The following is a 54,009-nucleotide window of genomic DNA, read 5'->3' on the forward strand; positions in this document are numbered from 1 at the left end:
ACCAACGGGCCGGACGCCGATACCTATGTGATCTACGCCAAGACCGATCCCAGCGCAGGTGCCAAGGGGATCACCGCTTTTATCGTCGAGCGCGGCTTTGCCGGTTTCAGTCAGGCGCAGAAGCTGGACAAACTCGGCATGCGCGGCTCCAACACCTGTGAGCTGGTGTTTGAAGATTGCCCGGTGCCCCGTGACAACATCCTCGGCGAAGCGGGCGGGGGCGTGAAGGTGTTGATGAGCGGGCTCGACTTTGAGCGGGTGGTGCTGTCCGGCGGGCCGCTGGGGATCATGGCCGCCTGCCTCGATGAGGTGCTGCCTTATGTGCAGCAACGTCAGCAGTTTGGCCAGGCCATCGGTCAGTTCCAGCTGGTGCAGGGCAAAGTCGCCGACATGTACACCCGCGCCAACGCCGCGCGCAGCTACGTCTATGCGGTCGCCGCCGCCTGCGATCGGGACGAAACCAGCCGCAAGGACGCCGCCGGCGCCATCCTCTACAGCGCCGAGCTCGCCACCCAACTGGCATTGGACGCCATCCAACTGCTGGGCGGCAACGGCTACACCAACGAATACCCCACCGGTCGCCTGCTGCGCGACGCCAAGCTGTATGAGATCGGCGCCGGCACCTCGGAGATCCGCCGCTGGCTGATCGGCCGTGAGCTTGGCAACGACGTACGATAAGGAGATCCGCGTGAGCGTTTACCACAGCCAATACAATGGGGCCGATCCGGACAGCCGGGCGCGACATGACGCCATGACCCGCTTGATGGCCGATCTGCACGACAAGCTGGCAACCATCCTGCCCGGCGGCCCGCAAGCCTCGCGCGAGCGCCATCAAGGCCGAGGCAAACTGCTGCCGCGCGAGCGGGTCGAGCAGTTGCTCGATCCCGCCAGCGCCTTCCTCGAGATCGGCCAAATGGCGGGCTTTGAGGTGTACGACGATGCCGTGCCCGCCGCCGGAGTGATCGCCGGGATCGGCAGCGTCAGCGGGGTCGAGTGCATGATCGTCGCCAACGACGCCACCGTAAAAGGTGGCACCTATTATCCGCTGACCGTGAAAAAGCACCTGCGGGCGCAGGAGATCGCCCAGCGCTGCCACCTGCCCTGCATTTATCTGGTCGACTCCGGCGGCGCCTTCCTGCCCAAGCAGGATGAGGTGTTTCCTGACCGAGATCACTTTGGCCGGATCTTCTTTAATCAGGCGCAGATGTCGGCCCAAGGGATCCCGCAGATCGCCGTGGTCATGGGCCTGTGTACCGCCGGTGGCGCCTATGTGCCGGCCATGGCGGATGAATCGATCATGGTGCGCGATCAAGCCACCATCTTTCTGGCCGGCCCGCCGCTGGTCAAGGCGGCCACCGGTGAGTCGATCAGCGCCGAGGATCTTGGCGGTGGCCGGGTTCACACCGAGATCTCCGGCGTCGCCGATCACCTAGCCGACAACGACGAGCACGCCCTGCAGCTCGCTCGTCAGGCCGTCGCCCGGCTCAACCATCGCAAGGCGGCACCGCTGCAGCCCGCGCCGGTGAAGCCGCCCCGCTTTCACGCCCAAGAGCTGTACGGCATTGTCGGCACCGATCTGAAAAAGCCGTTTGAGGTGCGCGAGGTGATCGCCCGACTGGTGGACGACTCCGACTTCGACGAATTCAAGGCCCGCTACGGCGCCACCTTGGTGTGCGGCTTTGCCCAATTGCATGGCTACCCGATCGGGATCCTGGCCAACAACGGCATTCTGTTCTCCGAGTCCGCACAAAAAGGCGCCCACTTCATCGAGCTGTGTTGCCAGCGCGGCATTCCGCTGCTGTTTTTGCAGAACATCACCGGCTTTATGGTCGGTCAGAAGTACGAACACGAAGGGATCGCCAAACACGGCGCCAAATTGGTCGCCGCGGTGTCCTGCGCCAAGGTGCCCAAATTCACCGTGGTGATCGGCGGCAGCTATGGTGCCGGCAACTACGGCATGTGCGGCCGCGCGTACGATCCCACCCTGATGTTCAGCTGGCCCAATGCCCGGATTTCAGTGATGGGCGGCGAGCAGGCCGCCAACGTGCTGGCTCAGGTCAAAACCGACCAGTTGGCGGCCAAAGGGCTCGACTGGCCCGAGTCTGAGCAAGCCGAGTTCAAGGCCCCCATCGTCGCCCAATACGAACACAAGGGGCACCCCTATTACGCCTCGGCGCGGCTGTGGGACGACGGCATTATCGATCCCGCTCAGACTCGCGATCTCTTGGGGCTGGCGCTGTCTGCCGCTAACAATGCCCCGCTCGAGCCGACCCGTTTTGGCGTGTTTCGGATGTAAGGACGCGCACCGAGCACAGGGCCAGTCGCGCGGAACCAACCGCGCCCTGTGCTTGGCGCTCAGCGCGTATCGACAGAAGGATCTTAGATGAACTACCACAGCATCAAGGTACAGCAGCAGGATCGGATCGCCCGGCTGACGCTGGCCCGCTCGGACAAACACAATGCGTTTGATGCGCAGATGATCAGCGAGCTCAATCAGGCGCTGCAGCACTTGGCAGCGCAGCCGGAATTGAGCCTGCTGGTGCTGCGCGCCGAAGGCAAACACTTCTGTGCCGGGGCCGATCTGGACTGGATGAAGCGCCAGGCACAGATGAGCGAAGCGGAAAACCTGGCCGATGCCAACGAGCTGGCCCGTATGCTGGATCGCCTCAATACCTTCCCCACGCCGGTGCTGGCCTGCGTCCAGGGCGCCGCCTTTGGCGGCGCACTGGGATTGGTCGCCTGCGCCGACATCGTCCTGGCCCAGCGCAACTGCCGCTTCTGCCTGTCTGAGGTCAAGCTGGGCCTGATCCCCGCCACCATCAGCCCCTATGTCGGCCGCGCCATCGGCCTGCGGCAACTGCGCCGCTACGCCCTCAGCGCCGAAACCATCGACGCCGACACCGCCCAGCGTTTGGGCCTGGTGCATCAGCTGTGTGACGATCTCAGCGACGCCGAGCGCACGATGATCAGCCAGCTCCAAGCCAATGGTCCCGCCGCCCTGCGCGCGGGCAAGGATCTGCTGTTGAGTATCGATCCCCACACCGGCGATCCCGCCCAACAACAAGACACCGCGCGCCGTATCGCCCAGATCCGGGTGACCGCCGAAGCCCAAGAGGGGCTCACCGCCTTTTTCCAGCAGCGCCCACCCGCTTGGCGCTCACCGTCCCATGAGCAAGGAGAGCCCTCATGAGCGCCACGCCGACCCCGATCCGCAAGGTCCTGATCGCCAACCGCGGTGAGATCGCCTGCCGGGTGATCCAAACCTGCCAGCGCCTGGGCGTGCGGACCGTCGCCGTCTATTCCGATCCCGACCGCACCGCCCAACACGTCGCCCTGGCCGATGAAGCCTTTCATATTGGTCCGGCCGAAGCCAAGGCCAGCTACCTGCGTGCCGATCAGCTGCTCACCATCGCCAAGCGCAGCGGCTGCGACGCGGTGCACCCCGGCTACGGCTTCCTGTCTGAAAACCCCCAATTTGCCCGTGCCTGCGAAGCCGCCGGGATCCGTTTTATCGGCCCGGGCAGCGACGCCATCGACAAGATGGGCTCAAAAAGTGCTGCCAAGGCGATCATGGAACGGGCTGGCGTGCCGATGTTGCCGGGCTATCATGGCGACGACCAATCGGATCCACGCCTGATCCGCGAAGCCGAGGCCATCGGTTTTCCTTTGCTGGTTAAGGCCGCCTTCGGCGGCGGTGGCAAAGGGATGCGGATCGTCGAGTCCGCCGACGAATTGCCCGCCGCACTGGCCAGTGCCCGGCGCGAGGCCAGCGCCGCTTTTGGTAATGATCAACTGCTGCTGGAGCGCTACCTGCGGGCGCCGCGTCATGTTGAGGTGCAGGTATTCGCCGATCAACACGGCCACTGCCTGTACCTGTCGGATCGCGACTGCTCCATCCAACGCCGCCATCAGAAGGTGGTGGAGGAAGCGCCGGCGCCCGGCTTGTCCGACGCCTTGCGCAGCGCCATGGGGGAAGCCTCCGTCCGGGCCGCGCAGGCCATCGATTACGTTGGCGCCGGCACGGTGGAATACCTGCTGGATGAACAGGGCCGCTTCTACTTTATGGAGATGAACACCCGCCTGCAGGTGGAGCACCCGGTGACCGAAGCGGTGACCGGGCTGGACTTAGTCCAGTGGCAACTGGACGTTGCTGCGGATCAGCCACTGCCGCTATCTCAGGAGCAGGTGCAGATCAACGGCCACGCCATCGAAGTGCGCCTGTACGCCGAAGATCCCCAGCGCGACTTCCTGCCCGCCAGCGGCACCTTGGCCCGACTGGATTGGCCTGAGGGCGAGGGCGTACGAGTCGACACCGGCGTGCGCGCCGGCGACACCATCACCGCCTTCTACGATCCCATGGTGGCCAAGCTGATCTGCCACGCCGACAGCCGCCAGCAGGCCTGTCAGCGCATGCGTCAGGCGCTCAGTCAGTGTCAGTTGGCGGGACTGGTGACCAACCTGCCGTTTCTGACCCACATCATCGCCCATCCGGCCTTTATCGATGCTCGACTCAATACCGGATTCATTGCCGATCACAGCGCGGCCCTGTTCGCACCGGCGGAAGATCGCCAGTACGCCGCCTACGCCGTCGCCCTGATGCAGCTGCAGTCCGCCGACAACCCGCTCAGCAGCTTTCGCCTCAACGCCCCCGCCCGCGCCCGCCTGCGTCTCGAAGACGAACACGGTGAGCGCTATGACATCGCCCTGAGTGGACAGGACGGTCAGTGGCTGAGCGAACACAACGAGCGGCTGTCCCTGCACCTCAGCGGCAACCGATTGGATCTGCAACTGGACGACCGACTGCTGCGCTGGCCGTTCCACCGCGATCCCGATGGCGTCACGTTACAGCTTAAGGATGGGCCGTTGCGTTTCCGTCCGGCCCGCTACCGCAGCGAACTGGATGAGACCGATGCAAGTAAGGCACTGCAAGCGCCCATGAACGGCACCCACATCGCCAATCTGGTGGCGGTCGGCGATCAGATCAGCATCGGCACCGCACTGGTGATCATGGAAGCGATGAAGATGGAGTACACCATCACCGCCCCGTTCGATGGCACGATCACCGCCCTGCCCTTCAGCGAAGGGGATCAAGTCAGCGACGGCAGCCCCTTGGTGGCGCTCGAGCCGAGCGTGCAGGAGGCCGAGGCATGAGACCACAGCGGATCCGCATCGTTGAGATGGGCGCCCGTGACGGGCTGCAGAACGAGCCCACGGTGTCACTGGCCGATCGCATCGCCCTGATCGACGCCCTGTCGCAAACCGGCCTGGCGCAGATCGAAGCCGCCAGCTTCGTCTCCCCCAAGTGGGTGCCGCAGATGGCTCACGCCGATCAGCTGTTTGCCCAGATCCAACGCCAGCCCGGCGTCTGCTACAGCGCCCTGACCCCCAACCTGCAAGGCTTTGAAGCCGCGCGGGCGGCGGGCGTCGACGAAGTGGCGGTGTTTGGCGCCGCCTCAGAAACCTTCAGCCAGCGCAACATCAACTGCTCGGTAGCAGAGTCACTGCAGCGGTTTGAGCCGGTGATGGACGCCGCCAGACAGGCCGGAATGCGGGTGCGCGGCTACGTCTCCTGCACCCTCGGCTGCCCCTATGAAGGCACCATCGCTCCGGCCAAGGTCGCCGATGCGGCGCAGGCACTGCATGAGATGGGCTGCTACGAGATCTCGCTGGGCGACACCATCGGCACCGGCACGCCGGATCGCGCGGTCGCCATGCTCGAGGCTGTCGCCAGCCGGGTGCCCATCCCGGCGCTGGCGCTGCATTTCCACGACACTTACGGCCAGGCACTGGCCAACATCGCCGCCTGCTTAGAGCTGGGCGTCGCCACCATCGACGCCTCGGTCGCAGGCCTGGGCGGCTGCCCTTACGCGCCCGGTGCCAGCGGCAACCTGGCCACCGAAGATCTGATCTACCTGCTGGATGGCCTCGGCCTCAGCCACGGGGTGGATCTCGATGCCTTGATCCAAGCCGGCGCTACGATCTGCCAGCGGCTGGGTCGCCCCAACGGCTCCAAAGTGGCGCTGGCCCGCTTAAGCCAATGCTCGATCACAACCTAAAGGAACACCATGTCCGGATTCGACAAAGTCGTGACCAGCTACGCCGACGCGCTCGCTGGCCTGCAAGACAATATGACCCTGATCGCCGGCGGCTTCGGCCTGTGCGGCATTCCTGAAGGGCTGATCGATCAGATCAAACGCATGGGCACCCGCGGCCTGACCGTGGTCTCCAATAACGCCGGCGTCGACGGCTTCGGCCTCGGACTGCTGCTGGAAGACCGGCAGATCAAAAAGATGATCGCCTCCTACGTCGGCGAAAACGCCCTGTTTGAACAGCAACTGCTGTCCGGGGAACTGGAAGTGGAGCTCACCCCACAGGGCACGCTGGCAGAAAAAATGCGCGCGGGCGGCGCCGGCATTCCCGCCTTTTTCACCGCCACCGGCTACGGAACGCCGATCGGTGAGGGCAAGGAGGTGCGCCAGTTCAATGGCCGTCACTACATCATGGAGGAGTCGATCACCGGCGACTTCGCCATCGTCAAAGGCTGGAAGGCGGATCGCTACGGCAACGTGATCTACCGGCACACCGCGCAAAACTTCAACCCGATGGCGGCGACCGCCGGCAAGATCACCGTGGTGGAAGTCGAAGAGATCGTCGAGCCCGGCGAGCTGGAGCCCAGCCAGATCCACACCCCTGGGATCTTCGTCGATCGGGTGATCCTCGGTCAGTTTGAGAAGCGCATTGAACAACGCACGATACGACCACAGGAGACGGTGTAATGGCACTCAATCGCGAACAACTGGCTATGCGCGTGGCGCAAGAGCTCAAGGACGGTTATTACGTCAATCTGGGGATCGGCATTCCCACCCTCGTCGCCAACTACGTGCCCGCTGGCATGGAAGTGATGCTGCAATCGGAAAACGGCTTGCTCGGCATGGGCCCCTTTCCCACCGAAGCCGAGGTCGATGCCGATATGATCAACGCCGGCAAACAAACCGTCACCGCCATCGCCGGCGCCTCCATCTTCAACTCCGCCGACTCCTTCGCCATGATCCGCGGCGGCCATGTCGATCTGACCGTGCTTGGCGCCTTCGAAGTGGACGTGCAGGGCAACATCGCCTCCTGGATGATCCCCGGCAAGCTGGTCAAGGGCATGGGCGGCGCAATGGACTTGGTCGCTGGCGCCGACAACATCATCGTCACCATGACCCACGCCGACAAACGCGGCAACTCCAAGCTGCTGGCCAAATGCACCCTGCCCCTGACCGGCGCGGGCTGCATCAACAAGGTGGTGACAGACTTGGCCTACATCGAGATCAACAACGGCCAGTTTCACCTGATCGAGCGCGCCCCCGGCGTCTCCGTCGAGGAGATCGTCAGCAAAACCGCTGGGGAGCTAGTGGTGCCAGCACACGTGCCGGAGATGCGATTCGAATAGCGTGTAACGACCGGCCCTACGCCGACGCACATCGGCGGGCCAACGTATCGCTTTAGCGGGCATTTCCCCCCACCACCCCATGGCCGATCGGGGTACTCTGAGTGTGGCATGGAGCGTTGAACTCAAGCGTAGGGACGATTAGCCGCTTTTGCTCTTTGGCGTAATCGGCCATGCGGACTCAAAGCCAACGCCGAAAAGCGGGCTCGGTATTTCAACACACCATCCCATGGCCGATCCGCGTCGCTTCGCTCCTTGATGCGGCCCTACCCCGACGTGTATTGGAATAGCCATACATCTAAGGTCAAGCGTAGGGACGATTAGCCGCTTTTGCTCCTCGGCGTAATCGGCCATGCAGACTCAAAGCCAACGCCGAAAAGCGGGCTCGGTATTTCATCGCACCACTCCATGGCCGATCCGCGTCGCTTCGCTTCTTGATGCGGCCCTACGCCGACGTGCATCGAAATATCTGCCGAAGGTCAATCGTAGGGACGATTAGCCGCTTTTGCTCCTCGGCGTAATCGGCCATGCGGACTTGAAGCCACCGCCATGCCTTTCCCTACAACCCCATGGCCGATGGGCGTAGAAACAACAAAGGCCACCCGAAGGTGACCTTTGTGGCAAGGATGATAACTACACCCTTTAGCTCGAAGCTCGAAACCCGATTACAGCAGAGACAGGGCCAGCTGTGGGATCTGGTTGGCTTGCGCCAGCATGGCAGAGCCGGACTGCTGCAGCACCTGGTTCTTGGTCAGCTCCGCGGTTTCTTTGGCGAAATCCACATCCTGAATACGGGAGCGGGCATCAGACACGTTCACCTGAATGTTACCTAGGTTGTTGATGGTGTGGTTTAGGCGGTTTTGTACCGCACCCAGATCAGCGCGCTGGTCATCGATTTGAGAGATAGCATTATCAATGATGCCAATCGCCAACTGCGCACCGGCTTCATCGGTCACATCGATCTCAGATACGGACATCTCGCCAGCACTAATTGCATCGATATCAGCGGTTCCATCATTTGCAACAATGCTGGCACCGTCGGCAATGATCCCTGTTAACTGGAACTCGCCGTCGTCATCGACCGAGACATTAAAGCCAGTACCTTTCAGCTCTTCGCTGATGATAGCCATAGCGGCTTCCGTTGCTTCCTCCGCAGATGGCTTACCATCCGCACCATCGTCCTCGGTTATCTCAACAGCGCTCAAGTTGAGAGTAATGGGATCCCCGGCAACACCATCGGCATCGGTTACGGTAAGAGTCAAAGATTCTCCAGCTATATCACCAATCTTCCCTAAAGAACCAGAGACCACGTTGGCATCCAAAGATTCAGCAGAGATATCACCCAATGAAATGGAGATGGTTTCATTGGCGTTAGAGCCAACCTGAAAGTCACGAGAACCAAAGTCACCATTCAACAGATTCTGACCACCGAAAGAAGTGGTGTCAGAAATGCGCGTCAACTCATCCTGCAGGGCGCTCATCTCTTTCTGAATAGAATCGCGGTCTTCCTGAGAGTTAGAGCCGTTAGCAGACTGCAACGACAGATCACGCATCCGCTGCATGATGTTGGTGGACTCCTGCATCGCGCCTTCGGCGGTCTGGGCGATGGAAATGCCATCGTTGGCGTTACGCATCGCCACATCTAGGCCACGCACCTGCGAGGTCAGGCGGTTAGAGATCTGCAGGCCAGCGGCATCGTCTTTGGCGGAGTTGATGCGCAGACCGGAGCTCAAGCGCTCCATGTTGGTTTGCAGGCCAGTATTGGAGGAGTTGAGGTTACGCTGCGCCGACATTGAAGTGACGTTGGTATTTACAGTTACAGCCATGGGCTTACTTCCTTATTCGTGTAAGACAACGGGAGCAGTCACCGACGGTCGGCGCCGACTTCAAGGTCCGGATTTAACAGCGAAAACCGAACACTGGATCCCCTTTACCCCCACGCTTTCGGCCCCATCACTAAGCCCTTAAGCAAAAAAACACAAAAAGGCCCAACTTTTACCCCCCACTAAAAACACTGCAACCATGACGCAAAGGTGCGATCAAACCCCATACAAAGCACAATCAAAAAATAAACATCGCTCGACCGCCATTTAGTAGCACCTTCCACTTTGCCCCAATATGGTCAATTCGAGCCGTCACTCCCCCTAAGCCGGTGTCCAATGTCGGGACGGTCAGCACGGCTCTTGGCGCCTTGATGCGGCCCTACGTCGATGTGCATAGATGAACTCAATCCAGCTCCCTATCAAGCCCAACGCCCCACCAACACCAGCAACACCGGCGGCGTTTTCCCCTGGCGCTACAATCTCCAACCCAAGGAGGCCGCAATGCCAAACTATCGACGCGCATGGCAACAAGGTGGGACTTACTTCTTTACCGTGGTTTTGGCCAATCGAAACAATGCCGACTGGCTGAAGAGCCATATCGACGCTCTGCGCCAAGCCGTGCGCCAAACCCAACAGACTCACCCATTTACCATTCACGCGTGGTCCGTCATGCCCGATCACTTTCATTGCGTCATCAGTCTGCCTCCTAACGAGGCCGACTTTGCCGTCCGCATACGGATGATCAAATCCGGCTTTACCCAAGCATTGCATCAAGCCGGTATTGGCGAGCAAAAGATCTGGCAACGCGGCTATTGGGAACACCTCATTCGGGATCAAGCCGATCACAACGCCCATGTCGATTACGTCCACATCAATCCGCTCAAACATGGACTGGTCACCCAAGTCGTCGATTGGCCTCACTCTACGTTTCACCGGTATGTAAAACAGGGGATCTACCCGCCCAATTGGGCCGGCGGCACAGAGCGCGGGTTGCCGTATGAGGATTAAAGATAGGTTTCGCACATTGAGCTCAAGCGTAGGGACGATTTGCGCGTGATCGGCCACCCGAACTCAAAGCCTGCGCCGAAAAACGGGCTCGGTATTTCATCGCACCATCCCATGGCCGACCGCGGTGCTTTGGGTGTGGCATGGAGCGTTGATCTCAAGCGTAGGGACGATTAGCCGTTTTTGCTCCTTGGCGTAATCGGCCATCCGGACCCAAAGCCGCCGCCGTAAAGCGGGCCCGGTATTTCATCCCACCATCCGGTGGCCGACGTTCGGGACTCAAAGCCAACGCCGAAAAACGGGCTCGGTATTTCATCCCACCATCCGATGGCCGATCGGCGTCGCTGCGCGCCTTGATACGGCCCTACGCCGGCGTTTGGGTGAGGGGATGCAATGAAAAAAAGGCCACCCGCGTGGGTGGCCTCTCTCGGCGTTGCTTTTACGCGATTACAGCAGGGACAGGGCCAGCTGCGGGATCTGGTTGGCTTGCGCCAGCATCGCAGAGCCGGACTGCTGCAGCACCTGGTTCTTGGTCAGCTCGGCACTTTCCTTGGCGAAGTCCACGTCCTGAATACGGGAGCGGGCATCCGCCACATTGGTTTGGATATTACCCAAGTTATTCAGTGTATGACCCAAACGGTTTTGCACCGCACCCAGTTCCGCACGATCGCTATCGATCTGCTGAATGGCGGCGTCAATGGCACCGATAGCCGCTTGCGCGCCGGCTGTGGTGCTGACGTCAATTTTATCAACGGTACCCAAGCCATCACCATTACCTGTAATAACGCCCAGAGTCGTATCCAAGTCAACATCATTTTTATCGTTGCCGGTAACAGTCAACGTTGATGCAGTACCAATATCGCCGCTAAAGTCGATACCACCGCCGTTCTCTGTGGCTGTTATACCCAAATCACCCAATTTAGAATTCAGCAACGATGTTAGTTCCTTTGCATCAGTCGCCGTAACTAATTCAGCCTCAGAAAAACTAACTGAAGTGCCATCAACATCAAACGTTAGATCACGAGTACCCGTACCAGCTGCTCCAGTAAGTACGCCGACAGTAGTCGAATTCATAGAACCAGTTACCGTTTGATCATTTGGGTCAACCGCATCGAAACCTAACGCAGAGGAACTAATGTCATTCAAAGTGAAGCCAATGGTTTCATTCGCATTCGAACCCACCTGAAAATCCATCTGCTTGCCATCAGTATTCAGCAAACTTTGACCGCCGAAGGAGGTGGTTTCTGCGATACGATCCAATTCTGATGTCAATTGAACCATCTCTTTTTGGATGGATGCACGATCATCATCAGAGTTTGAGCCGTTGGCCGCTTGCAGAGACAGATCCCGCATGCGCTGCATGATGTTGGTGGATTCCTGCATCGCGCCTTCCGCGGTCTGGGCGATGGAGATCCCGTCGTTGGCGTTACGCATCGCCACATCCAGGCCTCGGACCTGGGAGGTCAGGCGGTTGGAGATCTGCAGACCGGCGGCGTCGTCCTTGGCGGAGTTGATGCGCAGACCGGAGCTTAAGCGCTCCATACTGGTTTGCAGGCCGGAGTTGGACGCGTTCAGGTTGCGCTGCGCCGACATGGAGGTGACGTTGGTATTTACTGTAACAGCCATGGCTGGTTCCTCTTGTTTATGGCCTAGCCCTGGTTGCCCCGGGATCACACTGGCCGTTAGTTCCTTCCCTCTCTGTATCGCCCCCAAACCAATCAACTTTAAAACTATTTACATCCGCCCAACTCTCGCAACACTGCAAACAAGATACAAACCAAACTCAGCGACAGAAAACAGGTTTTGATACTAAAGAGTTGCGAGCGAACGGTCGTACCGGCCAGCATTTATGTTAAAAAAAGCGAGCAACCTTTTCCTGCTCGGTGCAAGCGCGTGGCCGGCGCCGCTTGTTTTTGTCACAAGGCGCGCCTGTGCGGCAGCATCAAAAAAAGGCCCTTTCGGGCCTTGGGACACAGCATCGGTTGCCGTCAACCGCGTTGACGCTGACGACATGGATCGCTACAAACGGATCCCGCCGTCGATCTCCAGCACCCGGCCATTGAAGTAATCGTTCTTGATGATGTACTCCACGCCGTGCGCCACCTCCTCCGGTGCGCCAATGCGTCCCACCGGCACCAACTGCGCCAGTCGCCCCAACGCCTCCGGCTTCATCGACTGGGTCATCTCGGTGGCGATGATCCCCGGTGCGATGGCGCCGGTGCGAATGCCGAAGCGGGCCAGCTCTTTGGCCCAACAGACCGTCATGGCGACGATCCCCGCTTTGGAGGCGCTGTAGTTGGTCTGGCCCATGTTGCCCGCGCGCGCCAATGAGGAGATATTGATGATCACGCCGCCGCTTGAGCCGCCGGTGGCCATCAGCGCGGCGGCCTCGCGGCCACACAAAAATGCGCCAGTCAGATTGACATCAAGCACCGATTGGAACTGAGCCAGCGACATCTTGCTTTGCACCTCGCCCTCCTTCACCTTAAGCAGCAGGCCATCGCGCAGCAGCCCGGCATTGTTGATCAGCACATCCACGCCGCCCAGCTGTTGCCCGATGGTGGCAAACGTGGCCTCAACCGCCGCCTCGTCGGTGATATCCAGCGGATACGCCACCGCCTGAATGTCCCCTTGGCCCAGCGTCGCCACCGCCTGCGCCAACGCCTCGGCATTGATGTCCAACAGGGCGATGCGGGCGCCCTGCGCGCCCAGTTGCCGCGCCATCGCCATCCCCAATCCACCGGCACCGCCGGTGATCACCACAACCTTCTGCTCTAATTCCACGCCACTTCCCTCTCAATTCTGTTTTGCGGTCGCGCCAGCCGCGCCCGCTCTTCGTCGACAGCTCATTCGCTTTGGTCTTGCCCAAACGTCTCGAAGATGCTGGAGAAATCCCGCTTGCCGTTGCCGCGGCGGGCATGCTGCCGGTACAGGCTGGTGGCCAGCGCGCCCATGGGCGTGGCGCTGCGACTTTGGCCGGCGGTTTCCATCGCCAGGCCCAGATCTTTGCTCATCAGATCCACCATAAAGCCGCCCTGATAGCCGTTGCTGGCGGGCACATTCGCCATCACGTCCGGGCAGGGGTTGTACTTCTCCAACGTCCAGTTGCCACCAGAGCTGACTTTCATGATCTCCGACAGCACGGCGGGATCCAGACCGTGATCCCTTCCCAACTGCAGCGCTTCACTGGTGCCGATCATCAAGACCGACAGCAGCATGTTGTTGCAGATCTTGGCCACCTGACCGGCCCCCGGCCCACCGGCGTGGAAGATATTGGCGCCCATGTCCGCCAGAATGGGCTTGGCCCGCGCAAACCCAGCATCGCTGCCGCCACAGATAAAGGTAAGGGTGCCTGCGGCCGCGCCGGCGGTACCGCCAGACACGGGCGCATCGACAAACGCCAATCCCGCTTGGTTGGCGGCATCGCTGACCGCCAGGGCGCTGGCGGCATCGATGGTGGAGCAGTCGATCAGCAAAGTGTCGGCGGCCGCTTTGGCCAGCAAGCCGCGCTCCTCGCCTTGGCCCAGATAGAGGCTGCGCACATGCACGCCCGCCGGCAACATGGTGATCGCCACCTCGGCGCCCGCCACCGCGCCACAACTGGTGTGGCAGGGGATCGCCCCTTGCTCCGCCAGCTCATGCACCGCCTGCTCGTTCAGATCAAACACCCGGACCGTGTGGCCCGCTTTGACCAGGTTCAGGGCCATCGGCCCTCCCATGTTGCCCAGTCCGATAAATGCGATGGTACTCATACTCAATGCTCCTTAAGATCCGCCAGCGGATCGACCGCAAATGGGCTGCTGTGCAGTTGGTCCAATAAGCCGTCCGGTACGGCGGCCAGCGTTACATATTGCCACTGGGGCTGACGATCCTTGTCGATCAACAACGCCCGCACCCCTTCGATGAAATCGCCCCGTTGGGCGCAGCGTACCGCCCACACCAACTCCTGCCGGAACACCTGCTCTAGACTCAGCTCGGCACCGGCGCTTAACTGATGCCAGATCAGCTGCGCGGTAATGGGACTGCCGGCGGCGAAGCTGTCCCGCGCGCGCAGCAGCCAGGTTTGCTCACTCTCCAGCGATGCCAGCGCCTCGGCCACCGTCGCCAGCGAATCCCCGCCCATAAGTTGATCGATCTCGCCCTGATCACGATGCAGCCGGCTGGCTGGCAACGCGGCGATGTCACTCTCCTCGATGCCGCGCAGATAGCTGCTGAGCAGATCGTGATCGGTCCGGGCGCTGCCATGCCAGCCCAATGCCGACAAGGCGCCAAGCAAGCCCTCACGCCGATGACTGGCGACATAGTGATCCGCCAGCCCGACGTAACGCGCGTCCGCGCCATTCATGCCGTAACCGGTCAGCGCCAGAAAACGGCCACAATGGCCGGGCATGCGATTAAGAAACCAGGTGCCGCCCACATCGGGGAACAGACCGATGCTGATCTCCGGCATGGCGATCCGCGAGGTGTCGGTCACCAAGCGGTGACTGGCGCCGGCCATCAAGCCCAGCCCGCCGCCCATCACTATGCCACTGCCCCAGACGATCAGCGGCTTAGCGTAGCGGTGGATCAGATGATCCAACCGGTACTCCTGGGTGAAGAATTCGGTCACGGCGGTAGAGACTTCGCCGGGATGCGCCTTGGCATCCTCATAGATGGCGCGAATATCGCCACCGGCGCAAAAGGCCTTGTCACCCGCGCCGTCGAGCCAGACACAGACGATCTGCGAGTCCGTCGCCCACGCCGTCAACTGCTCGGTCAGGCTCTGCACCATGGCCAGCGACAGGGCGTTGAGCGAACGTTCGCTATTGAGGGTGGCAATGCCGATCCGATGGCCGCTCTCGGTCGGCTGGGTGCGATAGCGCACCGGCAGGGCGTTCACCGATTGCTCCATTGCGCCTCCCGCTTTTGCAAAAAGGCCTGCACGCCTTCGCGCTGATCTTCACTGTCGAACAGATCAAGAAAGCACTCACGCTCCTGCACCAACGCCTGCTGCCGCGGCATGCTGCGGCCGGATTGGATCAACGTCTTGCAGGCCGCGACGGCCACCGGGCTTTGCTTGGCCACCTTGGCCGCCAACGCCAAAGCCTGCTCCAGCGCCGTGCCGGCCGGTACGATCTGCTCGACCAAGCCGATCCGCTCGGCGGTCGGCGCGTCGATCCGCTCACCACAGAGGATCATCCGTTTGGCCCAACCCTCGCCCACCAGCGCGGTCAGGTTCTGGGTGCCACCGGCACAAGGCAACAGCCCAACGGTGGCTTCCGGCAGCGCCATCCGCGCCTGGGCTTCGGCGATGCGAATATCGCACGCCAGCGCCACTTCCAACCCGCCGCCCATGGCCCAGCCATTGATGGCGGTAATGGACACGCCCCGAAACGCCGACAGGGTTTCAAACGCCTGGCCAAACCGGCGTGCCATGGTCGCGGCCACCGACTTATCGCCACCGGCGAACAGCTTGAGATCCGCCCCGGCGGAAAAGAACTTGTCGCCCTGACCGGTCAGCACCAAAGCGTAGATCTCAGGCTCAGCATTAAGCTGCTCGATCAGTACGCGCAGCTCCGTCAGGCTTTGCTCGGTCCAGGTATTGGCCGGCGGATTGTTGATGGTGATCAATGCCGTATGCTCGCGGCGCTCAATCGTTAGAAAATCCATGTTGTCACTCCAAGCCGCAGCGCGCGGCGCTGAGGGGCGGATCAGGCGATCACGCCCGCTTGTGGATCGAGCAGGCGACGGGCGATGATCAAACGCATGATCTCGTTGGTGCCTTCGAGGATCTGATGCACCCGCACATCGCGGACATGACGCTCCAACGGGTACTCTTGGATGTAGCCATAGCCACCGTGGATCTGCAGCGCTTCGTTGCACACACTAAAGCCGATGTCGGTGGCAAAACGCTTGGCCATGGCGCAATACGCGCTGCGCTCGGGATCGGCCTGATCCAGCTTAAACGCCGCCAATCGCACCATCTGCCGGGCGGCGACCAGCTCGGTTGCCATATCGGCCAGCTTAAATTGCAGCGCCTGAAACGCCGCCAGCGGCTTACCAAACTGCTGGCGCTCGTTCATGTAGGCGCTGGCGCGATCCAGCGCCGCTTGCGCGGTGCCCAATGAGCAGGCAGCGATATTGATGCGGCCACCGTCCAGCCCCTTCATGGCAAAGCCAAAGCCCTGGCCCTCCTCACCCAGCAAGTTAGCCACCGGCACCTGCACATCATCAAAGGTGACTAGCCGGGTCGGTTGGGCGTTCCAGCCCATCTTCTCTTCGGCCTTGCCGTAGACAATGCCGTCGCTGGCGGCGGGCACCGCAATGGCGGAAATGCCTTTCGGCCCCGGCCCGCCGGTGCGGCACATCACCACCAACAGCTCGGTTTCGCCGGCGCCGGAGATGAACATCTTGCTGCCGCTGATCACATAGTGGCTGCCCGCGTCGTTGAGCACGGCCTTGGTGCGCAAGCTGGCCGCGTCGGAGCCACTGCCCGGCTCCGTTAAGCAGTAAGACGCCAACTTCTGCCCGGTCGTCAGCGCTTCACACCACTGCGCCTTGAACGCCTCGGTGCCCCAACTGGCAACCATCCAGGTGGCCATATTGTGTATGGTCAGCATCGCCGTGGTGGCGGTGCAACCGGTCGACAGGGCTTCAAATATGAGCGCGCTGTCCAGTCGCGACAGGCCCAAGCCACCGGCTTCCTCTGGCGTGTACAAGCTGCAAAGACCCAGCTCACCGGCCTTTTGAATAACGTCCTTGGGGAAATGATGGGTTTTGTCCCACTCGGCAGCAAAAGGGGCCAACTCGGCGTCGGCAAACTGCCGCGCCATGTCGACAAAGGCTTGTTGCTCTTCAGATAAATTGAAATTCATGCACGTTCCTTGGCGGAGCGAGGATTGAACACGGAATTTGCGGGCTGTGGGCGGCCGGTGTGGCTCGCCCGCCAACGCGCAGCTTGCAACCCCTTGCTCAAACGCGTCGCGAGTCCTACTTCAGCGTAATGGTCATGTTCTGACCTTCGACGATGCCGCTTTCCGGCCAACGGGCCGTCACGGTTTTGGTTTCGGTATAGAAACGCACCGCCTGCTTGCCGTAAGCGTGCAGATCGCCATAGAAGGAGTTCTTCCAGCCGGTGAAGGAGAAGAACGGCAGTGGCACCGGAATGGGGATGTTGATCCCCACCTGCCCCACTTCGATCTCATGTTGATATTTGCGCGCAGCGGCGCCGGAGTTGGTGAAGATGGAGGTGCCGTTGCCAAACGGGTTGGCATTGACCAGAGCGATGGCTTCACTGAGGGTTGCCACCTCAACGCAGGACAGCACCGGGCCGAAGATCTCCTCTTGATAGATCCGCATCTCGGGAGTCACCCCGGCAAACACGGTGGGGCCGACCCAGTTGCCCGCTTCATGGCCCGGCAGGGTGAAGTCCGAGCCATCCACTAGGCAGCGAGCGCCTTGTTGTTTGCCAGACTCGATCAGCTCCAGTACCCGCGCTTTGGCCTGCGGGTTAATGAGCGGGCCATAGCCGGCGTCCGGATCGTCCCACAAGCCGGGACGCACCTTGGCCACCTCGGCGGCGACCTCGTCGATCCACGCCTTGGTTTGGCCGACGAACACCGCGACCGAAATCGCCATACAGCGTTGACCGGCCGCGCCGACCGAGGCGCCCACCAGTTGGTTAATCACGGTTTGTTTGTCCGCGTCCGGCATGATCACCATGTGATTCTTCGCCCCGGCGAACGCCTGCACCCGCTTCATATGATCGGTGCCGGTTTTGTAGATGTGTTGGCCGACGGGCACGGAGCCGACAAAGGAGATGGTGTTGACATCCGGGTGGGTCAGCAGCGGATCGACCACGGTGCGATCGCCATGCACCACATTAAGCAGCCCCTTCGGCGCGCCCGCCTGCTCGAACAACTCGGCCAGACGCATTGGGGTCAGTGGATCCTGCTCGGACGGCTTGAGCACAAAGCCGTTGCCGCAGGCGATGGCCATGGGGAACATCCACAGGGGGATCATCGCCGGGAAGTTAAAGGGGGTGATCCCCACACACACGCCCAGCGGCTGAATGTAGCTGTAGGTGTCGATCCCGCGGGCCACGTTCTCGACGGTCTCGCCCATCATCATGCTGGCGATATTAGCCGCCTGCTCCACCACCTCGATGCCGCGCCAGACGTCGCCCTTGGCGTCTTCGAAGGTCTTGCCGGTTTCCTGTGATAGCAGGGTCGCCAGCTCGTCATGGTGCTCCTTGAGCAGATGCTGATAGCGCAGCATCACCCGCGCACGCTCAGACACGGCGACCTCTTTCCAGCTCTGCTGCGCCTGCTTGGCGGCAGCAACGGCCTGGTTGATCTCAGTCTGAGTGGCGCTGCGCAACTGGGCAATGGGTTGGTTATTGGCCGGGTTGGTTACGGCGATGAGGTGCTCACCAGTGCCGGGGGTGTACTCGCCCCCGATAAGGTGATGGACTTGTGCTGTCATGTGCTTATCTCCCAGATAAGACCCGCCACACGGCCGTGTGGCGGGGAAATTCAAAGGGAGCGACCGTTGTTATCGGTTTGCTGGCCGTTCCCTGTTGGTGCGAAAGGGTTAAACCAGCTCGACCGCCAGCGCCGTTGCTTCACCGCCGCCGATACACAAAGAAGCCACGCCGCGCTGCAAACCACGCGCCTTCAGTGCATGCAACAAGGTGACGATGATGCGGGTGCCGGAGCAGCCGATGGGGTGGCCTAAGGCGCAGGCGCCGCCATTGACGTTGACCTTGGCGGGATCCAGTCCCAGCTCCGACGTCGCCAGCATGGTGACCATGGCAAAGGCTTCGTTGAGCTCAAACAGATCAACATCGTCGGTGGTCCATTCCAGCTTATTGAGCAACTTGCTGACCGCCCCGACCGGCGCCAGGGTAAACTCGGCGGGCTCCTGAGCGTGGGTGCTGTGGCCGATGATCTTGGCCAGGATCGGCATCTCATTGGCGTGGGCGTACGCTTCGGTGGTGACGATCAACGCGGCGGCACCGTCGGAGATGGAGCTGGAGTTGGCGGCGGTGATGCTGCCATCTTTGGCAAAAGCCGGACGCAGTGCGGGGATCTTATCCGGACGCGCGTTGCCGGGCTGCTCATCCATGCTAACGGTGACGTCGCCTTTGCGGGTCTGGTAGGTGACCGGCTCGATCTCGGCCTCAAATGCACCGGTTTCGATCGCCGCGTTGGCACGACGCAGACTTTCCAAGGCAAACGCATCCATCTGCTCGCGGGTCAGGCCGTATTGATCCGCCGTTGCTTGGGCATAGGTCCCCATCGCACCGCCGGTATAGGCGTCTTCCAGACCATCAAACATCATATGATCGTAGACACTGCCGTGGCCCATGCGCAAACCGCCACGCGCCTTGTCCAGCAAGTAGGGCGCGCCGGACATGCTCTCCATGCCACCGGCCACGACCACCTCGGCGCTGCCGGCCTTGATCAGATCGTGCGCCATCATGACGGTCTTCATGCCCGAGCCACACACCTTATTGAGTGTCGTCGCTCCCACGCTCAGTGGCAGTTCGGCCCCCAAGGTGGCCTGACGTGCCGGCGCTTGGCGCAACCCGGCGGGCAAGACGCAGCCCATCAACACTTCATCCACTTGCTCGCCGGCGATCCCCGCCCGCGCGATCGCCGCCTTGATCGCCGTCGCCCCGAGGGTGGGGGCCGCAACCGAGCTGAGACTGCCCTGAAATCCCCCCATGGGGGTTCGGACCGCTGCCGCGATAACAATTGCTACTTCCTTAGCCATTCCTACTCTCCAATGTAAGCCGATTGTTACAAGACTACTGCAAATGTGACGTTTACGGCAACGTAAACTATCCACTAGCGGCGCAGATAGTTCATTGACCGTTTGTCACAGCTGCGTGACACCTTCTGCCCGGTCTGGGAGGGCCGGGCGGAAAGCTTAAACATCAGTGTCCTAGCGACAGATGACAGCGTCATGGCGCCCTAACTGGTCAGTCCAGAGTGAACACTGACTTACTCTATTGAGACAGATATAGCCGCGAAAACCCAGCCGTTATTTCATCTGTATAACCGCCACCAATCGGCCAATAATCGACAGCGTTTCTTTCTCTGAAAGACACAGGTTGCGCAGCCGCTCCTATCTTTACCTCTCACTCTCTGCTGGAAGCACTAATGGATACCATGACCAATTGGGCCGTACGCGCGTTAGAGCTCAGTGCCGCGCTGTTTATCTTTCTGCTCGGCACCCTGGTGCTCACGGTGCTGGTGTTATATATCCGTGACATCAGCCAGACCCAACAGGCGATCCGACGCAACTATCCCGTGGTCGGCCGATTCCGCTATTGGTTCGAGCACATGGGCGAGTTTTTCCGCCAATACTTCTTTGCCCAAGACCGGGAAGAGATGCCGTTTAACCGGGCCCAGCGCAGTTGGATCTACCGGGCCGCTAAGAACATCGACTCGACAGTGGCTTTCGGCTCGACCCGCGCACTGAATCAACCCGGCGAAGTGATCTTCCTTAACTGCCTGTTTCCGACTCTGAAGGAGGATGCGGTCGCGCCCGAGCCGATCACCTTCGGCGATCCCCACTGCCCCACGCCCTACGTCACCCAGAGTTTCTTCAATATCTCAGGCATGAGCTTTGGCGCGCTGTCGGTGCCGGCGGTACAGGCGTTGTCACAAGGGGCTGCGCAGGCGGGCGTCTGGATGAACACCGGTGAGGGCGGGCTCTCGCCTTATCACTTGGAAGGGGGCGCCGACATCGTCTTTCAGATCGGCACCGCCAAGTACGGCGTGCGGGACAGTGCGGGTCAGCTCGACGATGAACGACTCAAGGCCGTGGCCGCACATCAACAGGTTAAGATGTTTGAGATCAAGCTGTCGCAGGGGGCGAAGCCGGGCAAAGGCGGGATCCTACCGGCCGAGAAGGTCACCGAGCAGATCGCCACCATCCGCGGGATCCCGGCCGGGCAGGATTCTATCAGCCCCAACGGCCACCCGGAGATCCGCACCGTGGCGGATCTGCTCGATATGATCCAACGCGTCCGCACTGTCACCGGCAAGCCGGTGGGCTTTAAGGCGGTGTTAGGCGCCACCGACTGGCTCGAGCAACTGGCCGAGCAGATCAAGCTGCGCGGCCTGCCCGCCGCGCCGGATTTTATCAGTCTGGACTCCGCCGACGGCGGCACCGGTGCCGCGCCGCAATCACTGATGGACTATATGGGGCTGCCGCTCAAGCGCAGCCTGCCGCTGTTGGTGGATTGGCAGCAGCGGCATGGCTTTACATCGCGGATCCGCATTATCTGCTCTGGCAAGCTGGTTAACCCCTCCGATGTGGCCTGGGCCTTGTGCGTGGGCGCCGACGCGGTGGTCTCCGCCCGCGGCTTTATGTTTGCCTTGGGGTGTATTCAGGCGCTGCAGTGCAACAAGAATACCTGCCCAACCGGGATCACCACCCACGATCCCAAGCTGCAACGCGGCTTAGTGGTGGCCGACAAGAGCCAACGGGTGGCCAACTACGCCAGCAACATGATGCATGAGGTTGGGGTGATCGCCCACTCCTGTGGCGTCAAAGGGCCGCATCAGCTGAAACCCCAGCACGCCCAGATCATCAATGATCATGGCCTGCCGGTGCCGCTATCCGAGCTCATTCAGCCCGGAACCCACAGCCGATAAGCCCCGCCCGGCTGGGGCTTGCAATCGCACGCCTCAGTGGGCAAAACCGGCGGTGATGTGATTGATCCGGTGGATCTCCTGCGCCACTTTATCGGCTTCTTTGCTGGTGGTTTCAATATCGCCGAGCGTAGCCTGAGTCTGCTTGTCCACCGAGCTAAGGGTGTCGCTGATCTCACGGATCACCACACTCTGCTCTTCGATGGCGGTCGCCACGTGCGCGGCTTTATGATCCAGCTGATCCATCAGGGTCACGATCCCTTCGAAGATCCCGCGTGCACCGTCCACTTCAATGCTGGTTTGCCCAAACTGAGCGCTGCTGGCACCGATCTGATCCACCACACTGCTCACGCGCTTCTGCAACTGTTCCAGCGTATGGCCGATCTCTTGGGTCGAGGTCTGGGTTCGACCCGCCAATGCCCGTACCTCATCGGCAACCACAGCAAAGCCTCGGCCCTGCTCGCCGGCACGGGCCGCCTCGATCGCTGCGTTTAGCGCCAGAAGATTGGTCTGATCGGCGATCTCGGCGATGACGCCAGTCACCTGAGTGATCTGCGCCGCGTATTGCTCCAGCTCGCCGATCACCTGCAGCGAATCGGCTAGCTGGCGATTGAGTTGCTCGGTGTGCTCCGCACTGCGGGCAATAATGCTGCCGCCCCGATTGGCTTCGCTGTGAACCTGGCGCGTCTCTTCCGCCGACATTTCACTGTGACGGGCCACATCGGCGATGGCGACGCTCATCTGCTCGACCGCCGCCACCATCTGCGTAAGCTTAACGCCCTGCTCTATCGCCGCCTGCTCACTGGTTTGACTGACCTCGCGCAGTTGTTGGGCACTGACATCGACGCTGCTACAGCCATGCGCGACGCCCGATATCGCTTGATGCAGCTTGGCCATTAGGCGATTGAACGCCTCTGCCAACTGACCCAATTCATCCTTTGCACCAACCGGTAGACGCGCCGCCAGATCGCCATCCCCTTCCGACAGATCGCGCAACTGCTCGCGCACCGCGATCACCTGATCGGAGATAAAACGCGGCAGCCAAGCCGCCAGTGCGAGGATCACCAACAACACTCCACTCAACAACCCCCACTGCAATCGCTGACTTTGTAGCGTATGCGCTCGGGTCAGATCTGACATGCGGTCGCCTTCCAGGATCAGCTCCTCGGTCATCTTGTCTGCCAATCCCCGGGCTGCGTCAAAGGCCGCTAAACCGTCGCCTGCCGACAGCAGTGTAGCTTGCGCCAACCGGCCTTCATCAGCCAGTGAAAACACGGTCTCCGACAGGTTCAGCCATGCCTGCAATTTCGGGGTGAATTCCAAATAATATTGCCGGATCTGCGGATCATCCAACAGCTGAACCGCCTCACCGAGCCGCGCCCGCGCCTGACTCAGGTTGTCTTGGTATGCCTGCGCCTGCGTCGTCGTGGACAGGCCCTGTTCGCGCAGATCGATATAACTGCGTTGCGCCAGCAAGGCCTGATACAGATCCCGATCGGCATTGAGCACCCGTTGAATGGCAGGCAGGATCTGCTCGTTCTGATATTCGCTGTCCTTCGCCAACTGAGCCTGACTCCAAAACCCAGCGATGGCATAAAGCACAATTAATACGCTGATAAGCAGCAACGGCGACCGTATTTTCCAAGCGATCGACCAATCGCGAAAGTGTGTCATGCTCATATCCTTATAGAGGGCCTGCCGCCATCTTAAGATCTATTCACCTTCGCACCTTGACTTGAATCATCTTCCTTATGGACACAGGAAAAACTAAAAAAAACAACATCTTTTCAGCTCACTCCCAAGGAGTCATGGCGTCCATATCGTTCAGATCGAACGGCGTCTGCTGGTAGACGTAGTAGTTGAGCCAATTGGACACCAGCAGGGCACCATGGGCATGCCAACGGGCGTGCGGCGTTTGGGTCGGATCGTCGTTGGGAAAGTAATTGTGCGGGATCTGCGGTGCCAGCCCAGCGGCGAGATCGCGCCGATACTCGGTCTGCAAGGTGGTGCGGGTGTATTCGGGGTGGCCGGTGACAAACAAATTGCGGTTATTGCTGTCGACCACCAAATACGCACCGGCTTGATCGGATTCGGCCAGCACGGTGAGTTCATCGTGCGCCTTGAGCTGATCAAGCGAGATCTGCGCCAATCGAGAGTGAGGCACCCAGAATTCATCGTCAAAGCCCCGCAGCAGCGGCACATGCTGATGAACCCGCTGATGGCGAAACACGCCGGAGATCTTCTCCTCACGCAGATAGCGCTTGAGGCCATACAGGTGATAGAACGCCGCGTGCGCCGCCCAGCACAGAAACAGCACCGAGGTGGCGTGCTGCTGTGACCAGTCGATGATCCCACGGATCTCATCCCAGTATTGCACCTGCTCAAACTCGAGATCCCCCAGCGGCGCACCCGTGATGATCAACCCATCGAAGTTGGTGTGCTTAACCTGCTCAAAATCGCGATAGAAGGCGTTCATATGATCGCAGGGCGTGTGCCGGGAGGGGCGGCTGTGGATCCGCAACAACTCGACGTCCACCTGCAGCGGGGTGTTACCCAGCAGACGCAACAACTGAGTTTCGGTCTCGATCTTGTTCGGCATAAGATTCAAGATCAACACCTTAAGCGGCCGGATATGCTGTGATTCGGCCCGCTCCTCGGACATCACGAAAATGTTCTCGCCCCGCAAGATCGCGGAAGCGGGCAAACTGTCGGGCACCTTAACCGGCATACGACTCCCTCCTTTAGACTGAAGCTCCTGTTATAACAGGACATCTGGACGTCCACAAGCCCAGATGGCTTTCTTCAGTGCTTGTCGGCGTCGATTACGATCACTATGATCAGGGCTCCTTCCGCTGCTAACCCAAGATACGCCCCTATGGATCAACTCAGTGCCATTATTATTGGCGCCAACTCCGCCCTGTCGCAGGCATTAGCGCTGCAACTGATCAATGATAACGTCCGTCTGGGTCTGATGGCCGCAGACACCGACGCGCTGGCCCCTTTGATGGACAAACTGCCTGACAACGCCGAGCTGGTGGCGATCGATATCTTCGATCCTGAAGCCTGTCGCAGTGCCTTCAGCCAGTTGTGGGATACGCTGGATGGCGCCGCGCTGGTGGTGATCAACACCGCGGCCTCGGGGCTGGATCTGTCCCTGCCCTACGCGCTGGATAAGCAGATCAACGCCGTCAATGTTGAGGGCTTTACCGCCCTGGCCAACGCCGCCTTCACGCAGATGGTCGAGCAAAAGTATGGCCAACTGGCGGCGTTTACCTCCATCGCCGGTGAACGCGGTGGCCCGCAGATCGCCTTTCACGCCTCCAAAGCCTACCAACAGAACTATCTACAGGGGCTGCGTCTGCATGCGCAACGACTGAAGTTGCCGATCACCATCAGTGACATACGCTTAGGGTACATCGACAAGATGCAAGGTCGTGGCAGCAAAACTTGGGGCGGCTCACTGGATAAGATCTCCAGCCAGATCATCCGCGCCCTGCGCAAGGCCAAGCCTCAGGTGTACGTCACCCGCCGCTGGCGTTTTATCAGCTGGCTCACCCGGGCGCTGCCGGAGTTCATCTACAACAAACGCAAATACAAATAACGGGACAACAGCATGCCAAGGGACGCGTTAATCACTCAACTGTCCGAACATCTCAGTCAGCAACTGGGCCACACGGTGGACGATCCCACCCTGCCGGCGCAGTTGGCCGAGCTGTTCTACGACGCCATGCTGGACTGGCAGGCGCCGGAGCTGACTCAGGGGAAGGTCGGGGCCATTATCGCCTGCTCCTTTGGCTACGCGCGCCAGGAGAACGGCAACATCATCGCGGGCCCGATGAATGCGCAGCTGGCCGATGTGGTGGTGGCGCTGCAACAGCAGCATCAGTGCCGGGTGTTTGCCCAGTGGGAGATCGCCGAGGCGATCGGCAACCGCATCGATCACACCCAGCTGACCGCCATCCACCCGGATATCGATCCCCATGACGCCACCGTGACCTACCTCAGCACCACAGGTGTCCTCAACAAGGTGATCAAAGCCCTGTCGTTTGAACCGCCGGAGCTGGGCAATGTGTTGATGGTGGCCTGGCGCCACCACATCACCCGCACCGTCAATGCCGCGCGCCAATGTGGCTTCCACGCCTGGTCGGCGCCACTGGATACGCTCCCCAGCGACTACGATCCGGCCTCGGGCCAGGCCTGGACCCGCAATCCGCGGGATTATTTGCTGCACGATGTGGTGGCCCGGATCCCACTGCTCAAAGAGGAGTTGTCCCCCCGCCCGATCTGGTACAAAGCCCATGACTGAGCCCGCCCAGACAGGGTAATATCTCCGTCAGACCGTTACACATTTTCGAGGCTAAGAGACCATTGACTACGCCCACGCTGATCCCACTTAACGCCCTAGGCGTACTGCGCGCCCACGGTGACGATCGCCAGAGTTACCTGCAAGGCCAGCTCACCTGCGATCTGGTGAAGCTCGACCCGACCCAGTGGCACTTTGGTGGCCATTGCGATCCCAAGGGTAAGCTGATCGCTGCGTTCCGCTGGCTACACAGTAACGACGAGATCCTAATGTTGATGCCGAGCTCGCTGATCCCACTGGAGCAAGCCGCTTTGGGCAAATACGCGGTGTTCAACAAGGTGGAATTCGTTGATGCCAGCGCAGACTATCAGTGTTTTGCCCTGCTCAATGGCCAGGCGCTGCTGGCCGACTGGTCCGGCAGCGGCAATCTGCGCCAGCAAGGCCGGATCAGCGCACTGCTGGACGGGGAGCGCGCGCTGCTGCTACTGCCGCAAGGCGTGGAGCTGCCCGAGTCGCTGGCGCAACTGGCTCAAAGCGAGCAAGCGGCCTTTATCGCCAGTGAGCTGGAGGCGGGACGTCCTTGGTTTGAGGCCGAGCACACCGGGGAGTTCGTGCCGCAGATGGTGAATTTGGATGCCATCGGCGGTGTCCAGTATGACAAGGGCTGTTACATCGGCCAGGAGACGGTGGCTCGCATGCATTTTCGCGGCGGCAATAAGCGCGCCCTGTATGTACTGCAAGGGGCGGCGACCGACGGGGACACCTTGGAGATGCAACTGGGCGACAACTGGCGCCGAGCGGGCACCATCGTGGCCAAACAGCTGGTGGGCGAGCAGATCTGGCTGACGGCGATCATGAACAAGGCGCTGGAGCCGGACACCGCCTTCCGCCTAGGGGACACCCCGCTGACCCTGGCGCCATTGCCCTACGCGCTGTTCAGCACGGAAACGAAATAACCTAACAGCACGCCACGGCGTGCTGTTTTTTTACTGCGCGAGCTTAGGAGGTTGCTATGGAGATCCACCACCCGGAACAACTGGACCCTCAGATCTTGCTGGGGATCGTCAATGAAAAGCTGCGGCTGGGCAGTGGCAATCTGGCCGATCTGGCTGCCGAGATGGATCTCAGCAGCCTGCAGCTGGAGCAGCGCCTGGCTGAGATCGGCTTTCGCTATCGACGCGACGTCAATCAATTCCGCCGCGGTTGACGCCCTATTGGGGGGCCACCGCCTGGGTAATGGGATCTTGATGCCCCGCCAGCCAATCGATCAACGCGGGCTGAGCCGAGCGCCAGCTCAGCTCGGGGTGGCGAAAATCCAAGTATTCCAACAGCACCAACAAGCGGATCGCCACCACAGAGCGTCGAACCGGCAGGGCCTCTAATTGCCCGGACAACGCCGCCAATCCGGCGTGCAGCGACTGTTGGTGGCGCTCAATCCACTTGGCCGACGCTGTCCCCTCCTCCTGGCGGGTCTTCTCCACCTGCAGTGCAACCGCGGCGTCCATCAGCCCGATCACCAGCTCATTGAGCAAGCCCAACGTCCAATTCCCCGATAGGCCGCGATGGTGGCGACCATCACCGAGCCGCTCATCCAGATAGCGGCAGATATAGCGGCTGTCATACAGCGCGCCGATATCCGTTAGCAGACAGGGGATCTTGCCTAGGGGGTTGCACCGCCGCAACTGGGCATCGTCGGTGAACGGATTGACGATCACCTCCTCCAGCTCAATGGCCAGGTAACGACTTAGGATCCGAACCACCCGTGCGTAGGGCGACGCGTCGGAGTAATAGAGGATCACCAGTACTTCTCCACGGTGATCTGGCCGGGGGTTCGCCGCAGGTTTTTACGCAGCCCCATCCCCTCCAGAACCGCCACCGTCTCGCGGATCATCTCGGGATTGCCGCAGATCATGGTTTGGGTCCGTGCCGGCTTGATCGGCACACCGACCGCCTCCTCCAAGCTCCCCTCGCTGATCAACTGCGGGATCCGCCCCTGCAACATGCCATCAACCGCTTCACGGCTCACCACGGGCACGAAGTGAAAGGCCTCAGGGTGCGCCTGCTCCAGCGCCCGGATCTGCTCAAGGTAAGCCAGATCGGATAACTCACGCACCGCGTACACCAGGATAAAGCGTTCATAACGATCCCAGCAGTCCTCACTGTGCAGGATCGACAGGAAAGGCCCGACGGCCGTGCCGGTGGCAAACATCCACAGCTCTCGCCCTGCCGGGACCTCATCTAAGGTCAGAAATCCGCTGGGCCGCGGTGACACCATCACTTCATCCCCGGCGTGCAGATCCTGCAGCTTGGGGGATAACTCCCCCTCTTCCACCTTGACCGCCAGAAACTCCAACAGCGGATCATGCGGGGCGTTCACATAGGAATAGGCACGCTGAACCCGCTCCCCCTGCTGCTCTAACGCCAACTTACCAAACTGGCCGGCGATAAAGGGTTCCACCTCCGCTTCCACCTTGAGACTAAATAGCCGGTCATTCCAATCGATCCGCTCTACGACCTTGCCCTGAACCCATGTACTCATGCATACCCTCACTGGCTAAATTGCAGTCACTCCTACAGCATACTCCTGCCTTAGAAAAAGAAAAACCCCGCTTAAAAGCGGGGCTTAGTCAAGTTTGTCGCGCTTTTTATTTGCCGCTCAGCGCCACAGCGTCGGCGGACACCGACTCGGTGCGATCGACAATGGTCACCACCGCGGCGTCCCCTACCACGTTAGCCGAGGTGACAAACATATCGATGATCCGATCGACCGCGATGATCAACGCGAACGCCGTTTCCACCGGTAAACCCATCTGGTGGATCAACACACCGATCATCACCGCGCCGCCACCAGGCACCCCACCGGCGCCGACGGACAGCAAGAACACCGCCGCGATCAATGCCGGGATCTGCTCCATGCTGATCGGCACGTTAAAGGCATTGGCCAGGAAGAACGCGGCGATGGTGATGTAGATAGACACCCCGCCCATATTCATGGTCGCGCCCAGTGGCACACCAAAACCAGCGGTGGCTTGAGACACGCCCAGCTTCTCGGTCAGGGTCCGCATGGTCACAGGAATGGACGCATTGGAGCTGGCGCAGGAGAGTGAGAACATCATCTGCTCACGGGTCTTGCGACGAAACTCCGATGCAGAGATATCCGTGGTCAGGCCAACCACCAGAGGATAAACCACAAACAGCCACAGCAGCAGCAGCCCTACCACCAATGCGATGTAGCCTGCCACCGACACAAACGTGCCTGCTTCCAGTGTGGCACCCAGCTTCAGCATCAGGGCGAAGACACCATAAGGCGCCAGGCTCATCACCAAGGTAATGGCGGTCATCATGATCTTATTGGCCTTGCGGAACGCCTTGGCCACACTGTCCATTTCGCTGCCGAGCATTTTGATGACAAAGCCCAGCATCAAGGCCATGAAAATGATCTGCAGCATGTTGCCAGAGGAGAACGCGGCCACGGGATTGCGCGGCACAATATCCATTATCAAGGCAGAGATACTCGGCAACTCCGTGGTCGCGATCGCCAACTCCCCAACCTGAGGCAGTTGAACCCCGGTCCCCGGTCGCAGGATCAGCGCCACAACCAGCGCCACCGAGATCGCCACCAAGGTATTGAGGATGTACAAACCAAAGGTCTTACCGCCCAAGCGGCCAAAGCTTTGGATATCCGGTAGCTGTGTGATGCCGCTGACGATCGACACAAACACCAAAGGCACAACCAACATCATGATCAGGTTAACAAACATGCCGCCGGCCATATCGGCCAGACCAACAGCCGGTGCCGCCAACGCATCACTGCCGATGATCTGCAGCAGGGCGCCTAACAGTAGGCCAGAAAACAGACCGATAAAGATCTTCTTGGAGAGCGAATTGGACGGCATTTTTGTTCCTTATCTGAGGAAAAGTCAGTGGCACAACTCCCTGTACCGTAAACGCTGGCTCATTCCCTGCCAGTCTGGTCAATTTTGCCAGTCGATTGTACTGGTGCACAGCGGGTTGGAATAGCGTTACATTTTCAGTAAAAATAAGTGAACACAACTGGATAGGAAAATCAAAGCCAGACAAAACTCAACGAGAGACCCAGCTTTAACAGGACAATTCACCATAAAGGCATCACCAAAAAGAGCAAAAGCCCAAACGAGAGTCCCGTCACGCAACTGGAACTTTAGCAGCACAGACGTTACCCCAGCCCACTTCGCCGCCGTAGAGCACTCCCAGCAACCGCATTGGCAGCACAAAGCACTAGGTCAGCACACCCCAGCCGACATATTATCTAGCAATGCCCACTCCAATATCGACAAATGTTACCTGAGCGCGTGGCTCACTGCCGAAACGGCAACGCTGCGAGATCCCATTGCAACCAATGCATGCTCCGTCACCAACAGCGATGTTGTGGCTGTACGCTGCCTGCCGGCCCCATGCCCTTGAACCCGCACGGCCCCCCCGCTCCAATGCGGCGCAAAGCCCGCATGCCCGACCGGCTTATCGCCAACCAACCGGGCCGACTCACCGCGCCAAGCCATGGGGCAACACAAGCAACAACATACCGAGACACTGGCCACTACGACCCGACGAAGCGGCCGAACCTCGCTAACGGGCTCGCGCTCACCGAGCCAACCTGGCACGTCCGCAAAGCCAAACTGTCGAACCGACCGGGATAGCCGCCGGTTGCAGTAGCAACATTCCATTCCGGTGACTTGAAATCCCGTTAAATAGCTGTCTTCATTGGGGTTAAAATCACGTTGCTCGGTGAGCGTTCACGTCCGCTTACCGTCGCCAGGGAGAGCACATGCCTCAGGGATCTTTCGCTTGTTTGCCGGCCACAGCTCAGGGCTAACCCATGCGCATAGATAGGTTCGTCCACAGCTGCGCGACCGCTCAATGGATCGGAATGCGGGAGCAGCAACAAGATAGCTGCAGTATTGAGACACTGCCGGACAGCCGTGGCACCCTGATGTTGGTGTGTGATGGGATCGGCGGTGCCCCCGCCGGAGATGTGGCATCGGGCTTGGCGCGATTGCATTTTGTCGAGTATGTCCGGCGTCACGCCGAAGAGCCGATCGCATCGGTCCTGCAGCAAGCGTTGCAGTACACCAATGAACAGCTCGAGCTTCACACCCAGCTCTACACCCGCCACCGCGGTATGGGCACCACCCTAACCGCCGCCTGGATCCGCGGGGCAGAGCTGTGGTGGATCAGTGTGGGCGATTCACCGCTGTGGCTTTGGCATAAGGCGCGATTACAACGACTGAACGCCGATCATTCCGGTCGAGCGCAGCAAGATCATAACGGCGAGCAGGCAAAGTGGTTTCAACGCCTGCAGGAGAACCGGCTGAGCTCGTCACTGCAGGGCAGAGCGATATCGAAGATAGACGCCAATCGCCACCCGCGGCGCTTATCATCGGGCGATCAGATCCTCATCGCCAGCGATGGGCTGTTGTCCCTGACCCAGGCGCAAGTCAATCACCAACTGACGGTGTCCACTGATGTCCAGCAAGGGAGCGAGGGGCTGATCACGGCATTAAAGCAACAGGCCGATGAGCAGCAAGATAACACCGCCATCGCGCTGGCCCGGCTGGGCTCACACCGGCCACTGCGCATTCGACATGCGGTTGCGCTGCTGTCTCTGCTGCTGATCGGCTCGAGTCTGGCACTGCTCCTGACTTAACGGCTGAGATAGAAAGGCTGAGATAGAAAAGCTGAGACCGAAAGGCTGAGATAGAAAGGAGATATTAAGGGGGAAGGCCCGCTCTCAGCGGTGCCGCACGCTCAGTCTTGCTCGTCGACACCGAGCGATGGCTCGGCGGCTTCGTCCGTCGCAGACAGATGTTGCTCGAGTGCGTCCTGCAGCAAGGTTAATTGTTGTTGCAGTGGGAATTCGCGCAGATCGTGCAACGCTAGGGTGCGAGCCAACTGTGCCAGCTGCCCTTCAATGGCCAACAAATAGATCTCACGCCCGGCCTTGTCCTGCTCATCCAGTTGCTGAAGATCGTTGCCCAGATGGTGTGCATGCGCGATGGCAAAGCGTGTGGCTTCAGCCCGCTCTGCGATCTGCTCCAGTGCCCGTGGCGATCCCTCCACCAAGGCCCAGGCCGCTTCCAGCGTTGCGCTGGCCTGAGCGAAGGTCTGGGGCGCGGTTTGATCCAGGCTGGCCGCCCGCAACTGCTCCAGCGACTGGCGGTGATCCGTTAGGTAGAGATCCCGGACCGTGCTGACTTCCAGTTCATGTTGATGCCTAAGCAGCTCCGGCTTGCCGGATCGAACCCGGGACAAGCGTCCGGCCGCCACCGCATCGACCAAGCCTTTCAGGCGCTGATCCAGCTGCTGATAGCGGCCAGGATGCAAACTCGCAGCATTGAGGCTGCGCAGAACCTCCCGGTTGGCAAACGCCAGAGCCAAGTGCTCCATCGCCAGCTCTCGCACCCCCTTGGCCTCATCGAAGGCCGCCTCCGAGTCCTGCAGGGCTTCCTGCGCCGCCTGCAGACGAGAGCGGGTACTGAACACCCCAAGGCGTTCATACATCCGCGCGGGATCCTCGCCAAACAAGGCATATTGCGCCTTCGCATCTTGCAGCGCGGTTCGCGCCTTACGGACTTGCGCCGTCGCGAACCAACCCAGATCGTCATCCTGCGCCAATGTTTCCAGCTGCACGATCCGCAGGGCAACGTCATCCACCAGCGCCTGACGCTGATCCTGGCTTTGTTCCAGCTGTTCCACCGTCGGCCCACTGGCACAGGCGGTCAGCAAAGTAAGCAGCAACAGAGGCAATGACAGGATCTTCACAAGCAGTACAACTCAACTCGATGAATGGGACGGAGGGCAGACAGTGTACCTATCGCAGCCTTTCGGCTCCAGTCAGTCGACGCGCGAAGAGGCAAAAACGCGGATCGGATAACCATTATCGGGCGAGAAGTCAGGCACACGCCTTAATTAGGCGACGCCAAGATGGCCAAGCTGCACAGCCAGACCGAAAAAAGCGACAAAAAAACCCGCCAAGTGGCGGGTTTGATTTGATGGGGCTCGACGATCAGTCGGCTTTCTGGCCACCCTGTGGGCGCATCGCCGGGAACAGGATCACGTCACGGATGGTGTGGGTGTTGGTGAACAACATCGCCAGACGGTCGATACCAATGCCCTGGCCCGCGGTCGGTGGCAGGCCGTGCTCCAGCGCGGTGATGTAATCTTCATCGAAGTACATCGCCTCATCGTCGCCAGCATCCTTAGCATCCACCTGAGCCAGGAAACGCTGCTTCTGATCTTCGGCGTCGTTCAGCTCGGAGAAGCCGTTGGCCACTTCACGGCCACCGATGAAGAATTCGAAGCGATCGGTAATGAACGGGTTGTGATCATTGCGGCGCGCCAGCGGCGAGATATCGGCCGGGTACTCGGTGATGAAAGTCGGCTGGATCAGCTTAGGCTCCGCGGTTTCACCGAAGATCTCCTCCAGCAGCTGGCCACAGGTCCAGAATTTCTCAACGTAGATCTCCAGCGACTCAGCGATCTTCACCATGTAATCGCGATCCTGCACCTTGTCGTAATCCAGCGCCTGGATCAGCGCGTTGTCCGGGTTGTACTGCTTGGTCGCGTCCAACATGCTCAGACGTGGGTAGCTGCCACCGAACTCAACGGTTTCCTCGCCATAAGGCATGGAAGTAGATCCCAGGATCTCCTGCGCCACGGTGGACAGCATCTCCTCGGTCAGATCCATCAGATCGTTATGATCCGCGTACGCCATGTAGAACTCCATCATGGTGAACTCAGGATTGTGACGCGGCGACAGGCCTTCGTTACGGAAGTTACGGTTGATCTCAAACACGCGATCAAACCCACCCACGACCAAACGCTTGAGGTACAGCTCAGGGGCAATACGCAGGAACATCTGCTGATCCAGCGCATTGTGATGGGTGATGAACGGACGGGCAGACGCACCGCCTGGGATCACCTGCATCATCGGGGTTTCCACTTCCATGAAGTTCTTGGACTCCATGAAACGGCGAATGCCGGCAACCAGCTTTGAGCGGATCTGGAAAGCACGACGGGAATCTTCGTTAACGATCAGGTCAACATAGCGCTGACGGTAGCGCTGCTCCTGATCGGTTAGGCCGTGGAACTTCTCAGGCAGCGGACGCAGTGCCTTGGTCAGCAACTGGTACTCGCCCATGTCCACGTACAGATCGCCCTTGCCGGACAGGTGCAGTTGCCCCTTGATACCGATAATGTCACCGATATCCAGGCCGCCAATGGCTTTCAGTGCTTTCTGCACATCCTTAGAGGCATAGCCCTGGATGCGACCGGACACATCCTGGATCGCCAGAAACGGGCCGCGCTTCGCCATAATACGACCGGCGATGGAGACGATGTGACCCGCTTCGGCCAGTTCTTCCTTGGTATTTTCACCAAACTCGGCCTGCAGATCCGCCGCCTGATGGGTCGGACGCCAAGTGTTAGGGTGACCATTGGCGTCACAGTCCTGGCGGATGGTGTCCAGCTTGGCACGGCGCTCAGCGATCAGCTTGTTTTCGTCTTGTACTTTTTCAGTCATTTCAATCAATCCTTACGGGCCGCTCTTTACAGACCGGACTTGAGGCTGGCCACGATAAAGCGATCCAGATCGCCATCCAGAACCGCCTGAGTGTTGCGGGTTTCAACGCCGGTACGCAGATCTTTAATCCGAGAATCATCCAGTACGTAGGAGCGGATCTGACTGCCCCAACCGATGTCGGACTTGGCGTCTTCCGCCGCCTGCTTCTCAGCATTTTGCGCGTTCAATTCCAGCTCGTAGAGCTTGGCCTTGAGCTGCTTCATCGCCTGATCTTTGTTCTTGTGCTGAGAACGTTCGTTCTGACATTGCACCACGGTGTTGGTCGGCAAGTGAGTAATACGCACCGCGGATTCGGTGGTGTTCACGTGCTGACCACCGGCACCGGAGGCGCGGTATACGTCGATACGCAACTCGGCCGGGTTGATGTCGATGGCGATATTGTCATCCACTTCCGGGTAGGCAAACGCGGAGGAGAACGAGGTATGGCGACGACCGCCGGAATCAAACGGGGATTTACGCACCAAGCGGTGCACGCCGGTTTCGGTGCGCAGCCAGCCATAGGCGTATTCACCAGAGATCTTCAGAGTCGCGCCCTTAATGCCCGCCACATCGCCGTCAGAGGCTTCGATGATCTCGGTTTTAAAGCCCTTGGCCTCCGCCCAGCGCAGATACATGCGCAACAGGATGTTACACCAATCCTGTGCCTCGGTGCCGCCGGAGCCGGCTTGCAGATCCAAGTAGGCATCGTTGGCATCTTGCGGACCGGAGAACATACGACGGAACTCCAGCTTAGCCAGCTGAGCTTCCAGCCCCTCCAACTCGGACTGAGCTTCGACGAAGCTGTCTTCGTCTTCCTCCTCCACCGCCAGATCAACCAACTCACGGACGTCGTCCAGGCCTTGATCCAGGTTATCGATGGTTTCTACCACCGCTTCCAGCTCGCTGCGCTCACGGCCCAGCTTCTGAGCCCGCTCAGGCTCATTCCATACGTCGGGCTGCTCCAGCTCCGCACTGACCTCTTCTAGACGCTCTTTCTTGGCATCGTAGTCAAAGGTACCCCCTAAGGAGTTCTGTCCGCTCAGACAGATCCTTGATGCTGTTCAGCACCGGATTGATTTCGAACATGCGCGTCCTACTACTCGTGAATGGCTATAAATGCAAACCCGAAATTTTAACTGATCTGGACGGCAACTGCCCAGAACAAAATCACCTCCAACGGCGATTTTCTGCTCTTTACCGCACGCCCGCCGCCAGAAGTTGCGAACAAGGTTCAAGTGGGTGCGTTTCCTGCCGATAACCAAACCAACGAAACAGTTTTGCGCCGCCCCTGACGCCTAGCCACTAGATAAGTTTGCTGAATGTTTGCCCCAATGAGATCCATTTCTTTAAAATACAAGATCACCGGCGCCATCGGCGCCCTGTTGTTCATCTCCGTCACGGCGATCATAAGTTGGGCTTATCACGCCGATAAGCGTAACTTTACCGACACCCTCGATCACACCATCGATGCACTAGGCGATCAGTACATTGGCTCCGTCAGCGGCTGGCTGGACAGTCGTCGCGACATCATTACTGCACTGGCCAATCATCTCGGCGACGCGCCTCTGACGCAGCTGCAACTGAGCCAACAAGCCGGCCAATTTAACCTGACCTATTTTGGTCGCAACGACGGCGCTATGTTCGATTCCGATCCCAGCATCGATCGCACCGGCTATGATCCCCGCCAACGCCCTTGGTACCACCAAGCGATGACCAGCTCAGGGATGGTGCTTACGCCGCCCTATCTGGATGTGGCCTACAACCAAACCGTGATCACCCTGGCGACCCAAGTCCATGGCGGCGTGGTTGGCGCCGATCTCACCCTAGACACACTGATGAGCGATATCCGCCAGTTTGCTCTGCCCGGTGAGGGACAGGCCATGTTGATCGACGGCAACGGGATCATCATCGCCCATCCGCAAAACCACCTGCAGCAACAGCCTCTGACTCAGCTCGATGCCAGCCTCAGCCCGCGCCGTCTGGCGCCACTGGTGGGCAACGACCGGGTCAACTTCTGGCAGTTCGAACACGGCGCCACCATGGGGGTTTGGCTCGATGCGATCCCAGGCACCGACTGGCAATTGCTGGTCATGCTGGATGAGAAAGCCCTGTTGGCGCCATTGATGCGGCAAACGATCACCCAGCTGCCGTTTATCTATGTTTCGCTGGCGCTGGTGTTGGCCCTGATCACCTATCTCACTCACATTCTGCTGACACCGCTGCGTCAGGTGTCCGCCGCATTAGGCCAGATCGCCGACGGCGATGGCGATCTCACCCAAAGGATCGCCGTCGATCACCGAGATGAGGTCGGCCAATTGGCCGAGCACTTCAATCGCTATGTCGCCGGACTGGCCACCTTCATGGGTCAGTTGCGCGACGTCGCTGTCGATGTCGACCAACAAGCCGACAACACCACCGCCAGCAATCGCGATGCAGATCTGGCGCTGCAACAGCAACAGTGTCAGTTAACCCAACTGGCCACCGCCATCACCCAGATGACCCAATCGACGCAAGAGATCGCACGCCACGCCGAACAAACCGCGTCGGCCGCGCAGCAATCAAGTCAAAGCTCGGAGCAAGGCAAAGCACTGGTCAATCGCAGCGGTCAGGCGGTGGCCAACCTGGCGGGGGAGATCGGGGAAGCCACCCATGTGGTGGATCAGCTCAATGAACACGCTCAGGCGATCTCCAGCATCCTCACCACCATTCAAAACATTGCCGAGCAAACCAATCTGCTGGCGCTCAATGCAGCCATCGAGGCGGCGCGTGCCGGCGAGCAGGGTCGCGGCTTTGCCGTGGTAGCCGACGAGGTGCGACTGTTGTCGCAACGCACCCAGCAGTCCACCGAGGAGATCCAGAGCACCATTGAGACGCTGCAAAGCACCACCCATCAGGCCGTCAGCCAGATGCGCTCGAGCCGAGCCCAAGCCGACAACAGCGTACAGGCAACCGAAGAAGCCAACGCTGCGTTGTCGGAGATCACCGACGCCATCGCCCTGATCTCCGATATGGCGATCCAGATCGCCACTGCGGTGGAAGAGCAGACTCAGGTGGCGGCGGAGATCCATCACAACACCAATGCGGTGGCCGACGTCAGCCGAGAGCTGGCGGGTCAGAGCGATCTGCGCCAGCAGCGATCTGAGGTTCTCAAGCAGCGAGCCGATGAACTCAATGCCGAGATCGGCCGCTTCAAGCTCTAACCTCGCACTGCGCTGTGGGCCGATGCAACACCGGCTCACAGCCTCCAACTTCCTCTCCGCTATAGCGTTCTGATGGCCCGCGAGGACCAAAACTGACACCCCAGCACCGCCAAGGCGCCGCCGCAAAGCAGCACGAGCCAACACCAAAGCAATGGTAGCCCTAGCCCAAGCAGGGTAAAGCCCAGCAACGCCGCTCCCGCCGCCCCCCAGGCTAACGGCAGTTGGGTCAGGACGAGCTGCATCGGCTCGCACCCGCTGGCACCGGCACTGATCACCGTCGTATCGGAAATGGGGGAGCAATGATCACCGAACACAGAGCCGGCCATGACTGCGCTGACGGCAGGGAGGATCAACGCGGGCGAGAAGCCCGACGCCACCGCCGCCCCGATCGGGATCATCAGCGCAAAGGTGCCCCAGCTCGAACCGGTCGCAAACGCGGTAACCGCGCACAAGACAAACAACCCGGGCAAAACCAACGCCACCGGTAGATAGGCACTGGCCCAGCGCGCCAACAACTCACCACTGCCCAGATCATCGATACTGCGCCCGATCATCCAGGTCAGCAGCAGGATCCCCAGAGCGGGCGCCACGGCCTGCAACCCCTGCCACAGGGCTTGTAGGATCCGGCGCAGCCCCAAGGCCCGCGCCGACGCCAGTGCCATCAGCAATGCCATCAAACACGCATTGCGCATCGCAGCGCCGATATCCGCGCTGGCAAAGCAGGCCAACAGCCCCACCTCGCCCGAACGATGCCATCCGCTCAACCAGGACAAGACGATGCTGCCAAGGATCAACACCAACAAAGGCAACAGCAGTGGCCAAGGCGAGCCTGCCGTTTCCACCTCGGTTTGGCGCGCGGCCACCGGCTCAAAGCCCCAGCCCCAATACGCCGCCGCCAACGCCATCGCCAGCGCGGCAAAGGCGTAAAAATTGGCACTGGCCACCTCGACAAAGGCCGCTGCGGGCAGCATCGTCAGCAGTGGGATCCCCGCCAACAACGTCATGACATAGGGGCCCCAACTGGAGATCGGCAAGATCGCGCACAGCGGCGAGGCGGTGCTGTCCACCAGATAGGCTAACTGCGTCGGCGGTACGCCATAACGCTGCACGATCGGCCGTGAAATGTGGCCATTGGCCAGACAGGAGAAGATCCCATCAATAAACACCAGAAACCCGACGCCGACCACCGCCAGACGGGCACTGCGCGCGCTGGATCCGGCCGGATAACCAACCAGCAAATTGAGTCACGGCGCCACTGCGTCGTAACAGCGAGGTGATGCAGCCCAACAGGGTGATCGCCGCCAACACATCCAGATGCCAGCGCTGCCATTGCCCCTGTTGGTAAAACTGGCTGCTCAGATTGTCCGCCAAATATTGCAGACTGGGCCACACCGCGCCCTGATTAAGGATCAAGGCGCTGCTAAGGATCCCCAGCCCTAACGCTGGCAGGATCCGTCGTACCACCAGCGCCATGCCAATGGTGATCACCACAGGCAACAAACGCCATACCGACTCTAGCTCCATAACATGCTCCTTATGCTAACGCCGGTCAGCATGCCTCAAATCCCTCATGATCCGAACATTATCAAACTAAAACATAGACATAAGACAATAAATTCCCACAGAGCCCATCAGCATCGTCGCGACATTCCCGTGCGGGCGCCCGCTCGGCGTCATCAAGCTCAGTACATTCGTGCCTTAAGGCCACGGTCCGACTCAACCGCCGTCGCAAGTGTCGCCCGCGCGCCAAAACCAACACAGGCCACCCGAAGGTGGCCTGTTGCTGACACGACGAACCGCCGGTGCCTCACTGCGCCTCGATATACTCCACCAGCAACTGCGCGCTATCACGCCCACGCCAATGATTGATATCCAGCTTGTAGGCCAGCTGCACCCACTGCACCGCGGCATTGGGCCATTGCTTAAGATCCACGTTAAAGGCGATGGCATCCAGCTGAACCTGACCGCATTCGCTCTCCACCGCCATCTTCAAATGCTTCTGGCCGACCAAACGCTGATCAAGCAGCTTAAAGCGGCCATCAAACAACGGCTCGGGGAAATTCTGCCCCCATGGCCCCGCCTGACGCAGCAACGCCGCCGTCTCCAGGCCCAATTGCTCGGCCGACAACTCGCCGTCAGACAGCAGTACTCCAGTCAACGCCGACGCCTCCAGCGTGTCGCGCACGGCTTGGTCATACAGCTGAGCAAAGCGCTCGTAATCGCACTCCTTCAGACTCAGGCCCGCCGCCATGGCGTGGCCACCGAATTTGAGGATCAAACCCGGATGCGCGGTATCGATCCGCTCCAGCAGATCCCGCATATGCAAACCCGGGATCGAGCGGGCCGAGCCTTTCACCTCGCCGCCGCCCGCCTCAGCAAAGGCGATCACCGGCCGGTGATATTGATCCTTGAGCCTCGACGCCAGAATGCCGATCACCCCTTGGTGCCAGTCACTTTGATAGAGAACCACACCCCAGGGCAGATCCTCGCCGCGCAGATCCAGTCGCTGCAACGCTTGTACCGCCTCCACCTGCATGCTTTGCTCGATCTCACGCCGCTCGATATTGAGCCGGTCCAGCTCAGAGGCGATCTGACGGGCTTCGACCATATCGTCCGCCAGCAGGCAGGCGATGCCGAGCGACATATCATCCAACCGCCCCGCGGCATTGAGACGCGGCCCCACCGCAAAGCCCAGATCCGAGCTGACCAACCGCGCCGGCTCGCGCTGAGCCACCTCCAACAGCGCCTTGATCCCCGGCCGACAGCGTCCCGCCCGAATGCGGCGAATGCCCTGCTGCACCAACACCCGGTTGTTGTGATCCAGCGGCACCACATCCGCCACCGTGCCCAGCGCCACAATATCGAGCAGCTCCGCCATATTGGGGATCGCCAAGCCGCGCTGCGCGAACCAGTTGCGCTGACGCAGCTCGGTACGCAGCGCCAACATCAGATAAAACGCCACGCCGACGCCTGCCATCGCCTTGGAAGCAAATGGGCAGCTATCCCGGTTAGGGTTAATGATCACATCCGCGTTAGGCAGCGTCTCGCCGGGCAGGTGGTGATCCGTCACCACCACCGTCATTCCGGCATCCTTCGCCGCCTGCACCCCACTGTGCGCGGAAATGCCGTTATCCACGGTGATCAACACCTCGGCGCCGGCCTGCTCCGCCAGCGCCACCAAGGCCGGGCTCAAGCCATAGCCGTAATCGAACCGGTTGGGCACCAGGTAATCGACAAACTGCGCGCCCATCGCCCGCAATGCCAACATCGACAGCGCGCTGGAGGTGGCGCCGTCTGCATCGAAATCGCCGACGATCAAGATCCGTCGATTGGCGGCGATGGCATCCGCCAACACCTGCGCCCCCTGCGCGGCCCCCGACAGAGTGGTTGGATTGAGCATATTCGCCAGCTCCAACTCCAACTCGTTGGCACTGCCGATCCCACGCGTGGCGTAGATCTGACGCAATAGCGGCGGCAACGTCGCCGGTAGGTGGCTGTCGTCCACGGGGGAACGGCGGATCAAATTAACCATGGCATTGGACTCGGACAAACGGAACAAACAAAAAGGCGTGCCCGAGGCACGCCTTTATCAATCGAAGCAAGACACAGCTTACTGGGTTTGCAGGGCCATCAGCAAGCGCTCCGGCGGCAGGTAACCCGGCACTAGGGTGCCATCGGTCAGGACCAGCGCAGGCGTACCGCTGACGCCAAACGCGCCGCCCAAGGCGTAATGCTCCGCCACCTTGTTGTCGCAAGACTGGCTGGAGCCCGCTTTACCGCTGGCCTTAGCCTGAGTCATCGCCTTGGCCGGATCGGCCGCGCACCAAACGCTTTCCATCTCACGCCAAGCCGACGTGCCTTGACCGCCACGGGGGAAGGCCAGGTAGCGGATGGTGATCCCGCGCTCGTTGTAGCCCGCCATGTCGTTATGCAGCTTGCGGCAATAACCGCAGCTGATGTCGGTAAATACGGTCACCACGTACTTTTCATCCTTGGCCGGGTACACGATCATCGAATCTTCAACATCGCTGAGGCGAGTCTGGCGCAACTCACCCATCGCCAACTCAGTCAGGTTGGCCATGCCATTTTCGACATCATAGATATTGCCGTGCAGCAAACGGGCACCGTCAGCGCTGATGTACAGCAGTCCTTGTGGCGTCACCACCTGATAGAAACCGTCGAGCGGCGCAGGCGCGAGCTCAGTCGCTGGGAGCCCCAGCTTTTGCAGTGCCGCTTGGGCCTTGCTGGTATCGGTGGCCGCAAATGCGCTCAGGCTCAACGCACTGGCAACCAACAAAGTAAGAGCTCGTTTCATTACATAATCCTTAAATATCTGACCACAGTACAACTTAGACCGGCAATTGAGCGCAAAACTTACCGTAGAACTTTGCTCAATGCTACGGCATTCAGCACAGCTTTGAGCATGGCGCACTAAGGGCGTGGATGATGAGCACAGTGTAGTGCCTGCAGCCTCGCCTGAGCGACATGGGTATAGATCTGCGTCGTCGACAGATCGCTGTGGCCCAACAACAGCTGTACGACCCGAAGATCAGCCCCATGGTTCAATAAATGCGTAGCAAAGGCATGACGCAGGGTGTGGGGAGAGAGGGGCTTACCGATCCCAGCCACCTTGGCGTAATGCTTGATGCGATACCAGAAGGTCTGCCGGGTCATCTGCACGCCCCGCTGACTGGGAAACACCACATCCGAGCGATTGACGCCCAGCAAGGTGCCGCGCGCCTGACGGATATAATCCTCGATCTGCGCTTGCGCGTGCTCGCCCATCGGCACTAAACGCTCCTTGCCGCCCTTGCCGGTGATCCGAACCACCCCCTGGCGCAGGCTGATCTGCTCAAGCTGCAGCGCGATCAACTCACTGACCCGCAACCCTGTCGCATACAGCAACTCCATCATCGCCCGATCCCGGATCTGAACCGGATCCTCAGGCTGTGGCGCCGCCAGCAAGGCCTCCACATCCGCTTCGGTCAAGGTGTCCGGCAGCTTGGGCGGCAATTTAGGCCGTTCGATCAGCACCATGGGATCCACCTCGATCTCGCCGCGCACCGTCAGATCGGCATAAAAGCGCCGCAATGACGATAGGGTGCGGGCGCTGCTGGTTTTGGCGATCCCCTCACTCTGCCGCTGCGCCAAATATTCCCGCACCAACTCCGCATCCGCAGCGGCCAAAGGCCGTGCGCGCGCATCGGCAAACCGGCCAAACGCCGTCAGATCGGAGCGATAAGCCGCCAAGGTATTGTCCGCCAGTCCCCGCTCGGCCCAGAGGCGATCGCAAAAGGCATCGATTGCCTGTTCATTGTTCAGGTTTGTACTCATAACACTATGGGAAAACAGATCATTACCCCAGCCTACGGTGAGCTAGGGGGCGGGATCAAATCCGGTTGAACTGATATACCCATTTACAATTGAGCCATTAACCAGGTGCAACAACGTGTTAACGTAAGCCATCGCAAAAATCCGTATCTTGGTAAAGGAACACTCCAATGAGACTGTTGTTACGACGCCTCTCACCGCTGCTTATCCTCGTCGTCTTTATCGCCATCGCCATGCTGCTGATCAGCCTCAAGCAACCTCCAGAGAAGAAGGTCCAACAAGAGATCTTGCCTATCGTTGAGGTGGTGGAAGTGACGCCCAGCTCTCATCAGCTGGTGTTGCGCTCCTACGGTGTCGTCCGACCCAAGCATCAGACCCAACTGGTGGCCGAGATCAGCGGGCGCCTAGTATCGCTCGCCCCGGAGTTTGTGGCCGGTGAATGGGTGAAACAAGGCCAGCTGTTAGCCCAGATCGAGCCCGCCGACTACCAGGCCGACTTGATGCAAGCCCAAGCGGGGCTGGCCCAAGCCAAAGCCCAGCTGCAAGAGGAGATCGCCCGCGGCAAGGTGGCCGAGCAGGAGTGGCGCGGCGCCATCGAAGGGATCCCGCCCGAGCTGGGCCTGCGCAAGCCGCAGTTGGCCAAGGAGCAGGCCAATGTGCGCAGCGCCGAGGCCACGCTCGCCCGCGCACAACGTAACCTGGAGCGCACCGAGATCCGCGCCCCGTTCGATGGCCTGATCACCCAGCGCAGCGTCGATCTCGGCGAATACATCAACGTCAGCCTCAATATGGGCACCATCATGGGCACCGATATCGCCGAGATCCGGCTGCCGCTGGCGCCGGAAGAGCTGGCCTACCTGGAAGATGAAGAAAGCGGGACGGTGCTGCTGAGTCAGGAACTGGCCGGTCAGCGTCATGAGTGGCTGGCCCAGTTGGTGCGCACCGAAGGGGTGATCGACGACAACAACCGAATGACCTACCTCGTCGCCCGACTGCACGATCCCTACGCCCTTACCCACGATCGTCGCCCGCTAAAATTTGGCAGCTTCGTCAATGCCCAGATCCAGGGCCGGCAGATCGAGCAGCTGGTCACTCTGCCGCGCCATGCGGTACGCGATCAGCGTATCACCATCATCAAAAGTGACAACACCGTGGCGTTGCGTCCGGTCGAAGTGGTACGAGCCGATCTAGAGCAGATCTACATCCGCGCCGAGCTCGCGGCCGGCGAGCGGGTTAGCCTCAATGCCATGGACATTCTGGATGAAGGCCGCAAGGTCAAGGTGGCCGGTGAAGCCCAGCCAGAAAGCAATTCCGGCGCCCAGATGGCCGTGGTAGGAGCCCAGTAATGCGACAGACCAATACACACAAAGGGATCATCGCTTGGTTTGCCCGCAATCATGTAGCCGCCAACCTGCTGATGGTGATCCTCATCGCCGGCGGGCTCTTCTCCGCGCTGACTGTCAACAAAGAGGTCTTTCCCAAATTCGAGATCAATCGGGTCGACGTCAGTGTGGCCTATCCAGGTGCTGCCCCGCAGGAGATCGAAGAGGGGATCACCATCAAGATCGAAGAGACCATCAAGGACATCGAAGGGATCAAGCGGATCCGCTCGGTGGCACGCGAGGGCTCCGGCACCGTCAGAATCGAGGTGATGGATAAGTTTGATCCCAAAACCGTGCTCGATGAGGTCAAACTGCGGGTCGATGCCATCGCCACCTTCCCTGAAAGCATTGAAAAGCCGAACATATACCAGGTTAAGCCACAAGCAGACGTCATGTGGGTCTCCATCGCCGGCGACGCGCTAAGCAACAGCGAGCTCAAAGAGCTGGGCAAAGAGGTGCGCGATGAGATCACCTCCCTGCCCGGAGTCACCCGCGCCGAGCTGCAAGGGGCCAAGGCCTATGAGATCGCCATCGAGCTCTCAGAAGACAAGCTGCGCGAATACAACCTCACCTTCGATGACGTGGCCCTCGCCGTCAATCAATCCTCACTAAACCTACCTGGCGGCTCGATCCGTGCCGAAGATGGCGACATCCTGCTGCGAACCGATGGTCAGGCCTACACACAAGCGGACTTTCGCCGCATCGTATTGCGCAGCCTACCCGACGGCTCACGGCTGATGCTGCCCGACGTCGCCGTGATCAACGACGGCTTCGAAGAGCGTCTCGGCTACGCCCGCTTCGACGGCCAAAACTCCGTGGTGGTGGCGGTGCGCAGCGTCGGTGATCAGGATGCCCTCGCCATCGCCAAGCGGGTCAAAGCCTATGTAAAACAGAAACAGGGGACCCTGCCGGCGGGCGTCGTGGTGGATTATTGGGGGGATCTGACCCAGTTCCTCTCCGGCCGCCTCAACATGATGCTGAAGAACATGTCGCAAGGGGCGTTGCTGGTGTTCCTGGTTCTGGCCCTGTTTCTACAGCTCAAGGTCGCGTTCTGGGTCATGATGGGCCTGCCGATCTGCTTCCTCTCGGCCATGTTCTTTATGCCTTTCGAGCCGATGAGCCAAAGTATCAACATGATCTCCCTGTTTGGCTTCATCCTAGTGTTGGGGATCGTGGTGGACGACGCCATCGTGATCGGCGAGTCGGCGTACGCCCAAACGGAGAAAGAGGGTCACAGCATCGATGCGGTGATCCGCGGTGCCCAGAAAGTCGCGATGCCGGCCACCTTCGGCGTCCTGACCACCATCGCCGCCTTTATTCCTATGCTGATGGCCACTGGCTTCCTTGGCGTGGTCGGTGGCTCCATTGCTTGGGTGGTGATCCTCTGTCTCGGCTTCTCGCTGGTGGAATCCAAGCTGATCCTACCGGCTCACCTCGCCCACATGACCCCACCCAAGCCCGATCAAGGCTGGGGGCCCTGGCTGCGACTCAAGCGCGCGCTCAATGATGGGATCCAGAGCTTTATCTACCAACGCTACAAGCCGGCCATGGGCTGGATGATGGATCGGCGCTACTCAGTGCTGGCGTTCTTCCTTGGCCTGATGATCCTCTGTGGCGGCCTGATCGGCTCCGGCATGGTGCGCTTTATCGTCTTCCCCAATATCCCATCGGATTTCATCAATCTCAATCTGGAGATGGAGCCCGGCGTGTCGGAGCGGCAGACCCTCAAGGTGGTGCAACAATTGGAAGAGTCGCTGTTTGCCACCGACGACGCCATTCGAGAAGAGTATGGCGTCGATGTGGTCAATCACTCGTTCGTCTACCTCGGCAGCCGCACCGCAGCGGGCATGGTGATCGAGCTGACTAAGGGCGAGGATCGGCCGATGCTCGATGCCGTGGCGATTGCAGCGCACTGGCGTGAGATCATGCCGGAGATGGTCGGCGTGAAGATCCTCGATATCAACGCCTCTACTGGCGACGGCGGCTCCGATGTCGCCTTCCGCCTCAACAGCACTAACATGGACACCCTGCTGACCGCCACCGAAGCGCTCAAAGCCAAGCTGGCAGAATACCAAGGGCTGTATGACATCCAAGACAACTTCTCCTCCGGCTCGCAGGAGATCCGCCTCGCCATCAAGCCAGAAGCCCAAGCCCTTGGGCTCAGCCTAGCGGACTTAGCCCGCCAAGTCCGCTGGGGCTTCTTTGGCTATGAGGCGCAGCGGATCCTACGCAATAAAGAAGAGGTCAAGGTGATGGTGCGCTACCCGGCCGAGCAGCGCCGCACCATCGGTCACCTGGAAAACATGCGCATTCGCACCCCGCAAGGGCAAGAGGTGCCGTTTTCCAGCGTCGCCACCATTGAGCTGGCTAAAAGCTTCTCCGCCATCACCCGCACCGACGGCGTCCGCTCCATCACGGTCAAGGCCCGCGCTTTTAAAGATAAAGTTGAGCCGGGTAAGATCACCGCCGAGATCAACCAAGAGTTCATTCCCGAGCTGAAGTTGCGCCACCCCGGACTGACCACCGCGCTGGACGGCTCAGCGGAAGAAGACGCGGAAAATACCCTGTTGATGCTACAAGGCACCTTCTTCGCCCTGTTCACCATCTTCGCGCTGATGGCCATACCGCTGCGCTCCTACAGCCAGCCGCTGATCATCATGTCGGTGATCCCCTTTGGCATGATCGGCGCCGTGGTCGGTCACTTCCTGCTCGGGATCGATCTGTCCATGCTCAGCCTGTTTGGGATCATCGCCCTGGCCGGGGTGGTCGTGAACGATTCGCTGATCATGGTGGATTTTGTCAATCAGTCCCGCGCCGAAGGGCACTCGCTCAAAGAAGCGGTCCAGCAGGCCGGCACCCAGCGCTTCCGCGCCATCGTCCTGACCTCGCTGACCACCTTCCTTGGCCTGGTTCCCATTACCCTGGAAACCAGCCTGCAGGCCAAGATCGTGATCCCCATGGCCGTGTCATTGGCCTTTGGCATTCTGTTTGCCACCGTGGTCACCCTGATCTTGGTGCCCGCACTGTACTTGATCCTCGATGACGTCAAACGTCTGCTGCGCTGGTGGTGGCAGCCGGACGGCGTGCCTCACCCCCTGCGACGGCCTGAGTCTCATCAGGTTCGATCGAAGCTCGACCGTCCATGAGTCTCGACGCAATGCAAAAAGGCCACCCGCGAGGGTGGCCTTTCTTATGCAACAATAAGTTGTGTGCTTACGCTTCTTCCGCCGCCAGCGGTTTCTCACCACGCTTGTACAGCATGCCACCCAGCAGGGTCAGCGTTACCGGCGCGATCCAAGCCATATGCAGATCATACAGCGGCAGGAAGTCGAACGCGGCAACCAGAGACGCAGCCACGCCCGCCACATTCAAACCACTGAGGATCCCGGTGATCGCGGCGCCTGACAGCATGGCCGCCAAGGTCACGGTGCGCGCTGCGATAGCAGGGCGAGCAAACACGTAGATCACCAGCGCCATGGCGATCGGGTAGACGATAAACAGCACAGGAATGGAGATGCTGATCAACTGCTCCAGGCCGATGTTGGCCACGAACAAACACACCGCGGAGCACAGCAGTACCCAGTTACGGTAGCCCAGCTTCACCTTGCTGTTGAAGAACTCGGCAAAGGCCGTCGTCAGACCCACCGCCGTGGTCAAACACGCCAGCACAACCACCGCCGCCAAGATCACCGCACCAAAGCCGCCAAACAAGCCCTGTACGTAAGCCGCCAAAATGGCACCGCCGTTGCTCGCATCTGCTGCCATGTCCGCGCTCACCGCACCGACGTAGAACAAAGAGATGTAAACAAACGCCAAGCCCAATGCCGCAATCACGCCCGCGATCATCATGTAGCGCGCCTGAGCCACCGGCTCGGTCACTCCTTTACGACGCAGAATGTCCACCAGCAGCGTACCGAACACCATCGCCCCTAAGGCGTCCATGGTCATGTAACCTTCCAAGAAACCGGTGGTGAATGCATCGGTCGCCCAGCCACCCTGCGCTTCGGCTACCGCCACTTCTGGTGCAAACAACACGGAGATCGCCAGGACCGACAACAACACGATCAAGGTCGGGGTCAGGGCCTTGCCAATGATATCCATCAGCTTGCCCGGGTAGAGCGCCAGAACGGTGGCGATCACAAAGAAGATCCCGGTAAAGATCGCCTGGGTCATCCCCGTGGCTTCACCCAGGAAAGGCACCGCGCCGATCTCATACGCCACTAGGCCGGTACGAGGGGTCGCGAAGGCAGGCCCTATAACGATAAAGATGGCCGCGGCGATCACCGTGCCAACCCAGGTTGGCAGACCTTCGGTCATGGCAGACACACCGCCACCGACTCGGGCAATGGCCACCAGACAGATCAGCGGCAAGCTCACTGCCGTGATCAAGAAGCCCAGCATCGCAGGCAGCATATTCTCGCCAGACTGCAAACCGGCTAAAGGTGGAAAGATGATGTTGCCCGCGCCCAAAAAGAACGCAAACAACATAAATCCGAAACTCAATGTATCGGCAGTGGATAATTTCTTGCTCAAAACTGACCTCTTCTTGCGGCGTTTTATTGTTTTAGTGAACTATTGCCTCGCTCAAACCGAAGTGTACACCAGGCGTTACACCTGACTTTTCAACTATCGGCTCCTTCCGTGAGCACTAATCCTTCATTTGCCGCGTTTTTCCCTTAATTTGATGATGCTTTGACCAAGCCATCATCAGCGGTAGGGAAAATTGTGCTAACTCGACAGGGCTACTATTACCAGCAGGAACCACCACAAGCAAGCCACCAAACCAAACGATAACAATTTAAATCCCACCATTAACACCCGGACTCTCCATCTTTAACGGAAACGGCAATCGAAATCTGTTAAAGTCTGCCGCCCACTACCGTGAAGCCGCTCCCATGCCCTTTTCCTTTAAACAATTCCATGTTGATGACCGCCAATGCGGTATGCCGGTCAGCACCGACGCCGTACTGCTCGGCGCTTGGGCCCAGCTGCCCGACGCAGGGCACATCGTGGATATTGGTACGGGCTCAGGGATCCTTGCCCTGATGTGCGCACAGCGAACGCAAGCGACGATCACCGCGCTGGAACTCGATCCCGCTGCGGCTCAGCAAGCCGAGCAAAACTTTGCGGCCAGCCGATGGGCGGATCGCCTCGAGGTGATCCCACAGGCGGTGCAGGAGTGGTGGCCATCCAATGCTGTCGATGCCATCATCTGCAATCCCCCCTATTTCACCAGCGGTGAGCGCACGCTCAAGTGCGATCGCCGCGCCTTGGCGCGACATCACGATGGCTTAAGCCATACTGAACTGTTAGCGGCGCTTGCTCGCTTGCTTAGCCCGCAAGGCTGTGCCAGCCTGATCTTGCCCGTGGCAGAGGCAACACGGCTGACGGACGAGTTGGCGCGCCATGGTTTACACCTGCACCGATACTGCAGCGTGCAAACCACGGCCAATAAGCCCGCTCAGCGCGCACTGCTGGCGATCGCGCGGCAACCCGGGGCCTGCGTGCAGGACACCATGCTGATCCGTCAAAGCGATGGCCAGTACAGCGAAGCGTTCAGTCGCCTCACAGAGAACTTCTATTTACATATTGGATCCCAACGCCGATGAGTTTCCCCGATTTAGATCTAGACCCCCGACTGGAACGAGCCCTGCTGGATGCGGGTTACCAGAAGCCGACGACCATCCAAAGTGCCGTACTGGAAGCCGCGCTGGAACAGCGCGATATCATGGCCAGCGCGCCAACCGGTACAGGGAAAACGGCGGCGTTCCTGCTGCCCGCCCTTCAGCATCTGCTCGACTTCCCGCGCCGCGATCTCGGTCATGCCCGGATCTTGATCCTGACCCCAACCCGCGAATTGGCTGAGCAGGTCTGCCAGTACGGCAAAAAGCTGATGGCCCGCACGGAATTGACCGTCGGCTCGATCGTCGGGGGCCGCGATTTCGAGATGGACGCCGATCTGCTGCGCGGCAACCTGGATATCTTGGTGGCCACACCGGGACGCCTGATCCAATACCTGGAAGATGAAAAGTTCGATCCCCGCCAGGTTGAGATGCTGATCATCGACGAAGCCGATCGCATGCTGGACATGGGCTTTATGCCAGCGGTCGAGCGGATCGCCGGCGAAGTGCGCTGGCGTAAGCAAACCATGCTGTTTTCCGCCACGCTGGAAGGCCGCGGCTTAGACAGCTTCGTTGAGCGTCTGCTGGAGTCACCGATCACCTGTGAAGCCAAGCCGCCACGCAGTGAACGAAAGAAGATCAACCAGCTGGCCTACCGGGCCGATGACGCCGGCCACAAGTTCAAGTTGCTGACCGCGCTGATGGCGCAAGAAGATTGTGAACGCAGCATTATCTTTGTCCGCACCAAAGAGCGCGCCACGGAGTTGCACGCCAAGCTGTTCGCCAAGAAATTCCGCGTCGCAGTGCTGCAAGGCGGCATGACCCAGGCCAAACGGGATGATGCGCTGCTGAAGTTCAAGGAGGGTCGAGTTAAGCACCTGATCGCCACCGATGTGGCCGCACGCGGCCTGGATGTGCCTGAGATCAGCCATGTGTTTAACTACGACATGCCACGCAGCGGTGACGTCTATCTGCACCGGATCGGTCGTACCGCCCGCGCCGGCGCCAAAGGCACCGCGGTGTCCTTAGTGGAAGCACACGATCACCCCATGCTGCAAAAGGTACAGCGCTACACCGAAGAAGGGATCCGCAGTCGCTTTGTCGACGGTCTGCGCCCAACCTCGAAAGAGCCGCGCTTCACCAAGCCGAAAAAGAGCAAATCGGCCGCTAAGGCAAAGGCCAAAAGCGGCAAAAAGAAGAAGTCGGGTGGCAAGGTGCGCAGCGCCAAAAAGTAACCACACTCTCCTTCATCAAGCGGCCGCCAGGCCGCTTTTTCGATCTCAAAGCGGGATCAGTCATACAACTGGTTCAAACCAAGCCCCACATGTTAACATCCGGCCATCGCCAGAGCGCATGGATGTTAATGTGGCCACAACCGATCAAACACAATTAGGGCTTCACCAAGTCTTAGTCCAGGCGGACCCGCCCAAAGCGACCGGCTTTCGCCATCCCCCTTTTGCCCTCCAGATCGGCCTGATGGTGATCTTTGTCGTCGGGGTGGCGTTTACCCTGCTGCATTTTAACAGCGTGATGCTCAATGAGCGCTTGGCCAGCCGGCGCTTTGCCGAATTGCAGGTGTTCAGCGATCGCATCAACGAGGCGCTGATGCGCCAGGACGCCTCCCTGCAGTTGATAAGCCAGTTCAGCGTGTTGCCCTTTCAAACGGACACCCACGGGCTCGGCACCGAGATCGCCGCCACCTTTCTCGAACAGTTGCAGCAGAAATTGTCTCGCTTTCAAACCGTGGCCCTGCTCGACGACGACAGCCATACCTTGCTCCAAGTCGGCCAAAACCCCCAAATGGCCATCACCCGACGCGAGCTACAGCAGCAGCGCAGCCAACTGGATCCCAATGAGGTCTATTCATCGCAATTGTTCCTCGACAGTAATCAGCTTGCCGCCTACCAGTGGTTGCTGGCACCGCTGCGTGATAACCCGATCGGCGCCAGCTCGATCCTGGCGGTGGTCGATATCAGCGATCTCTGGGAAGGGTTTCATACCCTCAGTGACAATGGGATCCTGCCGTTACTCTTGGTTGACCAGCAAAGCCACAGCATGAATCTAACCGATCCCAGCAAACCACCGCCTGGGACACTCGGCGAACGCTTCCCCGAGCTGTGGCATCACATGCAAGACAACAGCTTTGGTCAGTTCTCACAAAGCCCCTACCATTTCGTCTATATCCAGGTGCGGCCCGATAACGAGTCACCGTTATTTCTGCTGTCTTATATCGATGAGCGCACCAGTAAGCCGGTCGAAGCCCGCTATAAACTGCAGTTCTATCTCGGCACCTTGGCGCTGATCGTGATCCTCGCTCGCCTGATGTGGCACCGCCGCTACCAACAAGATCATCGCCAGGGCCGGCAACGAGCCGAAAGCTTGGCGGAACAGCTGTACCAGAGCAATCAAGCCGCCATGATCTTCGATATCCATGGCCATTGCCTCAGCGCCAATAAGGAACTGTGTCATCAGCTGGCGCGCCCGTTAAATCGCCTAGATGGACGCCGCTTCCGCCATCTGTTCGACAGCGATCCGCTCAGCATTGATATGATCTGGCAGTTGGCCCGCTCCTCTGGCTACTGGGAGGGGCAGTTATTCCAGCGGGGCAAGTCGAAAACCGACTTGAAGGTAAACTTAAGGCTCTTAACCTTAAGCCCCAACGAACAGATGGTGTTACTGCGGATCGAGGAGAGTCCCCACCAGCGAGAGCAAGCGTTGAGGCTCCGTCATATGACCTCCCTCAGCGACTGCGCCAGCGGCCTTGCGCTGCTGGACATGGAGCAAACCATCCTAGCCTGCAACCCCGCCCTGGCTCGGATCACCGGCCAGCCCCAGGACAAGCTGCCCGGGCGCTCTTGGCAGCGATTCTTGCCTCTGGTCAATGCCGATATGGTCAAGTCACTCAATCAGCAGTTGAACACGCGCGGCTATTGGCAAGGCCCTTTATGGCTGCAACGAGACGACGGTGACACGGTGCGCTGTCTGGCCAATGTCCAACTGGGCGATACCAGCGGGGGGGATGAGCCCTACCAGGTGATCTCCCTGACGCCGATCCAGGATCCCGCGCTGGTGCAAGACATTCAGGCATTTGCCGGTTTCCATCGCCAGAAGATAAGTAAGGCGTTGGCTCAACTGACTCCGGAGATCGCCAGCCTGATGGTGTTGGATCTCAGCCGGCATGATCAGATCACCAGCTTTGCCGATGCCGATGCCATGCTCTTTTTGCAGCACAAACTGCTCAGCGCGCTACAAGGCGCCCTGCCGAAAGAGGCCATTATCGGCAATGAAACCCACCCCAGTGAACTGCATATCCTGCTCCCCGGCTGGGATGACAGCAAAGCCACCCGCTTGGCCGCCAATCTGCTCAATCTGCTCAAAGACACAGAGATGGATCAACAACTGGTGATCGGCGTGGCGCTCTGTGATGGCCACAGCGAATGGGAGACGCTGCTGGCCCATGCCCACTCCGCCGTGCAAAGGGCCAAGCTGACCGGTCAAGCTTACTGTCAGGCCTTCACCCGCCACTCGGCCTAAACCACGCCGTGAATCGAGTAGGAGGGGGCCTTGCGGCCCCCGTCCTCTCACACCACCGGGCATACGGTTCCGTACCACGGCGGTTCAAGTTAAACCTTTGAGCCGCTGATAATGACCCAGCAGCGATATCAGTCCTA

The 54,009-nt window shown here is 59.9% G+C and carries 43 protein-coding genes (1 of these 43 cut by a window edge); 20 read left to right on the forward strand and 23 right to left on the reverse strand.

Annotated features, from left to right (window positions below):
* From ABEA08_RS04435 to ABEA08_RS04465, 7 genes are all read left to right on the forward strand, one after another.
* On the forward strand, positions 1-678 hold the 3' portion of the coding sequence (locus ABEA08_RS04435) for an isovaleryl-CoA dehydrogenase (RefSeq protein WP_345333695.1). 486 nt of this gene lie to the left of the window's left edge; the window shows 678 of its 1,164 coding nt (coding positions 487-1,164); the start codon falls outside the window, past its left edge; its stop codon occupies positions 676-678.
* A gap of 10 nt (positions 679-688) precedes the next feature.
* Entirely contained in the window at positions 689-2,296 is a 1,608-nt protein-coding gene (locus tag ABEA08_RS04440; protein WP_345333697.1) for a carboxyl transferase domain-containing protein, read from the forward strand.
* An 87-nt stretch (positions 2,297-2,383) separates the two neighbouring features.
* Positions 2,384-3,190 (forward strand): enoyl-CoA hydratase-related protein, encoded by an 807-nt coding sequence (locus ABEA08_RS04445; RefSeq protein WP_345333699.1) that lies wholly within the window; start codon positions 2,384-2,386, stop codon positions 3,188-3,190.
* Complete coding sequence (locus ABEA08_RS04450) at positions 3,187-5,151, forward strand: acetyl/propionyl/methylcrotonyl-CoA carboxylase subunit alpha (protein WP_345333701.1); 1,965 nt, start codon at positions 3,187-3,189, stop codon at positions 5,149-5,151. The genes ABEA08_RS04445 and ABEA08_RS04450 overlap by 4 nt, the downstream gene beginning before the upstream one ends.
* Positions 5,148-6,056 (forward strand): hydroxymethylglutaryl-CoA lyase, encoded by a 909-nt coding sequence (locus ABEA08_RS04455; RefSeq protein ID WP_345333703.1) that lies wholly within the window; start codon positions 5,148-5,150, stop codon positions 6,054-6,056. Before ABEA08_RS04450 ends, ABEA08_RS04455 begins: the two co-directional genes overlap by 4 nt.
* 9 nt (positions 6,057-6,065) lie before the next feature.
* Positions 6,066-6,776 (forward strand): CoA transferase subunit A, encoded by a 711-nt coding sequence (locus ABEA08_RS04460; protein ID WP_345333705.1) that lies wholly within the window; start codon positions 6,066-6,068, stop codon positions 6,774-6,776.
* Positions 6,776-7,435, forward strand: coding sequence for a CoA transferase subunit B (locus ABEA08_RS04465; protein WP_345333707.1), 660 nt, complete (start codon positions 6,776-6,778; stop codon positions 7,433-7,435). Before ABEA08_RS04460 ends, ABEA08_RS04465 begins: the two co-directional genes overlap by 1 nt.
* 662 nt (positions 7,436-8,097) lie before the next feature.
* Here ABEA08_RS04465 and ABEA08_RS04470 read toward each other — a convergent pair.
* Positions 8,098-9,258, reverse strand: a complete 1,161-nt coding sequence (locus ABEA08_RS04470) for a flagellin (RefSeq protein ID WP_345333709.1) — start codon at positions 9,256-9,258, stop codon at positions 8,098-8,100.
* Between the two features lie 498 nt (positions 9,259-9,756).
* Between ABEA08_RS04470 and ABEA08_RS04475 the strand changes: the two genes are divergently transcribed.
* Entirely contained in the window at positions 9,757-10,263 is a 507-nt protein-coding gene (locus ABEA08_RS04475) for an REP-associated tyrosine transposase (RefSeq protein WP_345333711.1), read from the forward strand.
* Positions 10,264-10,707: 444 nt separating this feature from the next.
* Here ABEA08_RS04475 and ABEA08_RS04480 read toward each other — a convergent pair whose 3' ends face one another.
* The 8 genes from ABEA08_RS04480 to ABEA08_RS04515 all read right to left on the reverse strand — a co-directional run bounded on the left by ABEA08_RS04480 (position 10,708) and on the right by ABEA08_RS04515 (position 20,016).
* Positions 10,708-11,886 (reverse strand): flagellin, encoded by a 1,179-nt coding sequence (locus tag ABEA08_RS04480; protein WP_345333713.1) that lies wholly within the window; start codon positions 11,884-11,886, stop codon positions 10,708-10,710.
* A 393-nt stretch (positions 11,887-12,279) separates the two neighbouring features.
* Positions 12,280-13,044 carry an SDR family NAD(P)-dependent oxidoreductase gene (locus tag ABEA08_RS04485; RefSeq protein ID WP_345333715.1) on the reverse strand — a complete coding sequence of 255 codons (765 nt, stop codon included), beginning with the start codon at positions 13,042-13,044 and terminating at the stop codon, positions 12,280-12,282.
* A gap of 62 nt (positions 13,045-13,106) precedes the next feature.
* Entirely contained in the window at positions 13,107-14,012 is a 906-nt protein-coding gene (mmsB, locus tag ABEA08_RS04490) for a 3-hydroxyisobutyrate dehydrogenase (RefSeq protein ID WP_345333717.1), read from the reverse strand.
* A gap of 2 nt (positions 14,013-14,014) precedes the next feature.
* Complete coding sequence (locus tag ABEA08_RS04495) at positions 14,015-15,151, reverse strand: enoyl-CoA hydratase/isomerase family protein (RefSeq protein WP_345333719.1); 1,137 nt, start codon at positions 15,149-15,151, stop codon at positions 14,015-14,017.
* On the reverse strand, positions 15,136-15,909 hold the full coding sequence (locus ABEA08_RS04500) for an enoyl-CoA hydratase (RefSeq protein ID WP_345333721.1): 774 nt from the start codon (positions 15,907-15,909) through the stop codon (positions 15,136-15,138). Before ABEA08_RS04500 ends, ABEA08_RS04495 begins: the two co-directional genes overlap by 16 nt.
* Positions 15,910-15,950: 41 nt before the next feature.
* Positions 15,951-17,114, reverse strand: coding sequence for an acyl-CoA dehydrogenase family protein (locus ABEA08_RS04505; RefSeq protein WP_345333723.1), 1,164 nt, complete (start codon positions 17,112-17,114; stop codon positions 15,951-15,953).
* A 115-nt stretch (positions 17,115-17,229) separates the two neighbouring features.
* Entirely contained in the window at positions 17,230-18,723 is a 1,494-nt protein-coding gene (locus ABEA08_RS04510) for a CoA-acylating methylmalonate-semialdehyde dehydrogenase (protein WP_345333724.1), read from the reverse strand.
* 108 nt (positions 18,724-18,831) lie between these two features.
* On the reverse strand, positions 18,832-20,016 hold the full coding sequence (locus ABEA08_RS04515; protein WP_345333726.1) for an acetyl-CoA C-acyltransferase: 1,185 nt from the start codon (positions 20,014-20,016) through the stop codon (positions 18,832-18,834).
* A 398-nt stretch (positions 20,017-20,414) separates the two neighbouring features.
* On the opposite strand from ABEA08_RS04515, the gene ABEA08_RS04520 reads away from it, so the two are divergent.
* Positions 20,415-21,908, forward strand: coding sequence for an FMN-binding glutamate synthase family protein (locus ABEA08_RS04520; RefSeq protein ID WP_345333780.1), 1,494 nt, complete (start codon positions 20,415-20,417; stop codon positions 21,906-21,908).
* A 33-nt stretch (positions 21,909-21,941) separates the two neighbouring features.
* Here ABEA08_RS04520 and ABEA08_RS04525 read toward each other — a convergent pair whose 3' ends face one another.
* Positions 21,942-23,579 carry a methyl-accepting chemotaxis protein gene (locus ABEA08_RS04525; protein ID WP_345333728.1) on the reverse strand — a complete coding sequence of 546 codons (1,638 nt, stop codon included), beginning with the start codon at positions 23,577-23,579 and terminating at the stop codon, positions 21,942-21,944.
* Positions 23,580-23,697: 118 nt separating this feature from the next.
* On the reverse strand, positions 23,698-24,633 hold the full coding sequence (metA, locus tag ABEA08_RS04530) for a homoserine O-acetyltransferase MetA (RefSeq protein WP_345333730.1): 936 nt from the start codon (positions 24,631-24,633) through the stop codon (positions 23,698-23,700).
* 147 nt (positions 24,634-24,780) lie between these two features.
* On the opposite strand from metA, the gene ABEA08_RS04535 reads away from it, so the two are divergent.
* The 4 genes from ABEA08_RS04535 to ABEA08_RS04550 all read left to right on the forward strand — a co-directional run bounded on the left by ABEA08_RS04535 (position 24,781) and on the right by ABEA08_RS04550 (position 27,415).
* Positions 24,781-25,506, forward strand: coding sequence for an SDR family NAD(P)-dependent oxidoreductase (locus tag ABEA08_RS04535; RefSeq protein ID WP_345333732.1), 726 nt, complete (start codon positions 24,781-24,783; stop codon positions 25,504-25,506).
* Positions 25,507-25,518: 12 nt separating this feature from the next.
* Positions 25,519-26,211, forward strand: coding sequence for a hypothetical protein (locus ABEA08_RS04540; RefSeq protein ID WP_345333734.1), 693 nt, complete (start codon positions 25,519-25,521; stop codon positions 26,209-26,211).
* Positions 26,212-26,273: 62 nt separating this feature from the next.
* Entirely contained in the window at positions 26,274-27,164 is an 891-nt protein-coding gene (gene ygfZ / locus ABEA08_RS04545; protein WP_345333736.1) for a CAF17-like 4Fe-4S cluster assembly/insertion protein YgfZ, read from the forward strand.
* Positions 27,165-27,220: 56 nt separating this feature from the next.
* Complete coding sequence (locus ABEA08_RS04550; RefSeq protein ID WP_345333738.1) at positions 27,221-27,415, forward strand: DUF4250 domain-containing protein; 195 nt, start codon at positions 27,221-27,223, stop codon at positions 27,413-27,415.
* Between the two features lie 4 nt (positions 27,416-27,419).
* Here the strand turns inward: ABEA08_RS04550 and ABEA08_RS04555 are convergent, their stop codons facing one another.
* The 3 genes from ABEA08_RS04555 to ABEA08_RS04565 all read right to left on the reverse strand — a co-directional run bounded on the left by ABEA08_RS04555 (position 27,420) and on the right by ABEA08_RS04565 (position 30,104).
* On the reverse strand, positions 27,420-28,007 hold the full coding sequence (locus ABEA08_RS04555) for a glutathione S-transferase family protein (protein ID WP_345333740.1): 588 nt from the start codon (positions 28,005-28,007) through the stop codon (positions 27,420-27,422).
* Positions 28,004-28,747: a ferredoxin--NADP reductase gene (locus ABEA08_RS04560; protein ID WP_345333742.1), complete on the reverse strand. Its 744-nt coding sequence runs from the start codon at positions 28,745-28,747 to the stop codon at positions 28,004-28,006. The genes ABEA08_RS04555 and ABEA08_RS04560 overlap by 4 nt, the downstream gene beginning before the upstream one ends.
* 106 nt (positions 28,748-28,853) lie before the next feature.
* Positions 28,854-30,104: a dicarboxylate/amino acid:cation symporter gene (locus ABEA08_RS04565; protein WP_345333744.1), complete on the reverse strand. Its 1,251-nt coding sequence runs from the start codon at positions 30,102-30,104 to the stop codon at positions 28,854-28,856.
* 1,010 nt (positions 30,105-31,114) lie between these two features.
* Here ABEA08_RS04565 and ABEA08_RS04570 point away from each other — a divergent pair.
* Positions 31,115-31,891: a PP2C family protein-serine/threonine phosphatase gene (locus tag ABEA08_RS04570; protein WP_345333745.1), complete on the forward strand. Its 777-nt coding sequence runs from the start codon at positions 31,115-31,117 to the stop codon at positions 31,889-31,891.
* A 101-nt stretch (positions 31,892-31,992) separates the two neighbouring features.
* On the opposite strand, the gene ABEA08_RS04575 is transcribed toward ABEA08_RS04570, so the two are convergent.
* The 3 genes from ABEA08_RS04575 to prfB all read right to left on the reverse strand — a co-directional run bounded on the left by ABEA08_RS04575 (position 31,993) and on the right by prfB (position 35,890).
* A complete protein-coding gene (locus ABEA08_RS04575) occupies positions 31,993-33,006 on the reverse strand; it encodes a coiled-coil domain-containing protein (RefSeq protein WP_345333747.1) in 1,014 nt (337 codons plus the stop codon).
* Between the two features lie 244 nt (positions 33,007-33,250).
* Positions 33,251-34,765, reverse strand: coding sequence for a lysine--tRNA ligase (lysS, locus tag ABEA08_RS04580; protein ID WP_345333749.1), 1,515 nt, complete (start codon positions 34,763-34,765; stop codon positions 33,251-33,253).
* Between the two features lie 26 nt (positions 34,766-34,791).
* Positions 34,792-35,890 (reverse strand): peptide chain release factor 2 gene (prfB, locus tag ABEA08_RS04585; RefSeq protein WP_345333751.1). Its coding sequence is split into 2 segments (ribosomal slippage): positions 34,792-35,814 and positions 35,816-35,890, totalling 1,098 coding nucleotides; the frame shifts between segments, so codons are not numbered across the junction.
* Between the two features lie 245 nt (positions 35,891-36,135).
* Between prfB and ABEA08_RS04590 the strand changes: the two genes are divergently transcribed.
* On the forward strand, positions 36,136-38,004 hold the full coding sequence (locus ABEA08_RS04590; RefSeq protein ID WP_345333753.1) for a methyl-accepting chemotaxis protein: 1,869 nt from the start codon (positions 36,136-36,138) through the stop codon (positions 38,002-38,004).
* A gap of 59 nt (positions 38,005-38,063) precedes the next feature.
* Here ABEA08_RS04590 and ABEA08_RS04595 read toward each other — a convergent pair whose 3' ends face one another.
* From ABEA08_RS04595 to xerD, 5 genes are all read right to left on the reverse strand, one after another.
* Positions 38,064-39,242, reverse strand: a complete 1,179-nt coding sequence (locus ABEA08_RS04595; protein ID WP_345333755.1) for a Na+/H+ antiporter NhaC family protein — start codon at positions 39,240-39,242, stop codon at positions 38,064-38,066.
* Complete coding sequence (locus tag ABEA08_RS04600; protein WP_345333757.1) at positions 39,160-39,528, reverse strand: hypothetical protein; 369 nt, start codon at positions 39,526-39,528, stop codon at positions 39,160-39,162. The genes ABEA08_RS04595 and ABEA08_RS04600 overlap by 83 nt, the downstream gene beginning before the upstream one ends.
* Positions 39,529-39,811: 283 nt before the next feature.
* Positions 39,812-41,536: a single-stranded-DNA-specific exonuclease RecJ gene (recJ, locus tag ABEA08_RS04605; protein WP_345333759.1), complete on the reverse strand. Its 1,725-nt coding sequence runs from the start codon at positions 41,534-41,536 to the stop codon at positions 39,812-39,814.
* 78 nt (positions 41,537-41,614) lie between these two features.
* Complete coding sequence (gene dsbC, locus ABEA08_RS04610) at positions 41,615-42,319, reverse strand: bifunctional protein-disulfide isomerase/oxidoreductase DsbC (protein WP_345333761.1); 705 nt, start codon at positions 42,317-42,319, stop codon at positions 41,615-41,617.
* Between the two features lie 116 nt (positions 42,320-42,435).
* Complete coding sequence (gene xerD, locus ABEA08_RS04615) at positions 42,436-43,338, reverse strand: site-specific tyrosine recombinase XerD (RefSeq protein ID WP_345333763.1); 903 nt, start codon at positions 43,336-43,338, stop codon at positions 42,436-42,438.
* Positions 43,339-43,505: 167 nt separating this feature from the next.
* On the opposite strand from xerD, the gene ABEA08_RS04620 reads away from it, so the two are divergent.
* Positions 43,506-44,681 carry an efflux RND transporter periplasmic adaptor subunit gene (locus ABEA08_RS04620; protein ID WP_345333765.1) on the forward strand — a complete coding sequence of 392 codons (1,176 nt, stop codon included), beginning with the start codon at positions 43,506-43,508 and terminating at the stop codon, positions 44,679-44,681.
* On the forward strand, positions 44,681-47,863 hold the full coding sequence (locus ABEA08_RS04625; RefSeq protein ID WP_345333767.1) for an efflux RND transporter permease subunit: 3,183 nt from the start codon (positions 44,681-44,683) through the stop codon (positions 47,861-47,863). Before ABEA08_RS04620 ends, ABEA08_RS04625 begins: the two co-directional genes overlap by 1 nt.
* 67 nt (positions 47,864-47,930) lie before the next feature.
* On the opposite strand, the gene brnQ is transcribed toward ABEA08_RS04625, so the two are convergent.
* Positions 47,931-49,250, reverse strand: a complete 1,320-nt coding sequence (gene brnQ / locus ABEA08_RS04630) for a branched-chain amino acid transport system II carrier protein (protein ID WP_345333769.1) — start codon at positions 49,248-49,250, stop codon at positions 47,931-47,933.
* A 362-nt stretch (positions 49,251-49,612) separates the two neighbouring features.
* On the opposite strand from brnQ, the gene ABEA08_RS04635 reads away from it, so the two are divergent.
* From ABEA08_RS04635 to ABEA08_RS04645, 3 genes are all read left to right on the forward strand, one after another.
* Positions 49,613-50,326 (forward strand): tRNA1(Val) (adenine(37)-N6)-methyltransferase, encoded by a 714-nt coding sequence (locus ABEA08_RS04635; protein ID WP_345333770.1) that lies wholly within the window; start codon positions 49,613-49,615, stop codon positions 50,324-50,326.
* Complete coding sequence (srmB, locus tag ABEA08_RS04640) at positions 50,323-51,573, forward strand: ATP-dependent RNA helicase SrmB (RefSeq protein WP_345333771.1); 1,251 nt, start codon at positions 50,323-50,325, stop codon at positions 51,571-51,573. Before ABEA08_RS04635 ends, srmB begins: the two co-directional genes overlap by 4 nt.
* 130 nt (positions 51,574-51,703) lie before the next feature.
* Positions 51,704-53,872, forward strand: a complete 2,169-nt coding sequence (locus tag ABEA08_RS04645) for a PAS domain S-box protein (protein WP_345333772.1) — start codon at positions 51,704-51,706, stop codon at positions 53,870-53,872.
* Positions 53,873-54,009: the final 137 nt, after the last annotated feature.

Origin of the sequence: Ferrimonas pelagia (assembly GCF_039543565.1) — a bacterium.
Classification (GTDB): Bacteria; Pseudomonadota; Gammaproteobacteria; order Enterobacterales; family Shewanellaceae; genus Ferrimonas; species Ferrimonas pelagia.

What these genes read in the sequence shown, in the direction of transcription:
- ABEA08_RS04540 (WP_345333734.1), top strand. Translation starts at nt 25,519, where the DNA reads ATGCCAAGGGACGCGTTAATCACTCAACTGTCCGAACATCTCAGTCAG.
- ABEA08_RS04535 (WP_345333732.1), top strand. Translation starts at nt 24,781, where the DNA reads ATGGATCAACTCAGTGCCATTATTATTGGCGCCAACTCCGCCCTGTCG.
- ABEA08_RS04620 (WP_345333765.1), top strand. Translation starts at nt 43,506, where the DNA reads ATGAGACTGTTGTTACGACGCCTCTCACCGCTGCTTATCCTCGTCGTC.
- ABEA08_RS04470 (WP_345333709.1), bottom strand. Translation starts at nt 9,258, where the DNA reads ATGGCTGTAACTGTAAATACCAACGTCACTTCAATGTCGGCGCAGCGT.
- metA (WP_345333730.1), bottom strand. Translation starts at nt 24,633, where the DNA reads ATGCCGGTTAAGGTGCCCGACAGTTTGCCCGCTTCCGCGATCTTGCGG.
- ABEA08_RS04455 (WP_345333703.1), top strand. Translation starts at nt 5,148, where the DNA reads ATGAGACCACAGCGGATCCGCATCGTTGAGATGGGCGCCCGTGACGGG.
- ABEA08_RS04635 (WP_345333770.1), top strand. Translation starts at nt 49,613, where the DNA reads ATGCCCTTTTCCTTTAAACAATTCCATGTTGATGACCGCCAATGCGGT.
- ABEA08_RS04450 (WP_345333701.1), top strand. Translation starts at nt 3,187, where the DNA reads ATGAGCGCCACGCCGACCCCGATCCGCAAGGTCCTGATCGCCAACCGC.
- lysS (WP_345333749.1), bottom strand. Translation starts at nt 34,765, where the DNA reads ATGACTGAAAAAGTACAAGACGAAAACAAGCTGATCGCTGAGCGCCGT.
- ABEA08_RS04510 (WP_345333724.1), bottom strand. Translation starts at nt 18,723, where the DNA reads ATGACAGCACAAGTCCATCACCTTATCGGGGGCGAGTACACCCCCGGC.
- xerD (WP_345333763.1), bottom strand. Translation starts at nt 43,338, where the DNA reads ATGAGTACAAACCTGAACAATGAACAGGCAATCGATGCCTTTTGCGAT.
- ABEA08_RS04445 (WP_345333699.1), top strand. Translation starts at nt 2,384, where the DNA reads ATGAACTACCACAGCATCAAGGTACAGCAGCAGGATCGGATCGCCCGG.
- ABEA08_RS04600 (WP_345333757.1), bottom strand. Translation starts at nt 39,528, where the DNA reads ATGGAGCTAGAGTCGGTATGGCGTTTGTTGCCTGTGGTGATCACCATT.
- dsbC (WP_345333761.1), bottom strand. Translation starts at nt 42,319, where the DNA reads ATGAAACGAGCTCTTACTTTGTTGGTTGCCAGTGCGTTGAGCCTGAGC.
- ABEA08_RS04550 (WP_345333738.1), top strand. Translation starts at nt 27,221, where the DNA reads ATGGAGATCCACCACCCGGAACAACTGGACCCTCAGATCTTGCTGGGG.
- srmB (WP_345333771.1), top strand. Translation starts at nt 50,323, where the DNA reads ATGAGTTTCCCCGATTTAGATCTAGACCCCCGACTGGAACGAGCCCTG.
- ABEA08_RS04560 (WP_345333742.1), bottom strand. Translation starts at nt 28,747, where the DNA reads ATGAGTACATGGGTTCAGGGCAAGGTCGTAGAGCGGATCGATTGGAAT.
- mmsB (WP_345333717.1), bottom strand. Translation starts at nt 14,012, where the DNA reads ATGAGTACCATCGCATTTATCGGACTGGGCAACATGGGAGGGCCGATG.
- recJ (WP_345333759.1), bottom strand. Translation starts at nt 41,536, where the DNA reads ATGGTTAATTTGATCCGCCGTTCCCCCGTGGACGACAGCCACCTACCG.
- ABEA08_RS04590 (WP_345333753.1), top strand. Translation starts at nt 36,136, where the DNA reads ATGAGATCCATTTCTTTAAAATACAAGATCACCGGCGCCATCGGCGCC.
- ABEA08_RS04570 (WP_345333745.1), top strand. Translation starts at nt 31,115, where the DNA reads ATGCGGGAGCAGCAACAAGATAGCTGCAGTATTGAGACACTGCCGGAC.
- ABEA08_RS04525 (WP_345333728.1), bottom strand. Translation starts at nt 23,579, where the DNA reads ATGACACACTTTCGCGATTGGTCGATCGCTTGGAAAATACGGTCGCCG.
- ABEA08_RS04480 (WP_345333713.1), bottom strand. Translation starts at nt 11,886, where the DNA reads ATGGCTGTTACAGTAAATACCAACGTCACCTCCATGTCGGCGCAGCGC.
- ABEA08_RS04465 (WP_345333707.1), top strand. Translation starts at nt 6,776, where the DNA reads ATGGCACTCAATCGCGAACAACTGGCTATGCGCGTGGCGCAAGAGCTC.
- ABEA08_RS04625 (WP_345333767.1), top strand. Translation starts at nt 44,681, where the DNA reads ATGCGACAGACCAATACACACAAAGGGATCATCGCTTGGTTTGCCCGC.
- ABEA08_RS04515 (WP_345333726.1), bottom strand. Translation starts at nt 20,016, where the DNA reads ATGGCTAAGGAAGTAGCAATTGTTATCGCGGCAGCGGTCCGAACCCCC.
- ABEA08_RS04495 (WP_345333719.1), bottom strand. Translation starts at nt 15,151, where the DNA reads ATGGAGCAATCGGTGAACGCCCTGCCGGTGCGCTATCGCACCCAGCCG.
- ABEA08_RS04505 (WP_345333723.1), bottom strand. Translation starts at nt 17,114, where the DNA reads ATGAATTTCAATTTATCTGAAGAGCAACAAGCCTTTGTCGACATGGCG.
- ABEA08_RS04460 (WP_345333705.1), top strand. Translation starts at nt 6,066, where the DNA reads ATGTCCGGATTCGACAAAGTCGTGACCAGCTACGCCGACGCGCTCGCT.
- ABEA08_RS04565 (WP_345333744.1), bottom strand. Translation starts at nt 30,104, where the DNA reads ATGCCGTCCAATTCGCTCTCCAAGAAGATCTTTATCGGTCTGTTTTCT.
- ABEA08_RS04520 (WP_345333780.1), top strand. Translation starts at nt 20,415, where the DNA reads ATGACCAATTGGGCCGTACGCGCGTTAGAGCTCAGTGCCGCGCTGTTT.
- ABEA08_RS04475 (WP_345333711.1), top strand. Translation starts at nt 9,757, where the DNA reads ATGCCAAACTATCGACGCGCATGGCAACAAGGTGGGACTTACTTCTTT.
- ABEA08_RS04500 (WP_345333721.1), bottom strand. Translation starts at nt 15,909, where the DNA reads ATGGATTTTCTAACGATTGAGCGCCGCGAGCATACGGCATTGATCACC.